The sequence below is a fragment of the Verticiella sediminum genome (genome assembly GCF_007558815.1).
Classification (GTDB): Bacteria; Pseudomonadota; Gammaproteobacteria; order Burkholderiales; family Burkholderiaceae_B; genus Verticiella; species Verticiella sediminum.
In genome coordinates, this window is record NZ_VLTJ01000039.1 from 332,922 (window position 1) to 390,592 (window position 57,671).

At 67.5% G+C, this 57,671-nt stretch carries 45 protein-coding genes (2 of these 45 cut by a window edge); 34 read left to right on the plus strand and 11 right to left on the minus strand.

Annotation, left to right across the window (positions count from 1 at the left end):
- Positions 1-843, plus strand: the 3' portion of a protein-coding gene (locus FOZ76_RS21035; protein WP_143950230.1) for a hypothetical protein. The gene continues 42 nt to the left of window position 1, outside the view; the window shows 843 of its 885 coding nt (coding positions 43-885); the start codon falls outside the window, past its left edge; it ends in the stop codon at positions 841-843.
- 58 nt (positions 844-901) lie between these two features.
- Here FOZ76_RS21035 and lplT read toward each other — a convergent pair whose 3' ends face one another.
- Complete coding sequence (lplT, locus tag FOZ76_RS21040; protein ID WP_143950231.1) at positions 902-2,206, minus strand: lysophospholipid transporter LplT; 1,305 nt, start codon at positions 2,204-2,206, stop codon at positions 902-904.
- A gap of 245 nt (positions 2,207-2,451) precedes the next feature.
- Here lplT and smc point away from each other — a divergent pair, with 245 nt between their 5' ends.
- The 4 genes from smc to FOZ76_RS21060 are packed head-to-tail and all read left to right on the plus strand — an operon-like array spanning position 2,452 to position 9,910.
- Positions 2,452-5,982 (plus strand): chromosome segregation protein SMC, encoded by a 3,531-nt coding sequence (smc, locus tag FOZ76_RS21045; protein WP_143950232.1) that lies wholly within the window; start codon positions 2,452-2,454, stop codon positions 5,980-5,982.
- 18 nt (positions 5,983-6,000) lie between these two features.
- On the plus strand, positions 6,001-7,110 hold the full coding sequence (locus tag FOZ76_RS21050; RefSeq protein ID WP_143950233.1) for a cell division protein ZipA C-terminal FtsZ-binding domain-containing protein: 1,110 nt from the start codon (positions 6,001-6,003) through the stop codon (positions 7,108-7,110).
- Positions 7,107-9,131: an NAD-dependent DNA ligase LigA gene (gene ligA, locus FOZ76_RS21055; protein ID WP_143950234.1), complete on the plus strand. Its 2,025-nt coding sequence runs from the start codon at positions 7,107-7,109 to the stop codon at positions 9,129-9,131. Before FOZ76_RS21050 ends, ligA begins: the two co-directional genes overlap by 4 nt.
- On the plus strand, positions 9,131-9,910 hold the full coding sequence (locus FOZ76_RS21060) for an S-methyl-5'-thioinosine phosphorylase (protein ID WP_143950235.1): 780 nt from the start codon (positions 9,131-9,133) through the stop codon (positions 9,908-9,910). Before ligA ends, FOZ76_RS21060 begins: the two co-directional genes overlap by 1 nt.
- A 50-nt stretch (positions 9,911-9,960) precedes the next feature.
- On the opposite strand, the gene FOZ76_RS21065 is transcribed toward FOZ76_RS21060, so the two are convergent.
- Together FOZ76_RS21065 and map are read right to left on the minus strand one after the other, a co-directional pair.
- Positions 9,961-12,561: a [protein-PII] uridylyltransferase gene (locus FOZ76_RS21065; RefSeq protein WP_281283030.1), complete on the minus strand. Its 2,601-nt coding sequence runs from the start codon at positions 12,559-12,561 to the stop codon at positions 9,961-9,963.
- Positions 12,562-12,573: 12 nt separating this feature from the next.
- A complete protein-coding gene (gene map, locus FOZ76_RS21070; RefSeq protein ID WP_143950236.1) occupies positions 12,574-13,383 on the minus strand; it encodes a type I methionyl aminopeptidase in 810 nt (269 codons plus the stop codon).
- Between the two features lie 188 nt (positions 13,384-13,571).
- On the opposite strand from map, the gene rpsB reads away from it, so the two are divergent.
- The 15 genes from rpsB (at position 13,572) to rnhB (ending at position 28,459) form a co-directional block, all read left to right on the plus strand.
- A complete protein-coding gene (rpsB, locus tag FOZ76_RS21075; protein WP_143950237.1) occupies positions 13,572-14,327 on the plus strand; it encodes a 30S ribosomal protein S2 in 756 nt (251 codons plus the stop codon).
- Between the two features lie 173 nt (positions 14,328-14,500).
- Positions 14,501-15,382 carry a translation elongation factor Ts gene (tsf, locus tag FOZ76_RS21080; RefSeq protein WP_143950238.1) on the plus strand — a complete coding sequence of 294 codons (882 nt, stop codon included), beginning with the start codon at positions 14,501-14,503 and terminating at the stop codon, positions 15,380-15,382.
- 76 nt (positions 15,383-15,458) lie between these two features.
- Positions 15,459-16,184, plus strand: a complete 726-nt coding sequence (gene pyrH / locus FOZ76_RS21085; RefSeq protein WP_143950239.1) for a UMP kinase — start codon at positions 15,459-15,461, stop codon at positions 16,182-16,184.
- Positions 16,185-16,193: 9 nt separating this feature from the next.
- Positions 16,194-16,754 carry a ribosome recycling factor gene (frr, locus tag FOZ76_RS21090; protein WP_143950240.1) on the plus strand — a complete coding sequence of 187 codons (561 nt, stop codon included), beginning with the start codon at positions 16,194-16,196 and terminating at the stop codon, positions 16,752-16,754.
- 25 nt (positions 16,755-16,779) lie between these two features.
- Positions 16,780-17,562 carry a polyprenyl diphosphate synthase gene (gene uppS, locus FOZ76_RS21095; RefSeq protein ID WP_143950241.1) on the plus strand — a complete coding sequence of 261 codons (783 nt, stop codon included), beginning with the start codon at positions 16,780-16,782 and terminating at the stop codon, positions 17,560-17,562.
- Between the two features lie 20 nt (positions 17,563-17,582).
- Positions 17,583-18,554, plus strand: a complete 972-nt coding sequence (locus FOZ76_RS21100) for a phosphatidate cytidylyltransferase (RefSeq protein ID WP_425473331.1) — start codon at positions 17,583-17,585, stop codon at positions 18,552-18,554.
- A 2-nt stretch (positions 18,555-18,556) separates the two neighbouring features.
- Positions 18,557-19,765, plus strand: a complete 1,209-nt coding sequence (gene ispC, locus FOZ76_RS21105; protein WP_170235563.1) for a 1-deoxy-D-xylulose-5-phosphate reductoisomerase — start codon at positions 18,557-18,559, stop codon at positions 19,763-19,765.
- Between the two features lie 35 nt (positions 19,766-19,800).
- The gene (gene rseP, locus FOZ76_RS21110) at positions 19,801-20,877 is read left to right on the plus strand and encodes an RIP metalloprotease RseP (RefSeq protein WP_143950243.1); all 1,077 of its coding nucleotides are present in this window, start codon (positions 19,801-19,803) and stop codon (positions 20,875-20,877) included.
- Positions 20,878-20,959: 82 nt separating this feature from the next.
- A complete protein-coding gene (gene bamA / locus FOZ76_RS21115) occupies positions 20,960-23,284 on the plus strand; it encodes an outer membrane protein assembly factor BamA (RefSeq protein ID WP_143950244.1) in 2,325 nt (774 codons plus the stop codon).
- A gap of 261 nt (positions 23,285-23,545) precedes the next feature.
- The gene (locus FOZ76_RS21120) at positions 23,546-24,124 is read left to right on the plus strand and encodes an OmpH/Skp family outer membrane protein (RefSeq protein WP_143950245.1); all 579 of its coding nucleotides are present in this window, start codon (positions 23,546-23,548) and stop codon (positions 24,122-24,124) included.
- Positions 24,125-24,148: 24 nt separating this feature from the next.
- Positions 24,149-25,282: a UDP-3-O-(3-hydroxymyristoyl)glucosamine N-acyltransferase gene (gene lpxD, locus FOZ76_RS21125; protein WP_143950246.1), complete on the plus strand. Its 1,134-nt coding sequence runs from the start codon at positions 24,149-24,151 to the stop codon at positions 25,280-25,282.
- A 103-nt stretch (positions 25,283-25,385) separates the two neighbouring features.
- Complete coding sequence (gene fabZ / locus FOZ76_RS21130) at positions 25,386-25,832, plus strand: 3-hydroxyacyl-ACP dehydratase FabZ (protein WP_143950247.1); 447 nt, start codon at positions 25,386-25,388, stop codon at positions 25,830-25,832.
- A 2-nt stretch (positions 25,833-25,834) separates the two neighbouring features.
- The gene (lpxA, locus tag FOZ76_RS21135; RefSeq protein ID WP_143950248.1) at positions 25,835-26,623 is read left to right on the plus strand and encodes an acyl-ACP--UDP-N-acetylglucosamine O-acyltransferase; all 789 of its coding nucleotides are present in this window, start codon (positions 25,835-25,837) and stop codon (positions 26,621-26,623) included.
- A gap of 2 nt (positions 26,624-26,625) precedes the next feature.
- Positions 26,626-27,786 (plus strand): lipid-A-disaccharide synthase, encoded by a 1,161-nt coding sequence (gene lpxB / locus FOZ76_RS21140; protein ID WP_143950249.1) that lies wholly within the window; start codon positions 26,626-26,628, stop codon positions 27,784-27,786.
- A 70-nt stretch (positions 27,787-27,856) separates the two neighbouring features.
- On the plus strand, positions 27,857-28,459 hold the full coding sequence (gene rnhB / locus FOZ76_RS21145; RefSeq protein WP_246129730.1) for a ribonuclease HII: 603 nt from the start codon (positions 27,857-27,859) through the stop codon (positions 28,457-28,459).
- 44 nt (positions 28,460-28,503) lie between these two features.
- Here the strand turns inward: rnhB and FOZ76_RS21150 are convergent, their stop codons facing one another.
- The gene (locus tag FOZ76_RS21150; RefSeq protein WP_143950250.1) at positions 28,504-29,883 is read right to left on the minus strand and encodes a putative bifunctional diguanylate cyclase/phosphodiesterase; all 1,380 of its coding nucleotides are present in this window, start codon (positions 29,881-29,883) and stop codon (positions 28,504-28,506) included.
- 96 nt (positions 29,884-29,979) lie between these two features.
- Between FOZ76_RS21150 and FOZ76_RS21155 the strand changes: the two genes are divergently transcribed.
- Positions 29,980-30,789 carry a TrmH family RNA methyltransferase gene (locus FOZ76_RS21155; protein ID WP_143950251.1) on the plus strand — a complete coding sequence of 270 codons (810 nt, stop codon included), beginning with the start codon at positions 29,980-29,982 and terminating at the stop codon, positions 30,787-30,789.
- A 9-nt stretch (positions 30,790-30,798) separates the two neighbouring features.
- Here the strand turns inward: FOZ76_RS21155 and ppsR are convergent, their stop codons facing one another.
- Entirely contained in the window at positions 30,799-31,635 is an 837-nt protein-coding gene (gene ppsR / locus FOZ76_RS21160; protein ID WP_143950252.1) for a posphoenolpyruvate synthetase regulatory kinase/phosphorylase PpsR, read from the minus strand.
- A 202-nt stretch (positions 31,636-31,837) separates the two neighbouring features.
- Here ppsR and ppsA point away from each other — a divergent pair, with 202 nt between their 5' ends.
- Positions 31,838-34,201 (plus strand): phosphoenolpyruvate synthase, encoded by a 2,364-nt coding sequence (ppsA, locus tag FOZ76_RS21165; protein ID WP_143950253.1) that lies wholly within the window; start codon positions 31,838-31,840, stop codon positions 34,199-34,201.
- A gap of 173 nt (positions 34,202-34,374) precedes the next feature.
- Here ppsA and FOZ76_RS21170 read toward each other — a convergent pair whose 3' ends face one another.
- A complete protein-coding gene (locus FOZ76_RS21170; RefSeq protein ID WP_143950254.1) occupies positions 34,375-35,139 on the minus strand; it encodes an arylesterase in 765 nt (254 codons plus the stop codon).
- Positions 35,140-35,161: 22 nt separating this feature from the next.
- On the opposite strand from FOZ76_RS21170, the gene FOZ76_RS21175 reads away from it, so the two are divergent.
- Positions 35,162-35,869, plus strand: a complete 708-nt coding sequence (locus FOZ76_RS21175; RefSeq protein ID WP_170235564.1) for an ABC transporter ATP-binding protein — start codon at positions 35,162-35,164, stop codon at positions 35,867-35,869.
- A 47-nt stretch (positions 35,870-35,916) separates the two neighbouring features.
- On the opposite strand, the gene FOZ76_RS21180 is transcribed toward FOZ76_RS21175, so the two are convergent.
- From FOZ76_RS21180 to FOZ76_RS21195, 4 genes are all read right to left on the minus strand, one after another.
- Positions 35,917-36,342: a GlcG/HbpS family heme-binding protein gene (locus FOZ76_RS21180; protein WP_143950256.1), complete on the minus strand. Its 426-nt coding sequence runs from the start codon at positions 36,340-36,342 to the stop codon at positions 35,917-35,919.
- 293 nt (positions 36,343-36,635) lie between these two features.
- Complete coding sequence (locus FOZ76_RS21185) at positions 36,636-37,085, minus strand: hypothetical protein (protein ID WP_143950257.1); 450 nt, start codon at positions 37,083-37,085, stop codon at positions 36,636-36,638.
- 242 nt (positions 37,086-37,327) lie between these two features.
- Positions 37,328-37,780, minus strand: coding sequence for a hypothetical protein (locus FOZ76_RS21190; RefSeq protein ID WP_143950258.1), 453 nt, complete (start codon positions 37,778-37,780; stop codon positions 37,328-37,330).
- A gap of 744 nt (positions 37,781-38,524) precedes the next feature.
- Positions 38,525-39,457, minus strand: a complete 933-nt coding sequence (locus FOZ76_RS21195; protein WP_143950259.1) for a LysR substrate-binding domain-containing protein — start codon at positions 39,455-39,457, stop codon at positions 38,525-38,527.
- Positions 39,458-39,573: 116 nt separating this feature from the next.
- Here FOZ76_RS21195 and FOZ76_RS21200 point away from each other — a divergent pair, with 116 nt between their 5' ends.
- From FOZ76_RS21200 to FOZ76_RS21220, 5 genes are all read left to right on the plus strand, one after another.
- Positions 39,574-40,629 (plus strand): TauD/TfdA family dioxygenase, encoded by a 1,056-nt coding sequence (locus FOZ76_RS21200; RefSeq protein WP_143950260.1) that lies wholly within the window; start codon positions 39,574-39,576, stop codon positions 40,627-40,629.
- A gap of 207 nt (positions 40,630-40,836) precedes the next feature.
- On the plus strand, positions 40,837-41,667 hold the full coding sequence (locus tag FOZ76_RS21205) for a Bug family tripartite tricarboxylate transporter substrate binding protein (RefSeq protein ID WP_170235565.1): 831 nt from the start codon (positions 40,837-40,839) through the stop codon (positions 41,665-41,667).
- 156 nt (positions 41,668-41,823) lie between these two features.
- Complete coding sequence (locus tag FOZ76_RS21210) at positions 41,824-43,200, plus strand: NosD domain-containing protein (protein ID WP_143950262.1); 1,377 nt, start codon at positions 41,824-41,826, stop codon at positions 43,198-43,200.
- Between the two features lie 276 nt (positions 43,201-43,476).
- Positions 43,477-43,749 carry a hypothetical protein gene (locus FOZ76_RS21215; protein WP_143950263.1) on the plus strand — a complete coding sequence of 91 codons (273 nt, stop codon included), beginning with the start codon at positions 43,477-43,479 and terminating at the stop codon, positions 43,747-43,749.
- Between the two features lie 582 nt (positions 43,750-44,331).
- A complete protein-coding gene (locus tag FOZ76_RS21220) occupies positions 44,332-50,364 on the plus strand; it encodes an autotransporter outer membrane beta-barrel domain-containing protein (RefSeq protein ID WP_143950264.1) in 6,033 nt (2,010 codons plus the stop codon).
- Positions 50,365-50,533: 169 nt separating this feature from the next.
- Here the strand turns inward: FOZ76_RS21220 and FOZ76_RS21225 are convergent, their stop codons facing one another.
- Entirely contained in the window at positions 50,534-51,454 is a 921-nt protein-coding gene (locus FOZ76_RS21225; RefSeq protein WP_143950265.1) for a DMT family transporter, read from the minus strand.
- A gap of 115 nt (positions 51,455-51,569) precedes the next feature.
- Between FOZ76_RS21225 and FOZ76_RS21230 the strand changes: the two genes are divergently transcribed.
- The 6 genes from FOZ76_RS21230 to FOZ76_RS21255 all read left to right on the plus strand — a co-directional run.
- A complete protein-coding gene (locus tag FOZ76_RS21230; protein ID WP_143950266.1) occupies positions 51,570-52,520 on the plus strand; it encodes a LysR family transcriptional regulator in 951 nt (316 codons plus the stop codon).
- 198 nt (positions 52,521-52,718) lie between these two features.
- Positions 52,719-53,756: a TRAP transporter substrate-binding protein gene (locus FOZ76_RS21235; protein ID WP_143950267.1), complete on the plus strand. Its 1,038-nt coding sequence runs from the start codon at positions 52,719-52,721 to the stop codon at positions 53,754-53,756.
- Positions 53,757-53,839: 83 nt separating this feature from the next.
- On the plus strand, positions 53,840-54,460 hold the full coding sequence (locus tag FOZ76_RS21240) for a TRAP transporter small permease subunit (protein ID WP_143950268.1): 621 nt from the start codon (positions 53,840-53,842) through the stop codon (positions 54,458-54,460).
- The gene (locus FOZ76_RS21245; protein WP_143950269.1) at positions 54,457-55,740 is read left to right on the plus strand and encodes a TRAP transporter large permease; all 1,284 of its coding nucleotides are present in this window, start codon (positions 54,457-54,459) and stop codon (positions 55,738-55,740) included. The genes FOZ76_RS21240 and FOZ76_RS21245 overlap by 4 nt, the downstream gene beginning before the upstream one ends.
- A gap of 49 nt (positions 55,741-55,789) precedes the next feature.
- Complete coding sequence (locus FOZ76_RS21250; RefSeq protein WP_143950270.1) at positions 55,790-56,476, plus strand: DUF2848 domain-containing protein; 687 nt, start codon at positions 55,790-55,792, stop codon at positions 56,474-56,476.
- A gap of 48 nt (positions 56,477-56,524) precedes the next feature.
- Positions 56,525-57,671: the 5' portion of an amidase gene (locus FOZ76_RS21255; protein ID WP_143950271.1), read on the plus strand. 200 nt of this gene lie beyond the right edge of the window; 1,147 of the gene's 1,347 nt are visible here — the first part of the coding sequence; its start codon is at positions 56,525-56,527; the stop codon falls past the right edge of the window.

Sequence of the window (57,671 nt, forward strand, 5' to 3'; positions counted from 1 at the left end):
GCGTGGTTGCGCGAACTTGGCCTGGAGCACCTGTGGGTCTCGCCGGGAGGCGGCATCCGGGTCGGGCAGCCTGGCGCCGGCATGCCAGGGGCGCACGCGGATGGGCCAGGCGAGGCGCCTGCGGCGATGACGCTCCCGGACGGCCACGAGCCGCCGGCCGGCCGCGAGCCCGCATCGGCTGTGCGCGATGACGCGGCTACGCAATCGCAGCCGGCGGCGGCCTCTGCATCCATGCCCACGCCGGCATCCGTGCCCGGGCCGCGCGAGCTGCCGGCCGTCTCCAGCGAGCAGTCGGTCGATGCCGCATCGCACGAGCCGTCAGCCGACGCTATGCCGGGCGAGCCGGCAAGCGACGCCGTACCGCGCGAGCCGGCAACCGATGCCGGTGTGCGGGAAGGCTTGTCTGCAAGCGCCGCACCTCGGGCCGAGCCGGCCGCTGGCGCGCAGCGCGCGGCCACCGGATGGATGGCCTGGGATGTGCCGCCAGCGTCGGAGGGCGGGCCCGCCTGGATGGTGCTCGCAAAGGCCGAGGACGCCGGCGCGCCGGCCGCCCAGGCCTTGCTGCAAGCGATGCTGCGGGCAGTGGGGCGGCGCGCGGTGGCGCTGACGCCGGGACAGCGTGGCGACCAGTCCGCGCGTCCGGCGGCCCTGATCGCCGTCGGCGCCGCGGCGCGCGCGGCGCTGGGCTGCGCCGAGCAGCCGTGGATGCAGTTGGGCGAGGGGCGGTGGAAGGGCGAGCCCATCCGGGTGCTGGCCTTGCCGCCGCTGGCGGACATCGGAGCCGGGGCGCAGGTCAAGGCGCCTGCCTGGCGCGCACTGCTGCGCCTGGACGCCGCCGGCTGATCCCCGGCACGCCGCCGAACGGTACGCAACGCTGCGCGCCGCGTGCGGCGGCCTGGGTTCAGTGGCGCAGGGCGGTGCCGTAGCCGTGGTGCCCGATCTGTTTGTCCAGGTTGGGATCGGCTTTGTGGTTGGCGCGGTTCCAGGCCATGATCATCAGCATCAGGCTGGCCACCAGCAGGCCGAAGAGAATGATGATCACGTTGATCGAGATGCCGAGCCACAGCATCAGCGAGTAGGCCGCCACCATGATGAGAATGTTGGTTTGCTCGTTGAAGTTCTGCACGGCGATGGAGTGCCCGGCCGAGAGCAGGACGTGGCCGCGATGCTGCAGCAGCGCGTTCATGGGCACCACGAAGAAGCCGCCCAGCCCGCCGATGATGATGAGCAGGATGTAGACGGCGATCATGTTCTCCACCGCTGGCATGAGCAGTACCACCAGGCCCATGACCACCCCCATCGGCAGCACGGTGAGCGCGCGCTCCAGGGGGATGCGGCCGGCCAGCATGGCGCCGCCGATGGTGCCGATGGCGGCCACGCCCATCAGGATGGACGACTGGTCCAGGGCGAGGCCCAGGTGTTGGCTGCCCCATTCGATGACGACCATCTGCAGGGTGGCGCCGGCGCCCCAGAACAGCGTCGTCACGGCAAGGGAAATCTGGCCCAGGCGGTCGCTCCAGAGCGTACGCACGTAATAGGTGAATTCCTTGATCAGCCGCACCGGGCTGGTGTGCTGCGGCGGGTAGATCACGCCGGTCTTGGGGATCAGCAGGTTGAACGTGGCGGCGATGGCGTAGATCACCACGATCACGACCAGCGCACCCTCGGCGGGTGTGTGCAGGCCCGGTACCAGGTCGAGCCCGAGGATCCAGCCCGAGACGCTCGGGCTGATGAGCGCGCCGCCCAGCATTACGCCCAGGAGTACCGAGATCACGGTGAGCCCTTCGATCCAACTGTTGCCCTTGACGAGCTGTGAGGGCGGCAGCATTTCCGTGACGATGCCGTACTTGGCGGGCGAATACGCCGCGGCGCCGATGCCGACCACCGCATAGGCTGCCAGGATCAGGTAGACCTGGTGATCGGGCGACAGCGAGACCGTGCCGTAGCAGAACATCATCAGACAGCCGACCACCTTGACCGCATTGGTGAAGAACATCACCCGGCCCTTGGGCAGACTGTCGGCGAAGGCGCCGACGAAGGCGGCGAGCACCACGTAGGAGAGCGCGAAGGACCACTTCGCCATGGGCGCCAGCCACGACGGCCCATCCAACTGCTGGATGAGCGCGATGGCAGCGATGAGAAGCGCATTGTCCGCCAGCGATGAGAAAAACTGCGCTGCCATGACCAGATAGAACCCGAATGGCATGGAGGCCTTGCCGGCTTGACTCAAAATGGTTCTCTCAAATGCGCTTGGACCTGAAGAAAAGGCCGCTGGGTTGCCAGGAAAAAAACTTCCCTTCTGACCGGGGCATTCGCAGCGAGTTCCGCGGCTGAGTCGCCCACGGAAAACCTGCCGCGAGACCCGTGCGCGCTGATGGCCGGCCGGGACGGTGGGGTATTATACGGAGCACTTTTCGCAATTGCCTGACAACCCTTACAACGTCTTTTCCGGTGCGGCTAACCCAGATCAAACTTGCGGGATTCAAATCGTTCGTCGATCCCACCTCGATCCAGGTACCCAGTCAATTGGTGGGCGTCGTGGGTCCGAACGGCTGCGGCAAGTCCAACATCATCGATGCGGTGCGTTGGGTGCTGGGCGAGACCCGGGCGTCCGAGCTGCGTGGCGAGTCCATGCAGGACGTGATCTTCAACGGATCCGGCAATCGCAAGCCCGCTGCGCGCGCGTCGGTGGAACTGGTCTTCGACAACGAAGCCGGGCGTGCCGCCGGCCAGTGGAGCCAGTACGCGGAGATCGCGGTCAAGCGCGTGCTCACCCGCGACGGCGCCAGCAGCTATTTCGTCAACAACCAGCCGGTGCGCCGGCGTGATATCCACGACATCTTCCTCGGCACGGGCCTGGGCGCCCGCGGCTACGCCATCATCGGCCAGGGCATGATCTCGCGCATCATCGAGGCGCGGCCCGAGGAGCTGCGGGTGTTCCTCGAAGAGGCCGCGGGCGTGTCGCGCTACAAGGAGCGCCGCCGCGAGACCGGCAATCGGCTGGAGGACACGCGCGAGAACCTCACTCGGGTCGAGGACATCCTGCGCGAGCTCACCGCCCAACTCGAGAAGCTGGAAGCCCAGGCCGCGGTCGCCCAGCGCTACCAGAGTCTGCAGGCCGAGGGCGAGCGCAAGCTGCATGCGCTGTGGCTGCTGCGCAAGCGCGAAGCCGACGAGACGCGCGAGCGCTCCGCGCTCGAGACCGAGCGCGCGCAGACCGACCTGGAAGCCGCCATCGCCGGCCTGCGCCGCGACCAGTCGCAATTGGAATCTTTGCGTCAGGCGCATTACGCCGCCGGCGACGCCGTGCACGCCATGCAGGGCCGCCTGTTCGAGGCGAACACCGAGGTCAGCCGCCTGGAGGCGGAGATCCGCTACGTGGTCGAGGCGCGCAACCGCCTGCAGCAGCGGCGCGAGCAGCTCGAGCAGCAGATCCGCACGGCTGCCGAAGAGATCGAGGACGGCCAGGCGCGCATCGTCGAGGCCGAGGACGAGCGCGAGGCGGCGGCCGTGCGTACCGAAGAGGCCAAGGCCCGGCTCTACGACGTTCAGGACGCCCAGCCTGCGCAGGAAGCTCGTTTGCGTGAGGCGCAAGTTTCGCTATCGGCCTTGCGCGGCGAAGTGGCCCAGGTCGAGCAGGCGCTGGCCCTGTCCGCGCAAACGCAGCGCGAAGCCGACCGCCAACTGCAGCAGCTCGCGCTGCGCCGCGAACGCCTGGAGCAGCAGGCGCAGGCGCTCACCCGGCCGGACACCGGACGTATCGCCCAGCTCGCCGGCGACCTGGCGGCGGCCGCTGCGCTGGTCGAGGATGCCGAGGGCGAGCTGCAGGCCCTGGAAGAGCGCGTGCCGCGCATGGACGCGGAACGTCGCGAGGCGCAGCAGGCGGCACAGGAGCAGGCCGGCGCGGTCAACGCCACGGAGGCGCGCCTGGGCGCGCTCACCCGCCTGCAGCAGGACGTGCAGCAGCAGGGCGAGCTGCAGCCCTGGCTGCAGAAACACGAACTGACCCAGCGCGAGCGGCTCTGGCAGCGCCTGCAGATCGAGCCCGGCTGGGAGACTGCGCTGGAGTCCGTGCTGCGCGAACGCATGTCGGCGCTGGAGATGAACCAGCTCGACTGGGCGAGCGGCTTTCTGACCGACGCACCGCCCGCGCGCATGGCCTTCTACCAGATGCCGGTGCCGCAGGCGGCGCCGAACGTGCCGGGCGGCTTCACGCCCCTGACCGCGCTGCTGCGCATCAGCGACCCCAGGCTGCGCACGCTGATGAACGCCTGGCTGCGCGATACCTACGTCATGGACGACGCAGCGCAGGCCCTGCGCGCGCGCGCGAGCCTGCCCGCCGGCGCGGCCTTCGTCACGCGCGAAGGCCATTTGATCGACAACCATGGCGTGCGCTTCTACGCGCCCGACACCGAGCAGGCCGGCATGCTGGCGCGCCAGCAGGAGATCGAGAACCTGCAGCGCGAGGTCAAGGCCAAGCAGCTCATCGCCGACGAATCGCGTACCGCGGCAAGCCGCGCCGAGGCGGCCTACAGCCAGGTCGCCGCGGCCTTGCCGGGCGCCCGCCAACGGCTGGCCGAGGTCACGGCCCGGCGCCACGCGCTGCACCTGGAACACGAGCGTCTGGTGCACGAGGCGCAGCAGAGCGGCGCCGAGAGCGAGCGCATCGCCCAGGATCTCGAAGAGCTGCGCGTGCAGGAAGAAGAGCTGCGTGCGAGCCGCGAAGAGGCCGAGGCGCGTTTCGAGACCCTCGACGGCGAACTGGGCGACAAGCAGTCGCGCGTCGCGGATGCGGAGATCGCGCTCGAGTCGCTCGCCGCCGATGTCGAACGCGCGCGCACCCAACTGCGCGACAGCGAACGCGCCTCGCACGAGGCCGAGTTCGCCGAGCGCGGCGCCGCCGCGCGCATCGGCGAGCTGCAGCGCAGCCTGCAGCGGCTCGCCGAACAGGTCGAGCGCGCGCGCGAAGAGCTGGCCGGCGTCAGCGAGGAGCTGGTCGTGCTCGACGATGCCGCGGCGCAGGCCGGCCTGCAGGAGGCGCTGGCCGCGCGCGCCGAATGCGAGGATGCCGTGGCGCGGGCGCGCGCCGAGCTGGACGATCTGAACGCGCAACTGCGTGCGGCCGACGAGGCGCGGCAAACGGCCGAGCGTTCGCTCGAGCCGCAGCGCGAGCGCATCACCCAGCTCCAACTGCAGGAACAGGCCGCGCGCCTGGCGCAGGAGCAGTTCCAGCAGCAACTGACCGAGGCCGAGGTGAACGAGGCCGACGTGGCCGCCTGGCTCGACGAGAATCCGGCCGAGCGGCGCCGCGTAACCTGGCTGCAGGCCGAGGTCCAGCGCGTCACGCGCGAGGTCAACGGGCTGGGCGCGGTCAACCTCGCTGCGCTCGAGGAGCTCAACACGGCGCGCGAGCGCCAGGGCTTTCTCGCCTCGCAGCAGCAGGATCTGGTCGCCGCCATCGAGACGCTGGAGGATGCGATCCGCCGCATCGACCGCGAAACCCGGCAACTGCTGCAGGAAACCTTCGACACGGTGAACGGTCATTTCGGTGAGTTGTTCCCGCGCCTGTTCGGCGGCGGCGAGGCCAGGCTCAGCATGACCGGCGAGGAGATCCTCGATGCCGGCGTGCAGGTGATGGCCCAGCCGCCGGGCAAGCGCAACAGCACCATCCATCTGCTATCCGGCGGCGAGAAGGCGCTCACCGCGACGGCGCTGGTGTTTGCGCTGTTCAAGCTGAATCCGGCGCCGTTCTGCCTGCTCGACGAGGTGGATGCGCCGCTGGACGACGCGAATACCGAGCGGTATGCCAACCTGGTGCGCAGCATGAGCGAACAGACGCAGTTCCTGTTCATTTCCCACAACAAGATCGCCATGGAGATGGCGCACCAGTTGGTCGGGGTTACGATGCAGGAATTGGGCGTATCCCGAATCGTGGCGGTCGACATCGACGCCGCGATCCAACTGACCGCCGAGGCGGCTTGAGGTAGCGAGAAGACAAACATGAGTGACTTGCAGATGGGCCTCGTGGCGTTGGGCATATTGCTCATTGCCGTGGTGCTGGGCCTGAACTGGTGGCAGGATCGCCGCGTCAGCCGCAAGATGCAGGAGACGTTCTCCGCCGCGGGCGAAGATCCGCTGCTGGGCGATGCGGCGCCCGCCGACAAGCCGGTCAAGTCCAGGAAAACGCCGGCCGGCAAGGCCGAACCGCGGCTCGAACCCGGCATGGGCGCGGCCGCCGCCGAATCGCCCATGCGGCGCGAGCCGGCCGTGCGCGTGGTCGAGACCGACGAGCAGGGCGATGACGACGACGAGCCCGACGCGGGCTGCGAAGCGGTGATCGACCTCATCTTCGGGCATCCCGTGGCCGCGCGCGACCTGCTGCCCCTGGTGCGCGAGCTGCACAAGGTGGGTCAGAAGCCGCTGCGCGCGTTCTTTCGCACCGTGGACGGCCAGCACTGTGCCAACCTGCGGCTGGATCGCGACTACGTCGCCATGCAGATCGCCGTGCTGCTGGCCAACCGCAGCGGCGCGCTGGCGGCTGCGGAGTGGGCGCAGGCCTGGGCGCGCGCCGAGCGCATCGCCGACCAGCTCGACGCCCAGATCGAAGGCCCGGACCCGCAGGACGTGCTGGAAATGGCGCAGCAGCTCGACGGTTTGTGCGCTTCGCTGGATACCTCGGTCGGCCTGACCTTGGTGCCGCAGGGCCCGCAGCCCTGGCGCGTGGCCGAGGTGCTGTCGGTCGCGCGCGACGCCGGCTTCGTCGAGAGCCGCGAGCCGGACCACCTGGAGTTCCGCGACGAAGACGGCGCGGTGCGTTTCACGCTGAGCCATCCGGCGCCCGCGAACGGCGCTTCCGGAACCCTCTCGCGCCTCACGCTGCTGCTCGACGTTCCGCGCAGTCCGGCGAGCGATACCGCCTTCGCGGACATGGCGCGCACGGCGCGCCAACTGGCCGAGGTGCTCGATGCCAATGTCGTCGACGACAACGGCCTGCCGTTGGCCGAAGGCGGCGAGGGTGCGGTCGACGCGCATCTGCGCCGTCTGTACGGGGAACTGGCGGCCAACGGTCTGCGCGCGGGCTCGCCGCGTTCGTTGAGGGTGTTTGCTTGAACTCGCGTGTGCAGGAACTGCGTGCCCGGATCGCCGAGCACGATCATCGGTATTACGTCCTCGACGACCCCATCATCTCGGACGCCGAATACGACGCCTTGTTTCACGAGCTGCTCCAGCTCGAGGCGGAACACCCGGAATGGATCACGCCCGATTCCCCCACGCAGCGCGTGGGCGGCGCGCCGGTGCCCGAACTCGCGGCGGTACGGCACAGCGTGCCCATGCTGTCGCTGGGCAATGCTTTCGACGAAGAGGCCGTGCGCGCCTTCGACAAGCGCGTGGCCGACGGCCTGGTGGCCTCGGGCGCGCTGGCGGCGGGCGGCTCGGCGGCCTATACCTGCGAGCTCAAGCTCGACGGGCTGGCCATCAGCCTGCGCTATGAGAACGGCGAGCTGGTCCAGGCGGCCACCCGCGGCGACGGCGAGACCGGCGAGGACGTCACAGGCAACATCCGCACGATCAAGGCCATCCCGCTGCGCCTGCGCGAAGCCGTGCCCGGGGTGCTGGAAGTGCGCGGCGAGGTGCTGATGTTCCGCGCCGATTTCGAGCGCCTCAACCGGGAGCAGGGCGAGCGCGGCGGCAAGATCTTCATCAACCCGCGCAACGCTGCGGCGGGCAGCCTGCGCCAGCTCGATCCGCGCATCACAGCGACGCGTCCGCTGCGCTTTTTCGCCTACGGCTGGGGGCAGGTCGACCGCGCCTTGCCGGCGGCCACGCACTCGGACATGCTCGACTGGCTGGCCGCGCTCGGCCTGCCGGTCGAGCCGCATCGCACGGTGGTGCACGGCGCGGACGGCCTGCTCGCCTTCTATCAGCGCGTCGCCGGATTGCGCAACAGCCTGTCCTACGACATCGACGGCGTGGTGTACAAGGTCGACAGCCTCTCGGCGCAGCGCCAGCTCGGTTTCGTCTCGCGCGCGCCGCGCTTTGCGCTGGCGCACAAGTTCCCGGCCGAGGAGGCCACCACCGAGCTCATCGCGATCGAAGTGCAGGTGGGCCGCACCGGTGCCATCACGCCGGTGGCGCGGCTCAAGCCCGTGTTCGTCGGCGGCGTCACGGTGACCAATGCCACCCTGCACAACGAAGGCGAGATCCGGCGCAAGGACGTGCGCATCGGCGACACCGTCGTGGTTCGCCGCGCGGGCGACGTGATCCCCGAGGTGGTCGCGCCGGTGCTGGCCAGGCGGCCCGCGCACGTGACCGAGTTCGTCATGCCCACGCACTGCCCGGTCTGCGATTCGCTCATCGAGCGGCTCGAAGGCGAGGCGGTCTCGCGCTGCACTGGCGGCCTCGTATGCGCCGCGCAGCGCAAGCAGGCGCTGGCGCATGCTGTGGGCCGGCGCGCCCTGGACATCGAGGGGCTGGGCGAGAAGCTCATCGACCAACTGGTCGAGCGCGACCGCGTCCATTCACTGGCCGACGTGTTCACGCTCACTGCCGAGGAGCTTGCCGGCTACGAGCGCATGGGCGCCAAGTCGGCGCAGAACGTGATCGAGGCGATCGACCGCGCGCGCAGGCCCACCCTGGGCCGCCTGCTGTTCGCGCTCGGCATCCGCCACGTGGGCGAGGCCACCGCGCGCGACCTGGCGCGGCACTTCGGCAGCCTGGACGCCCTCCTGGCGGCCGACGAAGCCGCGCTCACCGCGGTACCCTCGGTGGGGCCGGTGGTGGCCGCGGCGGTGGCCCACTTCCTGGGCGAACCGCACAATCGCGCGGTCATCGACACACTGGTGCGCGAGCGCGGCGTCGAGCCGCAACCCGAGGCGGCAACCGTCTCGCACGGGGCGGTGCTGGCCGGCAAGACCTTCGTGCTGACGGGCACGCTGCCCACGCTCACCCGGGACGAGGCGGCGCAGCGCATCGTTGCGTCCGGGGGCAAGGTCACGGGCTCGGTATCGCGCAAGACGAGTTATGTCGTCGCCGGCGAGGAAGCCGGCAGCAAGCTCGTCAAGGCGCAGGAATATGGCGTGCCCGTGCTCGACGAAGCCGGGCTGCTGGAACTGCTGGGAGAAGCAAACTGATGCGCGCCATCATCGGCGGTACGGGTTTTTATCGGATGACCGGCATGGCTGCCACGCGGCGCCAGGTCGTGCGCACGCCGTATGGGCAGGCGTCGGGCGCGCTCACCTTCGGGCGCATCGACGATTGCGCCGAGGTCGTATTCCTCAATCGCCATGGCTATGGCCACACGCTGGCTCCGCACCTGATCAACTATCGCGCCAATCTCTGGGCGCTGCGCGAGGTCGGGGTGCGCCAGGTCATCGCGGTGGCGAGCGCTGGCAGCCTCGTCGAGGACATCGCGCCGGGCAGTCTGGTGCTGCCGGACCAACTGATCGACTACACCAGCGGGCGCGCGCACACCTTCGTGGACAGCAGCGAGGCGCCGGTGGTGCACGTGGACATGACCGAGCCCTACACGGCCAGCCTGCGCGTCGAAATGCTGCGGGCCGCCCAGGCTTGCGGCGTGCGCGTCACGGATGGCGGCACCTACGCCTGCACGCAGGGGCCGCGGCTGGAAACCGCCGCCGAGGTGCGCCGCCTGCGCAACGACGGCTGCGACCTGGTCGGCATGACCGGCATGCCGGAGGCCGCGCTCGCGCGCGAACTGGGGCTGGAGTACTGCGCGCTGAACGTAGTGAGCAACTACGCCGCCGGCGTTGGCGAGAGCCATACCCGCGTCGCCTTCGAGGGGGGCGACGAACGCTACAACGCGGCCATGCAGCACATGCAACACCTGCTCGGCACCTGGTGCGCGGCGCCCGGCGCGCTGGCCGCGGGGCCGGGGGACGCGCTGCCGTAGCCCCAGCCGAGCGGGGCGCGGGCCGGGCCAGCCGGCCTGCGGCCCGCGTCTCAGGTGCGCAGGGTGTCGAGCAGCTCCCGCTCGAAACGCAACTGGCTGCGGCTGTCGCCCAGCGTGCCGGAGCCGCCGTCGAGCACGAACACGTCCTCGACGCGCTCGCCCAGCGTCATGACCTTGGCGCTGGACACGGTGACGCCGTGCTCGCCGAATATCCGGGCGATGGCGTGCAGCAGCCCGGCCCGGTCGGTGGCGCTCAAGCTCAGAATCCAGGACTTGCCGGACTCGTCCGGATGCAGCTCGATTGCCGGCGTCACGGGGAACTGGCGCGAGCGGCGCGAGGCGCGTCCCAGGTTGGCGGGCGGCGTGCTCTGGGCCGGGCCGGTCTGGCGCAGGTAGTCGGCGAGTTCGTGCTCCAGCACGGAGACGATGGTGCGTAGCTCGCCCGCGCCGCTCGGGCTCAACACCACGAAACTGTCCAGCGCGTAGCCGTGGCGGGTGGTGTGGATGCGCGCGTCCAGAATGCCCAGGCGCCGGCTTTCGAACCAGGCGCAGAGCTGGGTGAAGAGCGCCGGCGTGTTCTTCGCATAAATGGCGAACTGCAGGCTTTCACCTTCGATGGCGCGGGCCCGCACCACCGGCGTCTCGCTGCGCACCTTGTTGTACAGGTGGCGGGTATGCCAGGCGATGTCGCTCGCGTCGTTGCGCAGGAAGTAGCCCACGTCCAGTTCGCGCCAGAGCGTGTCGCGGGCGTCGTCGCGCAGGCCGGCCAGGCGCAGCAGGCTGGCCGCTTCCTGCTTGCGCAGCGCCAGCAGGGTGGTGGCGTTGGGCGCAACCCCGCCGCCCAGGGCATCCAGCGTCTTGCGGTAGAGGTCTTCGAGCAGTTTGCCCTTCCAACTGTTCCAGACTTTGGGGCTGGTGCCGCGGATGTCGGCCACGGTCAGCAGGTAGAGCGCGGTCAGGTGCCGCTCGGTGCCGACGCGCTCGGCGAAGGCACGGATCACCTGTGGATCGGACAGATCCTGCTTCTGCGCGACCGAGGACAGCAGCAGGTGCTCGCGCACGAGGAACTCGACCAACTGGGCGTCGCCTTTGTCGAGCTGGTGCGTGCGGGCGAAGCGGCGGACTTCGATGGCGCCCAGCCGGGAGTGATCGCCGCCGCGGCCCTTGGCGATGTCGTGGAACAGTGCGGCCAGGTAGAGCAGCCAGTGGCGATCGAAGTTGGCGATCAGGTCGCTGCACAGCGGGTATTCGTGGGCGTGCTCGTCCATGGTGAAGCGGCGCAGGTTGCGCACCACCATGAGCGTGTGCTGGTCGACCGTGTAGACGTGAAAGAGATCGTGCTGCATCTGCCCGACGATGCGGCGGAACGGCGGCAGGTAGGCCGGCAGCACGCCCAGGTCGTTCATGCGGCGCAGCTCGTGCACGATGCCGCGCGGCTGCTGCAGGATCGCGAGGAACATGTGCCGGTTGACCGGGTTCGCCCGGAACTGCGCGTCGATGCGCCGGCGCGCATGCCAGATGGCGCGCACGGTGCGCACCGACATGCCGGACAGCTCCGCGTGCTGCTGCATCACGAGAAAGGCCTTGAGCAGCAGGGCGGGTTTGCGCTCGAAGGCGTCGTCCAGCCGGATGTCGAGCTTGCCGTGGCGGTTGACGAAGTCGTCGTCGATATCGATCGGCGCGCCGGCTTCTTCGCCGAGCATGCGCTCCTCGATGTTCTGCACCAGGATGTTGTTGAGCTGGGTGACGAGCTTGGCCGCCCAGTAGTAGCGCTGCATCAGCATTTCGCTGGCGCGGCGCCCGTGGGCGCCTTCGATGCCGTAGGCCTCGGCGAGCGCGGGCTGGTGCTCGAAGAGCACGCGGTCCTCGCGCCGGCCGGCGAGCAGGTGCAGCTCGATGCGCAGCCGCTTGAACGCCTGTTCGGCCCGGCGTAGCTGGCGGGCTTCCTGGCTGGTGAGCAGGCCGGCGTCGGCGACCTGCTTCCAGGTGCGGCCCAGGCCCGCGGCCCGCGCCATCCAGAGAATGACCTGCAGATCGCGCAGGCCGCCCGGCGATTCCTTGCAGTTGGGTTCCAGCGCGTACGGCGTATTCTCGTAGCGCGTGTGGCGCTGCTGCATTTCCAGCTTCTTGGTGCGGATGAACGCCGCCGGGTTCATCCGTTCGCGCATGCGCTGCGAGAACTGGCGCATCAGCGAACGGCTGCCGGCCAGCCAGCGCGCCTCGAGCAGGGCGGTCTCGACGGTGATGTCGGCGGCCGCCTCGGCCAGGCAGTCCTCGATCGTGCGCACACTGTGCCCGGGCTCCAGGCCGAGATCCCACATCGCGGTGAGCAGATCCGAGATCGCGGCTTCCTCCTCGGCCTGGGCGGGATGCGGCAGCAGGATGAGGATGTCGACGTCCGAGTACGGGTAGAGTTCGCCACGGCCGTAGCCGCCCACGGCGGCCAGGGCGGCGCCCGCGGGCAGCGGATGGATGGTGAGCAGTTGCCCGAGCACGCGGTCGACGAGCCGCCGCAGGCTGCCCAGAAAGGCATCCGGCCGCAGGTTCTCGCGGAACACGGCGGTGATCTGGTCGCGCTCGGCGCGCATCTGCTCGCGCAGCGCCGGCAGATCGGCGGCGGGCTGGGGGCTGGCGGGAATACGGGCGGCCACGGACACGGGGTATCAGGCGGTGGTGAGCGATTTCACGAAGGACGGCGGCGCCGGCATGCCGGGAGAGACCGTGAGGACCTCGTATCCCGACTCGGTGACGAGCACTGTGTGTTCCCATTGCGCCGACAGGCTATGGTCGCGCGTGACCACCGTCCAGCCGTCGGACAACTGGCGGATCTCGCGGCGGCCGGCGTTGATCATGGGCTCGATGGTGAAGATCATGCCCTCGACCAGCTTCACGCCGGCGCCCGGCTTGCCATAGTGCAGCACCTGGGGATCTTCGTGGAAGTTGCGCCCGATGCCATGGCCGCAGAACTCGCGCACCACCGAGAAGCCGGCCTTCTCGGCATGGCGCTGGATCACGCTGCCCACGTCGCCCAGCGTCGCGCCCGGCTTGACCTGCTCGATGCCGAGCCACATGCACTCATAGGTGATGTCGGTCAGGCGGCGTGCGAGGATCGAGGGCTCGCCCGCGCAATACATGCGGCTGGTGTCGCCGAACCAGCCGTCCTTGATGACCGTGACGTCGATGTTGACGACGTCGCCGTTCTTGAGCACCTTCTCGCCCGGCATGCCGTGGCAGACCTGGTGGTTGACCGACGTGCACACGGCGCCGGGAAACGGCGGGTAGCCCGGCGGGGCGTAGCCGATGGTGGCCGACTTCACGCCGATCTGCTTCATGTAGTCGTGACAGATCCGGTCGATCTCGGCGGTGGTGATGCCGGGCTTGATGAACGGCGCGACATGATCGAGCACGCTGGCGGCCGCCTGGCAGGCGGCGCGCATCTGGTCGAGCTCGACGGAATCGGTGACTATACCCATGACTGGCTGCCAAGTCCTTAAAAATGATAGAATTATAGGCTTTCCCAAAAACTCGTTGCCTAACTCGTCGGTTGGGCAGCAGCATCCAGGCGCCGGGCCTTTTCCCGGTAATAGCGCGCCGTAGACCCATAGGGTGCCGTCGAGCGACGGTACACCTACGGTGCAAGACACAACCCTTGGAGATATCCATGTCCGTTAGCATGCGCGAAATGCTGGAAGCCGGTGTCCACTTCGGTCACCAGACCCGCTTCTGGAACCCCAAGATGGCCCCCTACATCTTCGGCCATCGCAACAAGATTCACATCATCAACCTCGAAAAGACGTTGACGATGTACCAGGACGCGATGAAGTTCATGCGTCAGTTGGCAGCTCGTGGCGGCACGATCCTGTTCGTCGGCACCAAGCGCGCCGCGCGCGAGGTCGTCGCCGAGGAAGCCCAGCGCTGCGGCATGCCCTTCGTCGACAGCCGCTGGCTGGGCGGCATGCTCACCAACTTCAAGACTGTCAAGTCCTCGATCAAGCGCCTGAAGGACATGGAAGCCGTGGTCGCCGACGGCGGCCTGGAGCGCATGAGCAAGAAGGAAGCGCTGCTCTTCACGCGTGAACTGGACAAGCTGAACAAGTCGATCGGCGGCATCAAGGATCTGAACGGTCTGCCCGACGCCATCTTCATGGTCGATGTCGGCTACCACAAGATCGCCGTGGCCGAAGCCGCTGCCCTGAACATCCCGGTGGTTGCCGTGGTCGACACCAACCATTCGCCCGAGGGCGTGGCCCATGTCATCCCGGGCAACGACGACTCCGGCAAGGCGCTGGCCCTGTATTTCCGCGGCGCCGCCGACGCGATCCTGGACGGCCGTGAACAGGCCATGCAAGGCGTGGTCGAAGCCGTCTCCGAAGAGGGCGCCGACGAATTCGTCGAAGTGCGCGAAGACGAGGCCTGATCCCCGGGGTCAAGCGCGAACGGCCCCGGCAGGTCCGGGGCATGCAGAAGTACCGGCCCGTGGCTGGCAGGTGAAGGGGCTTTAGGCCCCTTTGCTTTCGGCCCGTCCCGTGTGGTGGCCCCAGCGGGCCCGCGGGCAGTCATTCAATCGTTAGGAATCATTCAGGAGCGAGCATGGCAGAAATCACTGCTGCGATGGTCAAGGAACTGCGCGAGAAGACCGACGCGCCCATGATGGAGTGCAAGAAGGCGCTCACCGAGGCGGAGGGCGATCTGGCCCGCGCCGAGGAACTGCTGCGCGTCAAGCTCGGCACCAAGGCCAGCAAGGCGGCTGCCCGCGTGACGGCCGAAGGCCTGGTCGGTGTCTACGTGTCCGATGACGCCAAGCTGGCCGCGGTCATCGAAGTCAACTGCGAGACCGACTTCGTTGCCAAGAACGACGATTTCGTTGCCTTCGTGAACGAACTGGCCAAGCGCGTGGCCACCGATGCGCCGGCCGACGTCGACGCCCTCTCGGCCCTGTCCATGGGCGAAGGCACCGTCGACTCGACCCGCACCGCCCTGGTCGGCAAGATCGGCGAGAACATCAGCATCCGCCGCTTCCAGCGCATCCAAACCGCCGGCAAGGTGGCGAGCTATGTGCACGGCGGTCGTATCGGCGTGCTGGTCGAGTACACCGGCGACGACGCCGTGGGCAAGGACATCGCGATGCACGTCGCGGCCACCCGCCCGCGCGCCATGAGCGCCGACGGCGTGGATCCGGCCCTGATCGAGGCCGAGCGTTCGGTCGCCTCGCAAAAGGCCGCCGAATCCGGCAAGCCCGCCGAGATCGCCGCCAAGATGGTCGAAGGCTCCGTGCAGAAGTTCCTGAAAGAAGTTACGCTTCTGTCGCAGCCGTTCGTCAAGGACGACAAGCAGACCGTCGAACAGATGCTCAAGTCCAAGGGCACGACGGTGCAGCAGTTCGTGCTGTACATCGTCGGCGAGGGCATCGAGAAGAAGAGCACCGACTTCGCCGCCGAAGTCGCGGCGCAGGCCGCCGCCGCTCGCGGCTAAGCCCGGCGCATGGCCTGCCGGCGCGTCCGGCGGGCCATGCCTTATGCACCGTTTTTCCATCTTCACGATCCCCGCAATGACCGCCCCCACATCCCCCGCATACAAACGCATTTTGCTGAAACTGTCGGGCGAAGCCCTGATGGGCGACGATGCCTACGGCATCAATCGCGGCACCATCATGCGGATGGCCGACGAGATCCTCGACGTGGTGCGGCTCGAGGTGGAACTGGCCATCGTCATCGGCGGGGGCAACATCTTTCGCGGCATCGCGCCCGGGGCCCAGGGCATGGACCGCGCGACCGCGGATTACATGGGCATGATGGCCACCATCATGAACGCGCTCGCCCTGCAGGATGCGCTCAAGCACCGCGGGCTCGACGCGCGCGTGCAATCCGCCCTGAACATCGAACAGGTCGTCGAGCCCTACATCCGTCCCAAGGCCCTGCGCTACCTCGAAGAGGGCAAGGTCGTGATTTTCGCGGCGGGTACGGGCAATCCGTTCTTCACCACCGATACCGCGGCCGCGCTGCGCGGCGCCGAAGTGGGCGCCGAGCTGGTGTTGAAGGCCACCCGCGTCGACGGCGTGTACAGCGCCGATCCCAACAAGGACCCGAACGCCACCCGGTACAGCCGGATCTCGTTCGACGAGGCGATCAACCGCCGCCTGGAGATCATGGACGCCACCGCCTTCGCCCTGTGCCGCGACCAGAAGCTGCCGATCAAGGTGTTCTCGATCAACAAGCCCGGTGCGCTCGCCCGCGTCATCATGGGCGCCGACGAGGGCACCCTGGTCCACGTCTAGGAGTAAGACATGTCCGTATCCGAAGTCACCAAGAGCGCCGAAGCGCGCATGCGCAAGTCCCTGGAGAACCTGCAGCTCGAACTCGCCAAGCTGCGCACCGGCCGCGCCCATGCCGGCATCCTGGATCACGTGCAGGTCGAGTACTACGGCTCCATGGTGCCGGTCAGCCAGATCGGCAACGTGACGGTGGTCGATGCGCGCACCCTGTCCATCCAGGTCTGGGAGAAGAACATGGCTGGCGCCGTGGACAAGGCCATCCGCGAATCGGACCTGGGCTTGAACCCGCAGGCCATGGGCGAGGTGATCCGCGTGCCCATGCCCGCGCTCACCGAGGAGCGCCGCCGCGACCTGACCAAGGTGGTGCGCGGCGAGGGCGAGGGCGCCAAGATCGCCGTGCGCAACCTGCGCCGCGACGCCAACGAGCAGCTCAAGCGCCTGGTCAAGGACAAGACCATCTCGGAAGACGACGAACGCCGCGGCCAGGACGACATCCAGAAGCTCACCGACCGCTACGTCGCCGAAGTGGACAAGCTCGTCAGCCAGAAAGAAGCGGAGATCATGAAGGTCTGAGCGCGATGCCGCTCATCCTCGCGTCATGAACACCAGTTCCACTCTCGGCATCCCGAGCACGGGCACGGCGCCGCGCCACGTCGCCATCATCATGGACGGCAACGGTCGCTGGGCGACCCGCCGCCACCTGCCGCGCAAGGCCGGCCATGTCCGCGGCGTGGACGCCGTGCGCAACGTCGTGCAGGCCTGCGGCGAAGCGGGCGTCGAATACCTGACGCTCTTTGCCTTCAGCTCCGAGAACTGGCGCCGTCCGCCCGAGGAGGTCTCGCTGCTGATGCGCCTGTTCATGCAGGCCATCGAGCGCGAGATCGGCAAGCTCGAGGAGCAGGGCGTGCGCCTGCGCATCGTGGGCGACATCACGGCTTTCGAGCCGCGCCTGCAGCGCCTGATCCGAGATGCCGAGCTGCGCACGGCCGGCAACGACCGCATGCACCTCACGGTGGCCGCCAACTACGGCGGCCGCTGGGACGTACTGAACGCCATGCGCGCGCTGCTGCGTTCCGAGCCGCACCTGGCCAGCGCCCCCGAGGCGATCGACGAGGCGCGGCTGGCGCCGTATCTCTCGCTCGCCTTCGCGCCGGAACCGGACTTGCTGATCCGCACCGGCGGCGAGCAGCGGATCTCCAACTTCGCGATCTGGCAGCTTGCCTACACCGAGCTGTATTTCACCGAGCGTTATTGGCCGGACTTCGGCGCCAGCGCGCTGGCCGAGGCCTTCGCCTGGTACGGCGGGCGCGAGCGCCGGTTCGGCCGGACCAGCGCCCAGCTCGTCCAGGACCCGATGACACTGCTTGCCCAGGGGGGCTGATCCGGATGTTGCGACAGCGCGTGATTACCGCCGCCGTTCTGCTGGTCATTCTGGTGGCGGTGCTCGCCGCGCCGGGGCCGATCCCGTTCGCCGTGCTGCTCGCCGTGTTCGCCGTCCTTGCTATGATCGAATGGTGGCGCCTGACCCTGGCGCGCGCGGCCGTTCCGGGCGGCGCGCCGGCCGCTTCCTGGCGTGAACTGCTCCTGCTGGGCGATACCGGCGCGCGCCTGGTGCTGCGCATCGTGGCAACCCTGTTCGGCTGCTGGCTGTTCGTGCGCCTGCTGCTCGATTATTCGGTCCTGGCCGCGCCGCTGGGCGCCTTGATCCTCGATTCGGCAGGCTCGGCCGTGCTCGGTTTCGGCACGCCGGGCTGGGTCGAGATGATGCAGCGCATCACGGCCGTCGCCTGGCTGTGGGCGCTGTTCGGCTGGCTCGCCGTAAGCGTCTATCTTTTCTTCGCCCGGGTCGAGCGCGCGCCGTTCAGCGTGCTGCTCTCCGCCTTCGGTCTGCTCGCCGTGCCGGCCGCGTGTACCGCGCTGCTGGTCGCCTACGGGCGCGGCGTGCCGTATCTGCTGTCGCTGCTGGCCGTGGTCTGGGCCGCCGACATCGGCGCCTATTTCGTCGGCCGGCGCGTGGGCGGGCGCAAGCTCGCGCCTGCGATCAGCCCGGGCAAGACGCTCTCGGGCGCGATCGGCGGCATGGTCTGCGCCATCGCCTGGGTTCTGGCGAGCGCGGCCCTGGCCCAGCCGACCCCCACCGGCTATTCGCTTTTCGGCGCCGATCTCGTCGCGCGCTGGTCCTGGCCGGGCGCGGCCCTGTTCGGCGCCGTGCTCGCCTGGGTCTCGATCGCGGGCGACCTGTTCGAGTCGTTGCTCAAGCGCCGCGCCGGCCGCAAGGATTCCAGCCAACTGCTGCCCGGCCATGGCGGCGTCTTCGATCGTATCGACGCGGTGCTGCCCACGGCGCCCCTTGCCATGCTTCTGGTTCTCTGAAAGTGATCCCTCGCCACGTCGCCATCCTGGGCGCCACGGGTTCGATCGGCGTCAGCACGCTCGATGTCGTACTGCGGCACCCCGAGCGCTTTCGCGTGCATGCGCTGAGCGCGCACTCGCGCATGGACGAACTCGCGGCTCAGGCGGCCGTGAGCGGCGCGGCGGTGGTCGTGGTGCCCGATGCCGCGGCGCACGCGCGCTTTCGCGACGCCTGGACGCGGGTGGGGCAGGGCGCGGGGCCGCAGGTGCGCGTGGGCGCCGACGCCCTGGCCGAGACGGCCGCCGATCCGGACTGCGACACCGTCATGGCCGCCATTGTCGGCGCCGCGGGGCTGCCTGCCGCGCTGGCCGCGGCGCGCGCCGGCAAGCGCGTGCTGCTCGCCAACAAGGAGGCGCTGGTGGCCGCGGGGTCGCTCTTCATGCAGGCGGCCGCCGACAGCGGCGCCGAGCTGCTGCCGATCGACAGCGAGCACAACGCGATCTTCCAGTGCCTGCCGGCCGTCGGGGCGCAAGCCGCGCGCGCGCCCGCCCGCGGCGTCAGGCGCCTGGTGCTGACGGCGTCGGGCGGCCCTTTCCGCACGCGCGCCCTGGAGACGCTGGCCGAGATCACGCCGGAGCAGGCCTGCGCGCATCCGAACTGGTCCATGGGCCGCAAGATCTCGGTCGATTCGGCCACCATGCTGAACAAGGGGCTGGAGGTGATCGAGGCGCACTGGCTGTTCGCCATGCCGGCCGAGCGCCTGTCGGTGCTGATCCATCCGCAGAGCGTCGTCCATTCCATGGTGGAGTACGACGACGGCTCGGTGCTGGCGCAACTGGGCCAGCCGGACATGCGCACCCCGATCGCGTATGGTCTGGGCTACCCGCAGCGCATCGACGCCGGCGTCGGGCCGCTCGATCTCGCGCGCATCGGGCGCCTGGACTTCGAAGAGCCGGATCTGGCCCGGTTCCCCTGCCTGGGGCTGGCCTGGGATGCCCTACGCGCCGGGCAGGCAGCCTGTATTGCATTGAACGCCGCCAACGAAGTCGCGGTCGAAGCCTTCCTGCAGGAGCGTCTGCGCTACACCGACATTGCCGCCGTGATCGGCGATGTGCTGGACGCGGCGCAAACCGGCGGAGGGCGTTTGGACGTCTTGGCCGACGTGCTCGCGCTCGACGCCCACGCTCGGGCGCTGGCCGCCGAGCGGCTGCGCATGCGCGCGCGCGGCTAGGCCCGGCGCGCTCACTTTCTTACCGGAGACGGCTCATGCTGCTCACCTTGATTGCCTTCGCGGTCGCACTCGGCGTGCTGATCGTGATCCACGAGTACGGCCATTTCTGGGTCGCGCGCCGCTGCGGCGTGCGCGTGCTGCGCTTTTCCGTGGGCTTCGGCAAAGTGCTGCTGCGCCGCACCGATCGCCACGGCACGGAATGGGCAGTGTCGGCGGTTCCGCTGGGCGGCTACGTCAAGATGCTGGACAGTCGCGAGGGACAGGTGCCGGCCGCCCAGCGGCATGAAGCCTTCGACACCAAGTCGGTCTGGCAGCGCATCGCCATCGTCTCGGCCGGCCCGCTCGCCAACCTGCTGCTGGCCAGCCTGCTCTATGCGGTGCTCTACATGGTGGGCGTGCGCGAACCGGAGCCGGGCCAGGCGCCGCCCTTGCCGGTGATCCAGGCCGTGCAGCCGGATGGCGCCGCGGCGGCTGCCGGCGTGCAGGTGGGCGATCGGGTGCTCGCCATCGACGGCATGGAGATGCCGATGCCCGATCAGTTCGTGAGCATCGTCGGCCGGCGCGCCGAGCAGCCCGTGGTCCTGCGGGTCGAGCGCGAGGGGCAGCCGCTGCAACTCACCCTGGTGCCGCGCGCGCAGGCTCAGGATGACGGCAGCACGGTCGGTCGCATCGGCGTGCAGCTCGGCGTCGACACGAGGTTCGTCGAGGTGCGCTACGGGCCGCTCGAGAGCCTGGCGCGCGGCGTGGAGCGCACGGGCGAGGTCGCCTGGTTCTCGCTGCGCATGCTAGGACGCATGGTGACCGGCGAAGCTTCCTGGCGCAATCTGAGCGGCCCCGTGACCATCGCCGACTATGCCGGCCAGACCGCGCGCCTGGGCCTGATCGCCTATATCAGCTTCATCGCCCTCGTGAGCGTGAGCCTGGGTGTGTTGAATCTGCTACCCATTCCGATGCTCGATGGCGGCCACCTGCTGTATTATCTCGTCGAAATTGTCCGCGGCAGTCCGCCACCCGAACGCTGGCTGGAGCTGGGCCAGCGCGCCGGGCTGGGCATTCTGGTCGCGCTCATGAGCGTGGCCTTGTTCAACGATTTCGCCCGACTGCTCGGTTAGTTCGCCGCCGCTGTCTTTACAGGCCGCGGCGGTGTTTCATGATCGCACTCACCATTCAGGATTACCGACCTTGCGCCGTTTCATGAATTTGCACGGTATCGTCCGCTCCCCGTCCCATCTTCTCCGGCACGCTTCGCGCATCGCCCTGGTCGCAGGCGCTCTGACGCTGGCGGCGCCCGCCGCCCAGGCATTCGAGCCCTTCGTCGTGCGCGACATCCGGGTGGAAGGCCTGCAGCGCATCGAGCCGGGTACGGTGTTCGGCTACATGCCGGTCAAGGTCGGCAACCAGTTCACGGAAGAGCAGGCCACCGAGGCGGTGCGCGCGCTGTTCGCCACCGGTTTCTTCAGCGACGTACGCATCGAAGTGCGCGACGGTGTGGTCGTGGCGGTCGTTACCGAGCGCCCGACCATCGCCTCGATCGGCTTCAACGGCATGCGCGAGTTCGACAACAAGACCGTGCTGCAGTCGCTCAACCAGGTCGGCTTCGCCGACGGCCGCATCTTCGATCGCGCCGTCCTGGAGCGCGCCGAGCAGGAGCTGCGCAACCAGTACCTGGCCCGAGGCAAGTACGCCGTCGAGATCACCAGCACCGTCACGCCGCTGCCGCGCAACCGCGTGGGCGTGGCCTTCGAGGTGTTCGAGGGCGACGTGGCCAAGATCCGCGACATCCGCATCGTCGGCAACGAGGCGTTCTCCGACCGCACGCTGCGCGGCCTGTTCCAGCTCTCCACGCCGGGCTGGCTGACCTGGTACACCAAGACGGACCAGTATTCGCGCCAGAAGCTGCAGGCCGACATCGACACGCTGCGCGCCTACTACCTCGACCGGGGCTATCTCGAGTTCAACGTCGAGCCGCCGCAGGTGTCGATCTCGCCGGATCGCCGCGACATCCACATCACGGTCACGATCAACGAAGGCCCGATCTACAAGGTCGGCAAGGTGCAGCTCGCCGGCGACCTGCTGGGCCTGGACAACGAGTTCCGCGATCTGATCACCGTCAAGGAAGGCGAGACCTTCTCCGCAGCCGACGTGAACGCGTCGGGCCAGGCGATCAGCGACTACCTGGGCGATCTCGGCTACGCGTTCGCCAACGTCAATCCCAACCCCGCCATCGACCGCGAGACCAAGGTCGCCGATCTCACGTACTTCGTCGACCCGAACCGCCGCGTGTACGTGCGGCGCATCAACATCGGCGGCAACACGCGCACCCGCGATACGGTGGTGCGCCGCGAGATGCGTCAGAACGAAGCCGCCTGGTACAACGCGGCCGACATCCAGCTCTCGCGCAACCGTATCGACCGTCTCGGCTACTTCCAGTCGGTGGACGTCGAGTCGCAACCCGTGCCGGGCACGCCCGACCAGGTCGACGTCAACGTCAACGTGCAGGAACGGCCGACCGGCATGATCAACCTGGGCGTGGGCTACAGCAGCGCCGATCGCGTCATGCTGATGGCCGGCATCAGCGAGGACAACGTCTTCGGCACCGGCACCAACCTCGGCTTCCAGGTCAACACCAGCAGCCGCAATCGCGCGTTCGTGCTGAGCCATACCGATCCCTACTTCACGCGCGACGGCATCAGCCGTACGACCAGCCTGTACTATCGCAGGCAACAGCAGTGGTACGGCAACACGGGCGACTACGAGCTGCGCACGGGTGGCCTGGGCATGAACTTCGGGATCCCGTTCTCCGAGATCGACCGCGTGAACTTCGGCGGTACGTACGAGCGCAACGAGATCACGATCTACGACGACAGCCCGTTCAACTACCGCGAGTACGTCGAGCAGTATGGCCCCAAGAGCGACGCCTTCATCCTCTCGACCGGTTGGACGCGGGACACCCGCGACAGCGCGCTCGCCCCGCGCGAGGGCTATCTCACACGCCTGAGCGGCGAAGGTTCGGTACTAGGCGATTTGCGTTACTACAGCGCCACAGCCCAGGGCCAGGTGTACTGGCCGGTGAGCAGGGACATCACGCTCGCCCTGAACGCCCAGGTCGACTACGGCAGGGGCTATTCGGGCCAGCCCTATCCGCCGCTCAAGAACTTCTACGCGGGCGGCATCGGCTCGGTGCGCGGCTACGAAAGCGGCTCGCTCGGCCCGCGCGACCCCGATACCAACGACTTCATCGGCGGCGCCAAGCGCGTGTTCTTCAACACGCAGCTCTACCTGCCGTTCCCCGGCGCGCAGCAGGATCGCACGCTGCGCTGGTTCGCCTTCGTCGATGGCGGCCAGGTCTACGCCAACAACCAGAACATCAACCTGGGCGATCTGCGCTATTCGGCCGGTATCGGCCTGTCCTGGGATTCGCCGCTCGGTCCGCTGCAGATTTCGTGGGGCCGCGCCCTCAACAAGAAGGACGGCGACGACACCGAACCGTTCCAGTTCCAGATCGGCACCACGTTCTGATCGCCGGCTGAAAACGGCGCGCGCAAGCTTCTTTTGCGCGCGCCGCAGCGGCGACGAAGTTGTTACGAGCACTTGCTCTTTTGCCCGGTAAGCCCCCCGATTTCGTCACGGATTAATGGCACAATTACCGCTTGCACTGATCGGCGCGGTTTGCCATGTCTTGCCGCCGGGCCGCCCTAGGCAAGAAGCCCCGCCGGGGCAGGGTGTCCATGAAGGGCATCCGATGAGGGCACTTCTGCTTTATCCGTTAGCGAGAACTCAATGACTTTCCTGTCTCAGCATGCTGTTTCGACCGTCAAGCGGAGCCACGCTGTGAAGCGCTGGGCCGGCCGTGCGCTCATCGTGGCGGCGGCGTTCGGCTCGGCTGGCGTCATGAACGCGGCATATGCCCAAGCGCAAGGCGCCGCGACCCGGGTGGGCTTTGTGAGCGTGGAGCGCATCATCCGTGACTCCGCACCGGCCAAGGCCGCGGTCGCCAGGATCGATTCCGAGTTCAAGAAGCGCGAAACCGAGCTGCAGCAACTGGCCACGCGCCTGCGCACGCAGTCCGAACAGTACGACAAGGATGCGGCCGTCATGTCCGAGTCCGACCGTATCCGTCGCCAGCGCGAACTGTCCACCCTGGACGGCGAATTCCAGCGCAAGCGTATCGAATTCCAGGAAGACCTGAACCGTCGCCGCAACGAGGAAATGGGCCGCGTGTTCGAGCGCGCCGACCAGGTCATCAAGCAGATTGCCGAAAGCCAGGGCTACGACCTGGTGCTGCAGGAAGCGATCACTGTCAGCCCGCGCGTGGACATCACCGACCAGGTCATCAAGGCCCTGGATTCGCAGCGCTGATCCTGGCAGGGTAGTTGTCTCGCGATGCCGGTTCTCATCGATCCAAACGCCGCGCCCACCCTGGGCGCGCTTCTGGCAGAACTGGACGCTGGCGGGCTCGAGTGGACACTCGAAGGCGACGCCAGCCGCGTGATTGCCGGGGTAGGTACCCTGGCGAACGCGGGCCCGAACGAAATTTCCTTCCTCGCCAACGCGCACTACGCGGCGCAGCTCGGCCAGACGGCGGCAGGCGCCGTGCTGCTGAGCCCCGCCGCGGCGCAAAAGCTCGCCGACACCCCCACCAGCTTCACGCGCATCCTCTGCGCGCATCCGTACTTGCTCTATGCCCGCGTGGCCCAGTGGTTCGCGGCGCAGCAGGGAAAGGACGACGCTTGCGGCGTGCATCCCACGGCCGTCATCGATCCCGCTGCCGTCCTGGCGGACGACGTGGCCGTGGGCCCGCACGCCGTGATCGAGGCCGGTGCCGTCTTGGGCCGCGGCGTGCGCATCGGTGCGGGCTGTTACATCGGCAAGGATAGTACGATCGGCGAAGGCAGCGTACTGTATCCGCGCGTCACCCTCTACCGCGGCGTGCGCGTCGGTGCGCGCGCGATCCTGCATGCCGGTGTGGTGCTGGGCGCGGACGGCTTCGGCTTTGCGCCCGATGCGGTGGCCGCCGCGCGCGGCGAACGCGGCCAGTGGGTCAAGATCCCGCAGGTCGGCAGCGTGCGCCTGGGCGACGACGTCGAGGTCGGCGCCAATACCACCATCGACCGCGGCGCCATCGACGACACCGTGATCGGCGACGGCGTCAAGCTGGACGACCAGATCATGATCGGCCACAACGTGCGCATCGGCGAACACACCGCCATCGCGGGCTGCACGGGCGTGGCCGGCTCGACCACCATCGGCGCGCGCTGCATGATCGGTGGCGCGGCCATGATCTCGGGCCACCTTACCATTGTCGACGACGTCAATATCTCGGGCGCCACCGCGGTCACGATCGATCTGCCGCACGCGGGACGCTATACGGCGCTCTATCCGCTGTCGGAGCATAGCGAGTGGCAGCGCAACGCAGCGATGATCGGGCAGCTCTCGCGCCTGCGCCGGCGCGTGCAGAGCGTCGAACGCAGTCTTGCGGCCAGCGCCGCGGACGACGACGCGCCGACCGAAGGATAGAGGGCGCCGCCGGCCGGTACGGCAGGACGGGTAGGCCGAACCCGCTGTGCCGGCTAAAATGCGCGTTTTCGCGCGCGGTGCGCGCTTCCTAGGATTACGCTGCATGGAAATGGACATCAAGGCGATTCTCGATTGCCTGCCGCATCGTTACCCGATGCTGCTCATCGATCGCGTGCTCGACGTGGAGCCCGGCAAGTCGATCGTCGCCCTCAAGAACGTGTCGATCAACGAGCCCTTCTTTCCCGGGCACTTTCCACACCATCCGGTCATGCCGGGGGTGCTGATCCTGGAAGCCCTGGCGCAGGCGTGTGCGATCGTCTCCTTCATGGGCGTCGGGGCCAAGCCGGAGGACAAGGCGGTCTATTACTTCGCCGGCATCGACGGCGCGCGCTTCCGGCGCCCGGTGGTCCCCGGCGACCAACTGCGCCTCGAAGTCACCGTCGAAAGGGCTTCGCGCGGCATCGGCAAATACGCCGGCAAGGCGCTGGTGGGTAGCGACATCGCGGCCGAAGCATCCCTCATGTGCGCAATGCGCAAACTGGAATCCTGAACGTGGCACATATCCATCCCTCGGCAGTGGTCGATCCCGGGGCGGAGCTGGATAGCGACGTGCGCGTCGGGCCGTTCACGGTGATCGGCCCCCATGTGCGCATCGCGGGCGGCACCGAGATCGGCCCCAATTGCGTGATCGACGGCCATACGAGCATCGGGCGCAACAACCGTTTTCTCGCGTTCTGCTCGATCGGTGCGATCCCGCAGGACAAGAAGTATCGCGGCGAACCCACGCGCCTGGAGGTTGGCGACAACAACCTGGTGCGCGAATTCGTCACCATGCATATCGGTACGACGCAGGACGAAGGCGTGACCCGGGTCGGCAACGACAACTGGATCATGACCTACGTGCACATCGCGCACGACTGCCAGATCGGCAACCACACCGTGCTCTCGTCGAGCGCGCAGCTCGCCGGCCACGTGAGCGTGGGCGACTGGGCGGTGCTCGGCGGCTTCACCGGCGTGCACCAATTCGTCAAGATCGGCGCACATTGCATGACGGGCGGGCAGTCGCTGCTGCTGCAGGACGTGCCGCCGTTCGTCACGGCCGCGGGCAGCCCGGCCCGGGCCGCCGGCATCAATGCCGAGGGACTGAAGCGCCGCGGCTTCAGTCCCGAAGCCGTGCGGGCCATCCGCGATGCCTATAAAGTGCTGTACCGCCAGGGGCTGGCGCTCGCCCAGGCCAAGGACGAGCTGCGTACGCGCGTGCAGGCCGGCGGCGACGGCGCCGCGGCGCTGGGCCAGATGCTGGACTTTCTCGACACCGCGGCCCGCGGCATCGTGCGTTGACGATGGCGCTGTCGATCGGCATGATCGCCGGCGAACCTTCCGGCGATCTGCTCGCCGCGCAGGTGATGCGCGGGCTCGCGGCCGCGCGCCCGGACTTGCGTTGTGCCGGGATCGGCGGGCCGCGCATGCGCGAAGCCGGCCTGGACGCCTGGTACCCCATGGACAGCCTGTCCATTTTCGGCTACGTGGACGCCTTGCGGCGGCTGCCCTCGCTGTTCGCGATGCGTGCGGACGTGCGGCGGCGCTGGGTGCGAGAGCCGCCCGCCGCCTTCGTCGGCATCGATGCCCCGGACTTCAACCTCGGCCTCGAAGCGGCGCTGCGTGCGCGCGGCGTGCCCACGGTGCATTTCGTCGGCCCCTCGATCTGGGCCTGGCGTGGCGAGCGCATCCACGCGATCAAGCGCGCGGTGTCGCACATGCTGGTGGTCTTTCCGTTCGAGGAAGCGATCTACCGCGAGGCCGGCATACCGGTGACCTATGTCGGCCACCCCCTGGCCAGCGTCATCCCCGAGAAGCCTGACAAGGCGGGCGCCCGGGCGCGGCTGGGTGTGCCGGCCGAGGCCCGCGTGCTGGCGCTGATGCCAGGCAGCCGCCGCAGCGAGCTGCACCACCTGGGGCCGCGCTTTCTCGCCGCGGCCAAGATCCTGCTGGCGCGCGACCCGGAGCTCCTCGTGCTTGCGCCCATGGTCAATGCCGAACGCGAGACGCAGTTTCGCCAGCAACTGAGCGAGGCCGGCCTCACCGACCGGGTGCGCTGCGTGCCCGGCGGCGCCTACGAGGTCATGGCTGCGTGCGACGCGGTACTGGTGGCCAGCGGCACCGCCACGCTCGAGGCCGCGCTCTTCAAGCGGCCCATGGTGATCGCCTATGTGGTGTCGGCCCTGGCCCTGTGGATCATGCGGCGCAAGTCGGGGCAGGAGCGGCCCTATCTGCCCTGGGTGGGCCTGCCCAACGTCCTTGCACGCGACTTCCTGGTACCGGAGTTCCTGCAGGACGCGGCCACACCGCAGGCGCTGGCCGAGGCGATATGGCCGATGCTCACCGAGCCGGCCCGGGTGGCAAGCCTGCAGGCGCGCTTCGCCGAGCTGCATGCCAGCCTGAAATGCGATACTGCGGGCCTGGCGGCTCAACGGATTCTGGAGGTGGCCGAACGTGGCGCATGAAGAGACGAGCTGGGACCTGGCGCTGGAGCCCGCGGCCTGCACGCCGGGCGCGCAGAGCGCGGCTGTCAAGGTGCGCCGCACGCGCGTGATCTGCGGCGTCGACGAGGCGGGCCGGGGCCCGCTCGCCGGCCCGGTCTACGCCGCCGCCGTGGTGCTCAATCCGCGCCGTCCGATCGACGGGCTCGCCGATTCCAAGCAATTGACGCCCGAGCGGCGCGAAGTGCTGGCCGAGGCGATCCGCACGCGCGCCAAGGCCTGGGCGGTGGCCAGCGCCAGCGTCGAGGAAATCGACCGGCTGAACATCCTGCAGGCGAGCATGCTCGCCATGTATCGCGCCGTGAGGGCATTGGGCGTGACGCCCGATCTCGCGCGCGTGGACGGCAACCGCGCGCCCACGCTCGCCTGCCGGGTCGAGACCGTGGTCGGCGGCGATGCCCTGGTGCCGGCGATCTCGGCGGCATCGATCCTGGCCAAGACCGAACGCGATCGGCTGCTTTGCGAACTGCACTTGCAGTACCCGCACTACGGTTTCGACCAGCACAAGGGCTATGGCACGCCTTTGCATCTGCGCATGCTGCAGACGCATGGCGCCTGCCCCGAGCACCGGCGCAGCTTCGCGCCGGTGCGCCTGGTCTGCGAGGCCGTCACCCCCGTCCAGGTCGCCTTGCTCTGACCAGGGCCGAACGCACAGGGAATCCATCGCGCTGAGAGGCCCACCTAGTCGGTGGGTTGACTGTCGGCAACCTGCTCCGCAGTGAGTGGTTCGCCGGTCAGGAACCCCTGGATCAGCGTGCATCCCATGGCGGCCAGCAACTCGCGCTGCCGCTCGTTCTCCACGCCTTCGGCGAGGGTGGTCAGATCCAGGCGCTGGCACAGCGCGATCATGCCGGCCACCAGAGCGCGCGCCCGCTCGTCGCGTTCCAGATCCTGCACGAAGGAGCGGTCGATCTTCACCGTGGCGAACGGAAGCTGGTGCAGGTAGCTCAACCCCGAATAGCCCGTGCCGAAATCGTCCAGCGCCAGCCGCGCGCCCAGCCGCTGGATCTCGCGCAGCACGCGCCGGGCGTGGCGCATGTCGCGCACCAGCACCCCTTCGGTGACTTCCAGGAACAGGCGCGAGGCGGGCAGCCCGCTGGTGTGCAGGGCATCGGCGAGACAGCTCAGGAGCCGGGGGTCGTAGAACTGCCGGGGCGACAGGTTGACCGATACGTACCATGGGCGCGTCCAGCGCGCCGCGTCCACCGCCGCCAGTTGCAGGGCGCGGTTGCCGAGCCGGGCGATCTGCCCGCTGCGCTCGGCGATCGGCACGAAGACACTGGGCGGGACATCGCCATACACCGGGTGCTGCCAGCGCATCAGGGCTTCGTAGCCGCGCACCGCGCGCGTGGCGCAGTCGCAGATCGGCTGGTAGCGCATGCTGAGCTGCGTGCCCCCGCAGAGCGCGCCGTGCAGGTCGATTTCGAGCTGCTGGCGCTGGTCGTCCTCGGGGCCGCGGCGGGTGTCGAAGCGCACGATGCGCGTGCCGCCGCGGCTCTTGGCCACGCCCAGCGCGAAGTCCGCGCGGTTGAGCAGCGTGTCGATGTCCGCTCCGTCCTGGGGAGAGCGCGCGATGCCGATGCGCGGCTGTACGGTGATCACGTCGGCATCGGTGTCGTAGGGCGCGCGCAGCGTGGAGATGACGCGGCGCAGCAGGCGGCGGGTGCGCTCGGGCGCGCCATCGGGCAGCAGGACGGCGAATTCGTCGCCGCTGATGCGCGCGACCAGCGCATCGGCCGGCAGCGACTTGAGCAGCCGCGTGGCGATGCGCATGAGCACGTAATCGCCCGTGTCGCGGCCGTAGCGCCGGTTGAGCAGCTTGAAGCCCTGCAGGTCGATCAGGGCGGCATAGTGCGTGCGGTCGGGTGCCTGGCGCAACTGCTGGGTGCTGCGCGCCAGAAAGCCCTGATGATCGAGCAGGCCGGTCAGCGGATCACGGCCACTGGGGTAGGACGGCTGGGCCGGCGCGTCGCGGCAGGAGCGGCCGGCGCGGTATCGCGTCCACACCGCGCCCAGCGCGGCGGAGGTGGTGCACAGCAGGGCAGTGAGCAGAGCGTTCATCGTGGGCTGGCGCAGCGCGGACCGACGCTACCTGGGCGTCGAGGCCAAGTTATCATTATGAATTGCCGCACGCGGCCATGGCCGCCTATTTCGTGCATGTCGTCCGACATCGAATTCAAGCGCGTTGCATCGCGCCAGAACCCGTTCCTGAAGTCGCTCCGTTCCCGGGCCCGCGAGGCCGGCCGGGCCGGCGCGCCCGTGTGGCTCGAGGGCGTGCACCTGTGCCAGGAGTATCTGGCCCGCGTCGGCCTGCCGGCGCAGGCCATATTCGCCGCGCCCATGCCGGAGCAGGGTAGCGCCGAGCTGCGCGCGCTGTGGCGGGCCTGCGCGCAGGCGCCGCGCGTGGTGCTCGAGGCGGGGCTGCTCGATACCGTGTCCGACGTGGCGGGCGCCCAGGGCGTGGGTTTCCTGATCGAGCTGCCGGCCGCCGCGCACGGCGATGCCGTCGACGGCGATTGCGTGGTGCTCGATCGGGTCCAGGACCCGGGCAACGTCGGTTCCATCCTGCGCACCTGCGCGGCGGCGGGGGTGGCGCAGGTGCTGCTTACCGAGGGCAGCGCGGCGGTGTGGTCGGGCAAAGTGCTGCGCGCGGCCCAGGGTGCGCATTTCTCGCTGCGCCTGCTCGAGGGCCTGGACCGCGAGGCGGTGCTCGCGCGCGTGCGCGCGCCATTGGCCGCAACCACGCTCGACGGCGGCGCGTCCTTGTATGCGCAAGACCTGACCGCGCCCGTGGCCTGGTGCTTCGGGCACGAAGGGCAGGGCGTGGACCCCGGCCTGCTGGCGGCTGCGGCGTTGCGCGTCTTCGTTCCGCAGGTTGCGGCGGTGGAGTCGCTCAACGTGGCCGCCGCGGCGGCCGTCTGCCTGTTCGAGCAGCGCCGGCAACGGCTGGCGCGCGCGGCGGCGTAGCGCGGGCATCTACGCCATGCCGGTCAGGCGCAGCTCCTGCAGGATGGTGGTGGCGATTTCCTCGATCGACTTGGTGGTGGTCGAGAGCCAGCGGATACCTTCGCGGCGCATCATGCGCTGGGCCTCGGCCACCTCGTAGCGGCACTGCTCGAGCGAGGCGTACTTGCTGTCCGGCCGGCGTTCGTTGCGGACTTCGGCCAGGCGTTCGGGCTGGATGGTGAGGCCGAACAGCTTGTCGCGATATTGGGCGAGCGAGCCGGGCAGGCTGTCGCGCTCGAAATCCTCGGGGATGAGCGGATAATTGGCGGCCTTGACCCCGTACTGCATGGCGAGGTAAAGGCTGGTGGGCGTCTTGCCGCAGCGCGAAACGCCGACCAGGATCACGTCGGCCTGCGAGAGTCCGCTGTGGAGCTGGCCGTCGTCGTGGGCGAGGCTGAAGTTGATGGCCTCGATGCGGTTGTGGTACTGGCGCGAATCGGCCACCGAGTGGGTGCGGCCGATCGAGTGGTTCGACTTCACGCCCAGTTCTTCTTCGAGCGGGGCGACGAAGGTGGCGAAGAGGTCGAGGAACAGGCCGTGGGCCTGACGCACGCGGGCGTGGATGCGTGGATTCACCAGCGTGCTGAAGACGATCGGGCGCATGCCCTCGTCGTCGTAGGCGCGATCGATGCGGGCGGCGGCCGCGGCGGCCTTTTCCAGCGAGTCGATGAAGGGCATGCGGATGTGCCGGAAGCTCGCCATGTCGAACTGCGAGAGCACGGAGTTGGCGAAGGTTTCGGCGGTGATGCCGGTACCGTCGGAGACGATGAAGACGGTGCGTTTCGCGGCGGTGTCGGGTTGCGTCATTGTGCTGGAGGGTTCGCGTACAATCCGCCAAGGTCGCCGGGTTCGCGCCCGGATGAAACCGGGGCCGCGATCCCGGCGGCCGGGCGTGTCGTTGGGCGTATCGTTGGAGATGCCAGGGATGTGCCAGGAGGCGGGTTCGATGAGGGTTGGCGAGGCCAGCCCTCATCGAACAGGCTTTCTTTCCATTGTATAGGTGCTTTCCATGTCTTACGTAGTTCCGTTCGAACAGCTACGGATGGCCGACGTCGACTCAGTGGGCGGCAAGAACGCTTCGCTGGGCGAGATGATCAGCCAGCTCGCCGGCGCAGGCGTACGCGTGCCCGGCGGCTTCGCCACCACCGCCCAGGCCTTTCGCGACTTCCTGCGCGACGCCGGGCTCGACAAGCGCATCGCCGAAAAGCTCGCCTCGCTGAATGCGGACGACGTGCGCGCCCTGGCCGAGGCCGGTTCGCAGATCCGCCAGTGGATCATCGACGCACCGCTGCCTGCGCGCCTCGAGGACGAGATCCGCACCAGCTTCGCCAAGCTCGACGCCGACGGCAAGGGCAGCTTCGCGGTGCGCTCCTCGGCCACCGCCGAAGACCTTCCGGACGCCTCGTTCGCGGGCCAGCAGGAAACCTTCCTGAACGTGGTCGGCGTCGACGACGTGCTCGACAAGATCCGCCACGTCTTCGCCTCGCTCTACAACGACCGCGCCATTTCGTATCGCGTGCACAAGGGCTATGCCGACACGGACGTCGCCCTGTCGGCCGGCGTGCAGCGCATGGTGCGTTCCGACACGGGCTCGGCCGGCGTGATGTTCACGCTGGACACCGAGTCGGGCTTCACCGACGTGGTCTTCATCACCTCGTCCTACGGCCTGGGCGAGACGGTGGTGCAGGGCGCGGTCAACCCCGACGAGTTCTACGTCTTCAAGCCCACGCTGCAAGCCGACAAGTTCCCCATCGTCAGCCGGCGCATCGGCTCCAAGCTCATCAAGATGGAGTTCGATCCCGAGCGCAGCGAAGGCCGTGCCGTGCGCACGGTCGACGTGCCGGCGAGCGAACGCAACCGCTTCTCGCTGTCCGATGACGAAGTCATCGAGCTGGCCCGCTACGCGGTCATCATCGAGAAGCACTACGGTCGCCCGATGGACATCGAGTGGGGCCGCGACGGCGTGGACGGCAAGATCTACATCCTGCAGGCGCGTCCCGAGACCGTGAAGTCGCAGCAGGCCAGCGCCGACGTGCAGCAGCGCTACCGCCTGAAGGCCACCGGCAGCGTGCTCGTGACCGGCCGCGCCATCGGCCAGAAGATCGGCTCGGGCCCGGTGCGCCTGGTGTCCGACGTGTCCGAAATGGACCGCGTGCAGGCTGGCGACGTACTCGTCACCGACATGACCGACCCGAACTGGGAGCCGGTCATGAAGAAGGCCTCGGCCATCGTCACCAACCGCGGCGGGCGGACCTGCCACGCGGCGATCATCGCGCGCGAGCTCGGCATCCCGGCCGTGGTCGGCTGCGGCGACGCCACCGACAAGCTGAGCGAGGGCGCCCAGGTCACCGTGTCGTGCGCCGAGGGCGACGAAGGCCGCATCTACGACGGCCTGATCGAGACCGAAGTCGAGGAAGTTCGCCGCGGCACCATGCCCGATATCGACGTCAAGGTCATGATGAACGTCGGCAACCCGCAGCTCGCCTTCGACTTCGCGCAGATCCCGAACGGCGGCGTGGGTCTGGCCCGCCTCGAGTTCATCATCAACAACAACATCGGCATCCACCCGAAGGCCATCCTCGACTATCCGGGCGTGGACGGCGAGCTCAAGACCGCGATCGAATCCGTCGCCCGCGGCCATGCCAGCCCGCGCGCGTTCTACGTCGACAAGGTGGCCGAGGGCGTCGCCACGATCGGCGCCGCGTTCTATCCCAAGCCCGTCATCGTGCGCCTGTCGGACTTCAAGTCCAACGAGTACCGCAAGCTGATCGGCGGCTCGCGCTACGAGCCCGAGGAAGAGAACCCGATGCTGGGCTTTCGCGGCGCGGCGCGCTACGTGTCGGACGAATTCAACGAGTGCTTCCGCATGGAGTGCGAGGCCCTGAAGCGCGTGCGCGACGAGATGGGCCTGACCAACGTCGAGATCATGGTGCCCTTCGTGCGCACCCTCAGGCAGGCCGAGCGCGTGGTCGAACTGCTGGCTTCCTACGGCCTGAAGCGCGGCGAGAACGGCCTGCGCCTCATCATGATGTGCGAAGTACCGTCCAACGCGGTGCTGGCCGAGGAGTTCCTGAAGTTCTTCGACGGCTTCTCGATCGGTTCCAACGACCTGACCCAGCTCACCCTGGGCCTGGACCGCGATTCCGGCCTGGAACTGCTCGCCGCCGACTTCGACGAGCGCGATCCCGCCGTGCAGGCCTTGCTGAAGCGCGCCATCTCGGCGTGCCTGGCGGCCGACAAGTACGTGGGCATCTGCGGCCAGGGCCCCAGCGACCATCCGGACTTCGCCCTGTGGCTGCGCGACCAGGGCATCCTGTCCATGTCGCTCAATCCGGACACGGTGGTCGACACCTGGATGAAGCTGGGTAGCTGATGTCGTCCGGCCACCCGGGGCACCGGGTGGCGGGCGGTTCGAGGTTCGAAGAAGGCCGGCGGGTTGCTCCGCCGGCCTTCTTCGTTTGCGGGCGCCGCAGGGGCGGTGGCGGTGGTGGTGGCGGTGGTGGTGGCGAGTCCCGCGGAGGGTGGTGTGTAAGGCCTGTCGTCTGTCTACAGGCCGGAATGCGACGACGTACGCGGCGATGGATTCCTGGGCGGCGTGTCCGCGGAGCGCGCGTTTTGACCGGCAGCGTGCAGCAGGGGTTCGAGCGCCGGCCAGACGTTGTCCAGCATGATGGGTTGCGCCACCGTCGCCGGATGGATGCGGTCGGCCTGGAACATCGCCGGGTCGGTGGCAATGCCTTCCAGAAAGAACGGTACCAGCTCGGCTTGCTGTGCCTGCGCCACGCTCTCGAACACCGACGCGAAGCGGGTGGCGTAGGCGCGGCCGTAGTTGGGCGGGATCTGCATGCCGAGCACCAGCACCTGGGCGCCGGCCTCGCGCGAGAGGCGCGCCATCTCGCTCAGGTTGTGCTCGGTCACGGCGAGATCCAGGCCGCGCAGCGCATCGTTTCCGCCCAGTTCGAGAACCACGATGGCCGGGCGATGTTCGGTGAGCAGCGCGGGCAGACGACCCAGGCCACCGGCGGTGGTGTCGCCGCTGATGCTGGCGTTGACGACTTCGTAGCCGAGCGCCGTGCTCTCTATCCGCTGGGCGAGCAGGCTGACCCAGCCAGCGCCGCGGGGCAGACCATATTCGGCCGACAGGCTGTCGCCGACCACCAGGATGCGTGCGCCTTCGTCGGAACCCCGCGGCACCGCGGCGGTCTGTGCGGGTGCGCTGGTTGCGTGCGCAAGGCACAATAGGCCCACGAACACGGCCAGGAACAGCAGGCTCGCGCGGCGTCGCGCGTCATGAAGAGAGGCTCGTTGCATGGATGTCACCGGGAAGAACGAGATGAACCAAGATGTACGGTCTAGCGGCATACCTGCGATCCATGCCCAGGGTCTGACCCGGCGCGTGGAGGATACCAACGGCCCGCTGACCATTCTGGACAACGTGGCATTTGCCGTGCCTGCAGGTCAGACTGCGGCGATCACGGGCAGTTCCGGTTCGGGCAAGTCGACCCTGCTCGGCCTGCTGGCCGGGTTGGACCTGCCGGACGAGGGCGCGGTCAGCCTGCTCGGGCGCGACCTGTCGCAACTGGATGAGGACGAGCGCGCCAAGCTGCGCGCGGCGCATGTCGGCTTCGTGTTCCAGTCCTTCCAACTGCTGCCGCACCTGACCGCGCTGGAGAACGTCATGCTGCCGCTGGAACTGGCCGGCCGGCCGGCGCGCGAGCCCGCCAAGCGCATGCTGAGCCGCGTCGGCCTGGCAGGCCGCCTGCACCATTATCCGCGCACACTTTCCGGGGGCGAGCAGCAGCGCGTCTCGATCGCGCGCGCCTTCGTCATGGCGCCCTCGCTGCTCTTTGCCGATGAACCCACCGGCAGCCTGGACGTCGCCACCGGCAAGGCCGTGATCGACCTCATGTTCGAGCTGCACCGCGAGCACGGCGCCACCCTGGTGCTGGTCACGCATGATCCAGCGCTGGCCGCGCGCTGCGAACGCCAGCTCGAACTCGTGGCGGGGCGCCTGGTGCGCGACGAGATGCTGGCTGTCTAGCACCGGCCGGGGCCCGCCAAAGGCCGCCCGGCCGCATTGCGCCAGTCTCAGCCGTGCGCCAGCCCGGCCGCCTGGATGCCGGCGATGCAGACTTCCTCGTCCTCGTCGCCAGTGCCGCCGCTCGCGCCGGCCGCACCGATGATCGTGCCCTGCGCGTCCTTGATGACGACCGCCCCGGGCTGCGGCAGGAACTTGCCTTCGGCAGTGGCGCCCAGCGCCACGAAGAAGTTCGGGTTGTCCTTCGCACGCTGCGCCAGCGCCCGGCTGGACACGCCCATCCCGACCGCGCCATAGGCCTTGCCGCGCGCAACATCGAAGCGGAACATGCTGGCGCCATCCTCACGAGCGACCGCCTTGATCTGGCCGGATTCGTCGAGGACCACGATGGTCATGGGCAGGTAGTTGGCTTTGCGGGCCTGGGCTACGGCGGCGGTTAGGATTTGGTTGGCTTGTTGGAGGGTTAGGGTTGTCATGGTTATGCGTGGGAGGGTAGGGGGCGGCGGGTGCCGGTCTGACCCGAGTGCGCTCGCGCCTCGGGCAAGGTGGAGTGTAAAGCCTTGTCGGGCCGGCCGCGGGTGGGGCGGACCGTCCTCCAGGGCTGCGCAATCGCATTCATCAGCAACTTGGCGAAGCTTAGCCAATGGGCAGCGAGCCGATGTGTCGTTGTTGTGCTGGACTCGGGTCACTGCCTCGGATGACATAACTACTCTATAGCGCCGCCGGATGACCGCTTTCGACCCACTGCTGACATTCACCGACATCTTAGTTAAGCGCGTGGTCGCCATCCATCATTTACCTCGAACCAATCGTGAAGAATGATTATTTGCTCGATTTCGTAGAGGGCGCGGAACAGCTCCCCGTGGAGCTTACGGTCACTAAATTTGGCGATGGAGTGGGTTGTCGCAGTATTGGCTAAGAACTCGTGCGCCATGTTGTTCCGGTGCTCTACGACGCTCTCCAAGAGCCGGATGAAATCTGGTCTGAGTCCTCTATCCCTGATCTCGTTCTTGGTTTTGCCAAGTGTCCAGCGCTCCATTTCTTCATGTGAGACGTTGAACTTTCGGGCGAGCAATCCCTTGAGGCCGAACTCCAGTATCTGGGCCTTACCCATGAATATGGCGTACTGCTCAAACATGCTCAGATCCTTGTACTGATCAAGCCTAGCAAGAACCTCTGCCTTGATCTGCTCTCCAGAAACTTCAGCGACCTCAGTCATTTGGGAATCTCTACAGTAGTAATAAGTGCATACCGAAAAAGCCGAGCCGCCCGCAGTATGCAGGTGGGCTTCAGCACCGGGTTAGAAACTACTTTTTGCCTCTTACGTGAGGCAGTGCGCTACCTGCCGCAGTTAGGCCGCACCAATGGACTTGCTCGAAAGAACGTTTGAAGCTGCAGTTTCCGCCTTAGGATCGGTAGATTTCGAAGCCATTTTCTTTCCTAAAACGCCTAGCACTTGAGTTAAGCCGCGCCGCGAAGCAGCGTCGGCTTGGACGAATTGTTAGGCCCCGTGAGTTGATCTACCAGGCTTTCATGTACGCGATACATTGGCGTTTTGCCAGGCGTCATGTCAGAGACGAAGCCGTGATGCGCCAAAAGAAGTACAGCGGCCCGAAGATTCGGGTGTTTGTCGGTGTGGTACTCGAAACTCGGCTCCGATGTGAAAGCGATGAGCGTATTGCTTTCCTTGACAAAGAAAGCTCGGACCCCTCGGCCCTCGGCGCTGGAAAAGTCAGCGCGCATCTCAGCGATGATTTCTGGAAAGCGAGCCTCGATATCCCGCCACAGTTTCATTCTCTCTTTAGTCGCCTTCTTTTCTCGGCGGACATCCGTGTACTTGTCGGCGATGTAGTTCCCTGCTGCTCCGGTAGCGGTTCCTACCAGAAATCCGACAGCGAGCGAGAGTATGTCCATACGGGGCCTAACTTAGATTTAGAAGACATACAACAGGCATGTCTAGTTCGTCTAGTACTGTATGAAAATCTTAATTGATTGGCAAATTAGCTGTTGTAGTGTTTATACGAACCTGAAAACTCTTGATATGAGCCGTTGATGAGTACAAAGGATCCATAATCGAATGGCAGCTTGTGGCCGAAAGCCGCCCGTCTAGGCAAGCAGACACAATTCAGCACCCTCGACGCAACCGCTCGAAAGCCGTAGCCGCCATAGAGAGCGGCAGCTCTCTCATCCTTCGCATCCATGCGTACTGCCTTTACCCCTAAAGTACGTTGTACCGATAGCGCAGGTCGATCGCATGACCGACCAGCAAGTGGCCGTAGCGCTTTCCTTGCTCCACATCGCGGAGATGGCCAGACGCCACCGGCTCAAACGGCAGGGACATGACAGGCCGGCAGACGCTTGCGGCCTGCTTCCTGTAGCTTCTGAAAATGCATGTGCGCAGCCGACAGGGAGCAGTAGTCCAGGATACGGGCCGGTTCCGTCGTGGTCGATCAGAACATACGTGGTGGTGATCCCGTCCTAGCAGTGCTGGCTGGCTCGTCGCTCAGTGGGCTCCAGGGTAGCCACGCACCAAGCAAGTAAAGCCATCCCCATCGCTCCAGTGCACGGGTTGCTGTCTCGAGCTTGGCGCCCGCTTGGCTCGGAGGAGGGAGGGGCGACGATTCGGCCCGCCTCGCTGCATTGCGTACAGCCCGATGACTACAAACGAGCAGCCCGAAGACGGACCTCCTCGCTTCCCCCACCTCCATACACCGCCCGCCAAGTCGCATCAAACGCTTCACAAAACGCCTCCGACATCCTCGAAAGCGGCCGGTGATAGTGCTTCAGCAGATGCACCGCCAACCGCGCGCCGCAGCGGTACGGTCTAACGGTCAGGGACGGAAAGACGCCGCCGGCCACGGAGGTGTCGTCCACGATCGCAACACCGGCGCCGGCCATGCTGAACCAACAGGCGGTCGGCCCCGAGCGTACGTCCAGGCAACTGCGGATCTGGTCGGCCTGGCGCCCATAGAGATCGACGTTGCTCATGCCATAGGCAAGGGCCTGCGGAAACGAGATCACGGGATGGCCGAGCAGGTCGGCGGGAGCGACCGACTTCTTGCGTGCCAAGGGATGGCCCGCCGGCATGACGCACACCAGCTTGCAGGGATAGCGGGCCAGCACGTCGACGCTGGGATGCGTCTGCGGGCTGAGTGTCACACCGATATCCGATACGCCGTCGACGATCGCTTTCACGAGCAGATGCGGGATCTGCTGATCGACCGTAATGCGTGCGTCCGGCGTTCGGTCGATCAGTGCTGTCACCGCGCGGGGGACGATCGATGCGCCCAGGCTGGGCGAAATCGCCAAGTGCAGGGCGGCGCCCGAGGGCAGGGCGAGCTCACGGGTGAAGGTGCGCAGGTGCTCCACGCGCTGCCAGACCTGCTCGACTTCATCGTAAAGGCGCACGGCCTCGGGCGTGGCGACGAGCCGTCCCTTGACGCGTTCGAAGAGCGTGATGCCGCAGGCGCGCTCGGCGGCTTCGAGCAGCTTGCTGACTGCCGGCGGCGTGACGTGGAGCAAGGCGGCCGCGCCCTTGATGGAACCTGTCTGCATGACGCAGCGGAAGATCTCGATCTGGCGAAGATTCATGGCGGGAATGGCGTCGGGAGGGGGAAACCTTTGGTTTATCACGGGCGCTTAATTTTCATTTTCTTAATCACGTCCCAGTTGGGATACTGGTCGCTCCCGTGATCTATGTAAACCACATGGCCGAACTTTCCCACACACCGGTTACCGGGCCCGCGGTCTGGCGACCGGACGATGCCGGCAGCGATCCGAGCACATGGCGCTACGTGCTGGACGCTGCCCAGCAGGACGCGCTGCGCGAAGCCGCCGTTCGCTACGCGCACGTCGAGCTTGCCGACCTCAAGGCTGGCGATGTGAGAGCTCTGCTGGCGCCGCTGGTTCCCTTGGCCGAGCAGCTCAAGCGCGATCTGGGCAGCCGTGGCTTCGCACTCGTGCGCGGCGTTCCTATCCACGACATGGATCAGCATGGCGCCGGCCGGGCCTTCTGGGCGCTGGGCATGCTGCTGGGCACCGGCCTGACGCAGAACGCCGACGGTGATCTGCTGTGTCCGGTCACGGATGCCGGGGTCGAGTACGCCACCCTCGCGCAGCAAACCCAGGCTCGCGGTTACCAAAGCCGAGCGCGTGCGGACTACCACGTCGATCCCACCGACGTGGTGGGGCTGCTTTGCGTGCGCGCTGCCAAGTCGGGCGGAGAAAGCAGCATCGTCAGTACGTCGGCGATCTACAACGAGATCCTGGCGCATCATCCGGAACATCTTGCCGTGCTGACGCGCCGTTTCCCGTATTCGCGCAAGGGCCAGCAGGCGCCGGACGAATCGCCTGTCACCGACCCCATTCCCATCTTCGTGCGCCACGCGACGCGGGTTAGCTGCCGCTATACGCGCTCATACATTCTGGGCGGCGCGCAGGTGCTGGGCCGGGAGTTGTCGGCCCAAGAAATGGACGCTCTCGCGTGCTTCGAGGCTATCGCCGGGCGCCGGGACATGGCGCTGAGCATGGCTTTCGAGCCCGGGGATATCCAGTTCCTGAACAATTTTCTGGTGGTGCACGGGCGCACGGCCTATGAGGATCATCCTGAGCCGCATCGGCGCCGCTTCCTGTACCGGCTGTGGCTGGACATGGGCGACGCTGAGCCGTGGTGTCGAGAGGACATGGCAATGCGCCGGGCCCATGCGCGCTTCGGCAACCTGGGACGCACCGCGGCAGAGTGGGCCGTACTGCGCCAGCGTTAGGAATCGGCCCAAGGCGGCGCGGTACATGACAAGCTAGCCCGGAGGAGACGCCGTCAATTCAAGGAACCCATCATGAAAGCGAGAATTGCACTGCTCTTCCTCTGCTGTGGCCTGACCGCAGCCGCTGGCGCAGCGGATTGGCCCAGCAAAGCCGTCCGTGTCGTCGTGCCGTACGGCGCGGGGTCGGCGCCCGACACCATAGCCCGAATGATTTTCGAGCGCGTGCAGCGCCATACCGGGCAGGCGGTCGTGATAGAGAACCGTGGCGGCGCGTCGGGCATGATCGGCGCGGCCGTGGTCGCCAACGCCGCGCCTGACGGACACACGCTGGTGCTGGCACCTTCCGGCCCGCTGGCGATGAACGCACTGCTCTACAAGCAGATGAGCTATGACCCAGGCACGGACCTAGCACCGGTATCGTTGGTGGCGGAAACTCCGACCATACTCGTCGTGGCCAACGACATCGAGGCGAGCAACGCGAATGATCTTCTCGCGGAAATGGCGTCGCCCCGTCGCAAGCTGGCCTATGCGTCGCCGGGCACCGGCACGCTGGGCCATCTCATCATGGCGTATCTGGTCGCACGCAGCGGCCCCAACGCCGACGTGCCTCACGTCGCCTACTCGGGGTCTCCCCAGATCATCACTGCCTTGATGGCCGGCGATGTGCAGATGGCCGTTTCCTCGCCCCTGACCGTGGCTCCGGCTGTCGCCAGCGGCAAGGTCCGGGCGATCGCCGCGATCGGCCCGGAACGCAGTGCGATTTTCCCCGACGTGCCGACCCTGCGGGAGCAGGGTATCGACTTCACTCCGACCAGTTGGTTCGGGCTGTATACCACCGGCGGCACGCCCGCCGAGATCCGGGATGCTATTCACCGCGAGGTGCGGCTCGCGCTGCAGGATCAGGGGTTGCTCGACAGCTACGCCCTGCAGGGGCTGAGCGTGCGCGACCTCGATCCGCCGGCGTTCGCAAAGTACGTTCAGGACGATCTGGCGCTCTGGAAGCCCATCATCGAGGCGTACGGCATCGCGCTGGACTGAGCGGTGCCCGGATACTGGCGGGGAGCCATGGGCGCCTCGGGCGCAGGCGGCCTGAGGGCCTGATCCGGACGCGTTGAGCGGGGCGTTGCAGGAACATGCACAAGATCTGTGTATGCTGGGAATCGCCGAGCCACCCTGGAGGGACAGGTACCCGCCATGCAGCGATTCAATCAGCTTGTGATCACCCAGGCTTCCAGCGGCCTGGTGTTCATGCCCGGGGCGACAGTGTCCGTTTATTTGAACGGCACCAGTACGTTGACCGACATCTACAGCGCGAACGATCCCGGCGCCGTGATGGCAAACCCATTCCCGGCCGATGCCAGCGGCAACGCGGATTTCTACGCGCGCAATGGCCGCTACGACGTACGGGTGGAGCAGGCGGGATATCCGACGGTGACGATCGAGGATGTGCTGCTCAGCGATCCGGCCGACGAGGACTACGAAGAGATTATCGCAGGCGCCATCCAGGTGAAGGGTGGCCAGGTATCAACGGCCGAAGAAGATGCCGATGCCCCGATTCCGTCGGTCCTGGAGGACGACGGGGCCGGGCCGCTGAATGTACAGGCCGAGGCTTTTCTGAAGCGGCTGAATGCGTTCCGCGGTTCTGACGGGTCCAGCCTGGTGGGCTTTGTTGCTGGCCGCAGCGTATCTGCTCGTCTGAATGAATATGTCAGCGTATGGGACTATGCAAGCCTGATTACTGAAAGGCCGGACGCCAATGATCCCTCCACATGGACATGGACGCCGGCCATTGCTGCCGCTCTGTCGAGCGCCGCAACGTTGCGTAGAACGGTTCGCCTCCCGGAAATCGGAATCATGATGTTGTCGCAGCGCGTCACGGTTCCGCCGGGAGTCCGCCTTCACGGGAGCGGGATGTGGGCTAGCACCCTGAAGCTGAAGCCCGGTGTGAACGATCGGGTATTGGTGTTGATGGAAGGGGCCGTTGCCACGGACCTGTCGGTCGATGCGTCCGGGAATCAGGATGGAACCCTGTCAGCCGCCACCATGCTCACCCGCTCGACGGCAGAACGGGTACGGGCGATAAACGGATACAGCGGCATTGCGCTGTCGGAAGCTCACCATTGCACGTTGCGAGACATCGTGTCCGACGACAATCAGTCTCGTGGGGTCATCCTCGATCCTTTCTCTTCATTCAACCGGATCGCCGGCCTTTCGGCGACGGGTAATGGGAACGCCGGCATTCTGTTCGGCCACGGGGCGTCGGATAACCTGCTGGACGGTTTCGACATACAGAGCACCAACAACCCTGGAATATGGTTCCACCAAGGCGTGAAGCGGAATCGGTGCAGAAACGGGATCATTTCATCGCCGATCTCGCCCGGCATGGTGGCAATCAACATTACCGCGAATGCCCAGTACAACGAAGTCACCGACACCGACGTGATAGGTCATGATCGGGTGGTGCAATTCATTGGCATTGATGTCGATGGCGTGCATGCCTCGATACCCAACGGCGATACCTCGAACAACCTCATCCGGGTACGGGCCGTGGGCAACAGCACGATGTCCTAGCAAGCCGCCGTGATTTTTCAGCGGAACGGATCATCGCCTCAGCCATGCCACAGCAATCGCATCGAAGACTCCGACTTTGCCGATTTCCATCGCGTGTTCAGAAACATCAACGGCGCCGGTGATAACACGGTACTCAAGAGAGTCCGCACTCGGAACATTGGTGCCGGCGGCGTCATGAGGTCAATGCGAGCGTCGGCGCAGGGAGCTGCCTCGATAGCCTATATCGATGACGTCCAGGGTTTTACTTCCAGGACAGTCCTATCGGCGTCTCTCCCGGTGGACTCCACCGGAGAGAAGACCCTGACCATCACGCATGGCCTTGGTTATGCGCCGACACCGGCAATGTGGTCGGCATCGATCGTGCGCGACACGGTTGTTGCTGATTTTCAGATCGGCAGGGTTTGGATTGTCCAATCTACGGATCTCGTGGTCGGAATCCGTGTGTTGATCACGGCTGCCTCCTCCACGGCGGGTGCCGTGGCGACGTTGATGGCGCGCCTGGACGCGCTGTCGGCAGACGGATTCGATCTTCGAACCATGAATGCCTGAGCGAGGGCGGCAACGGCGCTCGCCGCATGCCGCTCCACCATGTCGAAACCGCGTCGCCCGAGAATCCGGGATCGGTCCCCGTGCTTGCATGCCCTCGCCACGTCGGTACCTACGCGCCTCAGCCTGGATGCCGGTGCCGACACCAACACCCAGGGCGTTGCAGCCCACGAACTACAAGGGCGGATCCGTAGGCTGAGCGTATAAAAAAATAACAATCCATGCAGCCTGGAGCGTCAGCATGTCACGCAAACCTGCAGGTCTCAAGCCCTGAAGCCCGGCTGCCGCCGAGCGCATTCACCATAGACACGTCCTGGCCCGTTTGCCGAGTTGGTGGGGACGGCATAGCGTCAAAATTGAGACGTTTGGATAACCATTACCCATCTGTTAGTGATAATGTTCGTCACATCGACGAACAATTGTTTACCCTCCCAACGTGCGTTTGCCCAGCGGTTAGGGCGCGTTTTCCCATCCCATCCTCCCTGAGAGCCATTGATGACAGCCCGGAAACCCCGCCGCGTCGCCTCGACGCAAGCGCCCCGATACCAGCGCACGCTGTTGGCCCAATCGCTGCAAACGGCCCTGTTGCTTCCTTCTGTCGCCGTGGCGATGCTGCTGCCCGCCATGGTCCTGGCCCAGCCCGTGAACCTGGATGCATCGGCAGCCGCCGGAACGGACGGGAGTGCCGGCCATTGTTCGGCCCCCGGCGGGTGCTGGTCGAACGGTTCGGGCAACGGCCATGAAGCCCCGACAACGCCGACTGCGGGCAGCCTGGTGCAGGAATACCCGTCCGGCTGGAACCTGCAGGGCGATGCCGCGAATCCTGCGGTGACTTTGACCGCCAATGGCGGCAAGGGGGGCAAGGGTGGCGACGCCGCATCGTCGGTCGCCACCGAGTGGCAGAACGGCGGCGCCGGCGCGGACGGCAGCAGTGGTGGCGCGTTGAGCGTGGAGTTCCAGCCCGGCGCGAGCGCCACCACCAGCGGCCCGACCTCCACTCTCAGGCTCACGGCGAACGGTGGCGACGGCGGCGGGGGCGGAATGCCGGCCAATTACGGCAAGAGCGGGCAGGGTGGCCGCGGCGGTGACGGCGGCACCATCGTGCTCAAGGCCAACGGGTCCATCGTCAACGCTGCGCCTTACTCGGGGACGCAGCTTGCGCCGGCAGCCGTGGTGCTCGTGGCCAACGGCGGCAATGGTGCGAGCGGCGACAACTATTCCGCAAAGACCTCCGAGGACACAGCCCACGGGCCCGATGGCGGCGCCGGGGGCACGGGCGGCAACATCACGTTCTCTGCGTTCGACGACAGCGGGCGGCCTTCCATCACGTCCAATGGCGCGGGCGTGATCGCCTCGACGGTGGGCGGAAACGGCTCCTACGGCGCCGAGGCGAACACGACGGCTGGCGATGGCAGGCATGCCAAGGGCGGCGCTGGCGGGGCGGGCGGCCGGGGCGGCATCGTGCTCATCAATACCGGCAATGCCACGCTCAGTGTGCGCGGCGTGCAAGGTCACAGCACCGGGGAGACCTACGTCATCGATCCCAGGTCGCCAGACGTTCAGGCGGCGCTGTCCTTCACGTCCGGCGCCGTGATCGCGCAGAGCTTCGGCGGCGACGGCGGCGAGGGCGGGGATGCCGACGGCAACGCGGATCCGGCCAACGGCGGTGCCGGGGGCGCCGCCGGCGCGGGGGGCAGCGTCTCCGTCTACACAGCGGGCACCCTGACGTCGCAAGACTATGGCACTGCCGGCATCGTCGCGCAAAGCGTGGGCGGATCGGGCGGCAACGGCAATACCGCGGGCTCCATATACAAGGCCAAGGCAGGCAACGGCGGCCTGGGCGGGGACGGCGGCACCGTCACCGTGGCGGCGGATGACTATGCCGGCAATACCGGCCCGAGCGCGCTCATCAGCACGCTCGGCGACGATGCGAACGCGATCATGGCGCAAAGCATCGGCGGTGGCGGCGGCAACGGCGGCAGCGTTTCCGTCAGTGGAAGTCTCACCACCTTGTTCTCGGTCGCCGTCGGTGGAGACGGCGAAGCGGGCGGCAAAGGCAGCACGGTTCGTGTCAGCCTGGGTTCGGTCGATCCCCAGACCGGTGCCGTGACGAGCGGAGCGAGCATCTCGACCAAGGGCGCGCGCTCCGCGGGCGTGCTGGCCCAGAGCGTCGGCGGCGGCGGCGGGAGCGGTGGCAGCGCCAGCGCGCTGACGGCGGGCGGCGTATTGTCGCTCGCGATCGGCGGTACCGGCGGCAGCGGCGGCACTGCCGGCACCGCCGCGGATTCCTGGCAGCAAGTCCAGGTCGACAACTACGGCAGCATCTGGACCGATGGAGAGCATTCCGCAGGTATCCTGGCCCAGGCCATCGGCGGCGGCGGGGGCAACGGCGGCGCGGCTCACAGCCTGGACATCGGCGCGCAGATCACCAATGCCGTGGCCATCGGCGGCGACGGCGGTTCGGGCGGCACCGCTGGCAACGTGAGCGTGAACCATCACGGCCAGGTCGTGACCGAGCAGGGCGACTCCTATGGCGTCCTCGCCCAGAGCATCGGCGGGGGCGGCGGCAACGGCGGTGCGAGCTTTGCGGAGACGCTCAACGCCTTCAACTCCCCGGACTTCCCCTCCGTCAACATGAAGACGGCCGTCGGCGGCAAAGGGGTCTCGGGCGGTGACGCCGGCAACGTCACCGTGGACAGCGATGGCGTCGTGCTCACGCGGGGCGCGGGGTCCATTGGGCTCTTTGGGCAAAGCATCGGCGGTGGGGGCGGCAATGGTGGAGACTCCACCGCGATCGGGGTTGCAACCTTCAACTCCACGGTGGACCTCTCGGTCGCGGTCGGCGGTTCCGGCGGGGCCGGCGGACTGGGCGGCGCCGTCAACCTGACGAACGATGCGGGCTCCGTGATGACCTTCGGTACCGGCGCCATCGGCATGTTCGGCCAGAGCATCGGCGGTGGCGGCGGCAATGGCGGATCGAGTTCCATCGATACGGCGTCGTTCCTGAGCGAGAACGAGGGCGTCACGACGACCGTTGCCATCGGCGGTAACGGCGGGTCCGGCAACCTGGGCGGCGACGTTACCGTCAACAACCTCAATTGGGGATCTGTCACGACCAACGGCGACGGCGCCATCGGCCTCGGCGCCCAGAGCATCGGCGGCAGCGGCGGTATCGGCGGCGCCTCGGCGGCCGGTGGATCCGGCGGCAACATTGTCGTCAATGTCTCGCTGGGCGGCGACGGAGGTTCAGGGAACCACGGTGGGAAGGTCACCGTGCAGAACGACGGCTCCATCCTGACGTTCGGCGGCAAGGCGGACGGTGTGTTTGCGCAGAGCGTCGGCGGCTCGGGCGGCAGCACCATAGACAAGTCGACCTCGGGCGGAGGCACCGACCCCGAAGTGCGCGCCGCGGACTATCTGGCGGGTGGGCTGGGCATCGGCAGCAATGTCATCGACAAGGGCAATGGCCTCTACGACATCGTCAAGGACGAAATCATCGGCGACAAGGCCATCGACGCGCTGCGCGACGCCTTCACCAATTATGTGACCAACAACCCCGAGCCGGGGGAGGCGGGAGCCGATCAGGAGTCTTCCTGGACGGTGACGGTCGACGTGGGCGCCACGATCAGTGGACAAGGGGGTTCGGGCGGTGACGGTGGCCTGGTCACCGTCAACAACACCGGCGTGATCGAGACGCATGGTCCCAACGCGGCGGGCATCTTCGCCCAGAGTGTGGGCGGCTCCGGCGGCTCTGCCAGCGCGGCCAAAGCAGAGAACAATCCGCAAGGCCTGGCATCGACCAACATTCCTCTCTCGGGCTCCGTCGCCATCGGCGGTGGCGGCGGCAGCTCCGGCAAGGGCGGTGACATCGACGTCACCAGCAACGGCGTGATCACGACGTATGGCGATGCGGCCAACGCCATCAGCGCGCAAAGCATTGGCGGCGGCGGCGGCAGCGGCGGCATGACCCTGGGCGATCCTACGCGCATCCAGGTCTTCAACGTCTCGCTGGGCGGCAGCGGCGGCGCGAACGGCGTCGGCGGACACGTGACCGTGAATACCGGGGCCCAGTCCTCGCTCGATACCAGCGGCGTGTCCTCGCACGGTGTGGTCGCGCAGAGCATCGGTGGCGGTGGCGGCACGGCCACACTGATGCGTTCGCAGAATTCCACGTTGGGCGGAACCTACCAGAGCGCGGTCGACTGGTCCCCGGTGGTGACGACCACGGTGGGGGGCAGCGACACGCACAGCGATTGCGGCGGCACCGGCGCGGCGGCCGTCAGTTGCGGCAACGGCGGTCAGGTCGACGTGGCGGTATCGAGCATCCGGACCCGCGGCGCCGGCTCGCACGCCGTCGTGGCGCAAAGTATCGGCGGCGGTGGTGGCATGCTGGTCGGCGCGGTTGCGCAGGACACGGCGCAGGCGCCACTGTTCGGCACCGGCGCCATGGTGGGCGACGGCCAGACGGTCAATGTGACCGTCAACGCTGGAACTATGGTGTCCACGCAAGGCGACGGATCCTATGGCGTCATTGCCCAGAGCATCGGCGGTGGCGGCCTGCTGGCCACACGTCCGTCGAGCGGGACCGGCGGCATCGCAGCGTTCCAGCAGAACGGCAGCTTGAGCGGCAATGGCGGCGAGGTGAACGTGAACGTCGGCGGCGGCGCCTTGGTCACCACCAGCGGAACGGGATCGCACGGCATCTTCGCGCAGAGCGTGGGCGGCGGCGGCGGGCTGGCGATGGACGCGGACAGCGTGCTGATGGGCACGGCCGGCGGCAGCGGCATCTCGTATCCGATCTATGTCAATGTCGATGGCAAGGTGCAGACCACCGGTACGAACGCCGCTGCGGTCTTCATCAATCCGGACGGCCAGTACGGCTCGAACAACGAAGCCGTACTCACCGTGGGCGCCAACGGCGTGTTGAGCAGCGCCGGCGATCTGGGCACCGTCGTGTTCCGCGGGCTCGCCAATACGGACACCAGCAACAAGATCCACAACTACGGCACGATCGAGGCCACGCAGGCCGGCGGCAACGCCGTCTACTCCTACGGTGGCGCCACGCTGAACCTGGACAACTACGGCTGGATCATCGGCAACGTGAAGCTGGGCTGGGGAACCTTCAGCATCCTCGAGAACGGCGGCTGGACACCGGGCGACTACAGCTATGCGGCGCAATTCGTCAACAACGTCGAGATCGACATGTACGGTTCGCACCTGCTGGAAGGCGACCTGGTCAACAACAACCTGCTGTACAGCAATGTCGACTTCGCGGCCGGCACCGGCGGCGTGGCCCATGTGACAGGCACCGCGACGATGAACCCCGGCTCGCGCATCATGATCGAGCCCAAGACGCTGACGGCCACGCCTTTTACCGTCCTGAAGGCCGACGGCGCCCTGCAGCTCAATGCGGTGCCGACGGTGGTGGGGCGCAACGCGGGCCAGTTCACGTTCGGTCTCGATGTCCAGGACAACTCGATCGCGGTAACGCCACAGGCGAACATCGCCGCGACTGCGCAGCGGTTCTCGGCCAGCCCCGCCACCGTCAATCTGGCACAGCACCTGGACGCCGGCTTCACGCGCAACGTCGGGTCGGAGATGGCGCAGCACTATGCCACGCTTGCCAAGGTCCAGGACGGCGACGAGCTGACGAGCGTGCTCGGGCAGCTCGGCAACGAAGGCGTCCAGGCGGCGAGTATCTCCCATCTGACCCGCAGCCACGACTTCGTGGGCCGCATGAGCAGTTGTCCGCAGTTCGGCGAGAACGGCGCCGGATCGAGCGAGGGTTCCTGCACTTGGGGCCGCATCATCGGCAACGAGTCGCGGCGCGACCCCAGTTCGTCGAGCAACGGCTACAAGACCGAGGACTACACGGTGCAGTTCGGCAGCCAGATGCGCCTGCGGGACGACTGGTTCCTCGGCGGGTCGGTCTCGGCGGACCGGACGAGGGCGCGCGACAGTGCGGGCAGCGCCTCGGTGAAAGGCCGCGGCTTCACGGTCGGCGCGGTGCTGAAACGGCAGTTCGGCGACTGGATGGTGTCCGGGGCGGTGGATGCCGGTATCGCCGACTACGATGCCGAGCGCCGCATCCGCTTGCCCGAGTTCGACCGTACGGCGGAAGGCTCGTTCAAGGGTCGGCACGTCGGGGTCCATGCCCGTGTGGCGCGCCAGATCCCGTTCGATACCTGGTATCTGAAGCCCTACCTCGATCTGCACGCCACGCGCATGCGTACGGACGGCTACGAAGAGACTGGTGCGGGTGCGTTGAACCTGCGTGTGTCGAAGGCCAGCGACACCCTGCTGGCCGCGTCGCCCATGCTCGAGATCGGCCACCGGATGCGCCTGGGCAACGGCCTGCAACTGCATACTTACGCGAGTGCGGGCATGACCGCCTATAACGACAGTAGCTGGGGCGCCGACGCGCAACTGATAGGTGCCGTCGCCGAAGCGGGGACGTTCCGAACGGTATCGTCCGCGCCTAGCACGCGCGCCAAGTTGAACCTGGGCGCCAATCTGATCACCCGCCGCAACTTCGACCTGAGGTTGGAATATTCGGGCGAGTTCGCCAGCGGCTACCGTTCCCACAACGGCTCGCTCAAGCTCAACTACATGTACTGATGGATTCCGGAAAGGTATCTCTTCCGAGCGTGCGTTCCTGCGGGATCGGCGTCGCAGAGTAGTTCGAGAAGTACCGGGCGGCCCTTGCCGGCGTGTGCGAAGCGCAGATGGTCCGTGGAGAAGTGCAGCGCCGGAATGTCTCCGGACGACGAGGAAGGCGAGAAGGCTTTCATCGCCGCGCCGCTGCCCCACGCCGCCCGGTATGCCACTCCAGCAACGCGATGCTCACGCCGCTCGCGCAGATGATGGCGATGCCGACCCAGGTGAAGGCGTCCGGGAAGTGGCCCCAGACCAGCCAGCCCAGTGTGCTAGCCGAAATGATTTGTGCATACATGAAGGGCGACAGCAGCGAGGCAGGTGCGAGGCGAAAGGCCTGGATCTGGAACACGTGGCCCAACGCGCCGGAGACGCCGGTGGAAATCAGTACGAGCCACTGCAGTGGCGTGAACGCGGCGAGGACGTCCAGGTTGGACGGCAGGCTGAAGGGCAGGGCGATGGTCAGCACGATGGTGCCGACCAGGCCGCTCCAGATCAGGGTGGTGATGGGGTCGTCCTGCGCCACGCGGCGCGTGGCGATGTACTGCGCGGCAAAGCACATCGCGGTCGCCAGGCCGAACAGGATGCCCAGCGGGTCGAGCCCGCTGCCCGGGCGCACCACCACCAGCACCCCGCAGAAGGCGACCCCCGCGGCCACCCAGCGCGAGACGCGCCTGGGTTCGCCGAGCAGCCAGGGCGAGGCGGCGAGCACGATCAGCGGCGCCATGAAGTTGATGGCCGTGGCCACGGCCACGGGCAGCCGCTGCAGCGACGAGAAGAACATCAGGGTGGCGAGCAGCATGGCGCCGCCGCGCACGATCTGCGCGCGCGGGTTCTGCGAGCGCAGCAGCGCCATCCCGCGCGAGGGCAGCGCCAGCGAGAGCACCAGCACCAGGTGGACGACGTAGCGCACCCAGCTCAGCACCAGGATCGTCAATCCGGTCTGCATGACCCATTTGCCGCTGGTGTCGAGCGTGGAGAGGCACCATTGGGAGAGCAGGACACAGCCGATGGCGGCGAAAGGGTTACCCAACGGAGATTCGGCTTGGCGCATGCGTACTGAGAATGGCGGCGTCTGCCCCGCGGGCGGCGTCGCTCATGGTTCTGGTGGCGGGCAAAGCCGTATTCTTTCACAGCTTGGCCGCGCGCGACTGATCCATAATGCGTGCATGATCGATCTGCGCAACATCGAGACCTTCTACTGGGTGGCCACGCTGGGCAGTTTCCGCGCCTGCGCCGAGAAGCTCAATACCACTCAGCCGGCCATTTCGCAGCGCATCGCCTCGCTCGAGGATTCGCTGGGCGTGAAGCTCTTCGAGCGCGATGCCCGCGGCGTCAGGCTGACCGGCAAGGGCCATGAGCTGCTCTCGCACGCCGAGCGCATGCTCCAGGTGCGGCAGGACATGCTGCAGGCGGCGCGCGAGCAGAACGTCATGAGCGGTAGCCTGCGCATCGGCGTGGCCGAGACCATCGTGCAGACCTGGCTGTCGGCCTTCATCGAGTGCGTGCATACCATGTATCCCGCGCTGGTCCTGGAGATCGACGTGGACACCAGCGACGTGATGCGCGCCCAGTTGATGTCGCGCCGCATCGATCTGGCTTTCCTGATGGGGCCGGTGCTCGAGCCGCGCGTGGAGAACCTGCCGCTGGGCGGCTATCCGCTGGCCTGGGTGGCGAGCCCCTTGCTGCCCCTGCCGCCCGAGCCGCTGACGCTCGCGGACGTGGCCGAATTCCCGGTCATCACCTATCCGGCCAACAGCCAGCCTTATCAATACGTGCGCGACATGCTGATGCGCGCCCGCGTGCCGCAGCCACGCATGTATGGCAGCGCCTCGCTGTCGATGGTGGTGCGCATGGCCAAGGACCGCATCGGCGCGGCGGTCATCACCCCCGTGTTCCTGGACGCCGAGCTCGCCGCGGGCGATCTGCGCGTGCTCGACGTGCAGGCCGAGCCGCTGCCCGATCTCTCGTTCACGGCGACCTGGGTGCAGGGCCCGGACAGCCATGCCGAGCGCATGCTCGCGCTGCTGGCGCAGCAGACCGCCCAGCGCGCGCGCGTCTCGCGCCGCGTGGCCCTGCCCAGGCCGGCGCGCCGCATCGCCCGCAAGCGCCAGACATAAAGAATATTTATGACCCCGCATCCGATCTTACGATTGGACGCCAAGGGAAGTCATGCGTTGCAATGCGTCAGCAGATCCTGCCGGCCGAACCCCGGATGCGCCGACACAGCGCGACGCGGGGCGCGGCGGGTCGCTACCGTTGCCGCGACATGCCATCGGGAGGCCGCGCGCACCACCATCCCGCTTTCGGAGCCTCGCATGAAGAACACCTTCGCCATAGCCGCCGTACTGCTGGCCGGCGCCGTCCAGGCCCAGGACCTGCCCAAGACCCAGCTCAACGTCGTCGGCGGTCTGAGCAACCTCACGGCCTACACCGAGTACGAGCGTCCCTTCTGGACCAAGACGATTCCCGAGCGTTCCAACGGACAGATCACGGCGCGCATCCGCGGCTTCAACGAGATGGGCCTGAAGGGGCCTGAACTGATGCGCCTGATGTCGCAGGGCGTGGTGCCGTTCGGCACGGCCACCCTGGCCTATTTCGCGAGCGACGATCCGATCAACGAAGCGATCGACCTGGCCGGCCTCGCCCCGGACGTCGAGACCGCCCGCAAGGTGACCGAGGCGTTCGAGCCGGTCTACGCCAAGGTCTACGGCGACGGCGCGAACGTGCGCCTGCTCGGCGTCTCGACCTATCCGGCCCAGGTGTTGTTCTGCAATGCCGAGATCACGAGCCTGGCCGACGTCAAGGGCAAGAAGGTGCGCACCAGCAGCCGCACCACCGCCGAGTTCGTCGAGGCGTTGGGCGGCACCAGCGTGACCATGCCGTTCGGCGAGGTCGTGCCGGCCATGCAGAACCGCGTCGTGGACTGCGCGATCACCGGTTCGCTCTCGGGCTATTCGGCCAAGTGGTATGAAGTCGCCACCCACCTGTACGCGCTGCCCATCAATTGGAACCAGCAGATCCACGCCGTCAACCAGAAGGTGTGGGATGGTCTGGATCCCAAGGTGCAGGCCTTCCTCGAGACGAACATCCGCGAACTCGTGGACGACATCTGGGACGCCGCGGCGCGCCAGACGCAGGAAGGCTACGACTGCAACACCGGCGCGGATGCCTGCCCCTACGATGTCAAGGGCAAGATGACGCTGGTCGAGCCGAGTGAGGCCGACCGTGAATTGCTCAAGAAGGTCACCCAGGAAGCCGTGCTGCCGAAGTGGGCCGCGCGCTGCTCGGAGCAGTGCGTGACCGATTTCAACGCCACCATCGGCAAGGTGCTGGGCGTTACCGCCAGCCGCTGATCGTGCTGCGGGGGCCGGTGCAAGGCCGGCCCCTCCGATTCGCATGGGCGCGCCCGGAGGGCGCGCTGTCGCGGAGTGATTCCATGACTCAATTTCAGAACTTGCGCGTGCTCGGCGGACTGCTGCGCGGCGCGGAGGCGATGTCGCGCATGGCGGTCTGGGCGGGCGGTGCGCTCACCCTGGCCAGCGTGCTCCTCGTGGGCTTCGACGTGTTCGCCCGGCGCTTCTTCGGGTTCAACACGGGCGGGGCCGACGAGCTGTCGAGCTACGCCTTCGCCATCAGCACCGCGTGGGCGCTGGCGTTTGCCGCGCTGCAGCGCGCCAATGTGCGCGTGGATGTGGTCTACCAGTACCTGCCGGTGCGCGTGTCGGCCGTGCTCGACTGGCTGGCCATCGTCGCGCTCGGCGTCTTCATGGCCTTCATGACGTTCTACGCCTACGACGTGGTGCATACCTCCTGGACGCGCAATGCCGCGGCCAACACGCCGCTCGCCACGCCGCTCTGGATTCCGCAGGGGATGTGGTTCCTCGGTCTGGTCTGGATGTGCATCGTGCTCGCGCTGATGCTGGTGCGCGCATCGGTCGCGCTCGTCACGGGCGACATCGCCGCCGTGAAGGCGATTGCCGGCGTGCGTTCGGCGCAGGAAGAAGCCGCCGAAGAGGCTGCCGCGGGTGAACGCCTGGTCGAGGAGGCACGGCAATGATTTCCACCACCCTGATTCTTCTGCTGGTGCTGATCGGCGCCAGCATCCCCGTGGCTGCTGCCTTGGGCGTGCTCGGCCTGGTGCTGGACCCGCTGTTCAGCATGCTGCCCCTGTCGCGCGCCATGGGCGAGCTTTCCTGGGCCACCAACAATGAGTTCCTGCTCGTTGCGATTCCGCTGTTCATCCTGCTGGGCGAGATCCTGCTGCGCTCGGGCTTCGCCGAGCGCATGTACTCGGCCATGAGCCTGTGGCTGTCCTGGCTGCCGGGCGGCCTGATGCACGCCAACATCGGGGCCTCCACGCTGTTCTCCGCAACGTCCGGCTCCAGCGTGGCCACCGCGGCCACGGTCGGCACGGTCGCCATGCCGCAGCTCAAGCGCTATGGCTACAACGAGTCGCTGTTCCTCGGCAGCCTGGCCGCCGGCGGCACGCTGGGCATCCTGATCCCGCCCTCGATCAACCTGGTGCTCTACGGCGTGCTGACGAACTCGTCGGTGCCGCAGCTCTATCTCGCCGGCCTGATCCCGGGCCTGGTGCTCGCCGGGCTCTTCATGCTGACCGTGCTGATCGCCTGCCTGCTGCGCCCCGCCTGGGGCGGCAAGCGGATCGAAGCCGACTGGTCGGGACGCCTCCGCTCGCTGGTGCACCTGCTGCCGCCGGCCTTCATCTTCCTGCTGGTGGTGGGCTCGATCTACGCCGGGTTGGCCACGCCCACCGAGGCGGCCGCGCTGGGCGTGATCGGCGCGCTGGTTCTCGCCGCATGCGTGCGCAAGCTCACGCTGCGCATGCTGCGTGAGGCCATCGAGGGCACCATGCGCTCGAGCGCGATGATCATGCTGATCGTGATCGCGGCCGCGTTCCTGAACTTCGTGCTGTCGGCCACCGGCATCACCGACGACATCGTCGGCGCGATCCAGGGCCTGGGCCTGTCGCCCGGCTGGATGCTGCTCATCGTCATCCTGTTCTACATCGTGCTGGGCTGCTTCATGGAGACCCTGTCGATGATGATCACGACGATTCCCATCATCGCGCCGATCATGATCACCCTGGGCTACGACCCGATCTGGCTCGGCATCGTCATCATCATCCTGGTCGAGGCCGCGCTCATCACGCCGCCCGTGGGGCTGAACCTCTTCGTGGTGCAGAGCCTGCGCAAAAGCGGTTCGATGAATGCGATCATCGTGGGCAGCATCCCTTTCGTGCTCGCCATGTTCGTGATGATCGGCCTGCTCGTGCTGTTCCCCGGCATTGCGCTGTGGCTGCCTGCGGCCATGCGCTGAACCTAGTCCGGGCCGGCGCGCGACGCCGGCCCTTTCACCGGTAATTCCCATGCAAGTCACTTTCGACATCATCGACGACGCGGGTCAGCAGCCGCTCGCCGTGGACTTCTCCGAACTCGTCGTCGCCGGCTGGGCCGGACGCGACCAGGCCGTCATCGAGCACCACATCGAGGAGCTCGCGGCGATCGGCGTGCCGCGTCCCAGCGCCACGCCGCTGTTCTATCGCATCGCGGTCAACCAGCTCACCCAGGCCGAGCGCGTCCAGGTCGTGGGCGCGCAGACCTCGGGCGAGGTCGAGGCCTTCGTCTTCAACGCGGGGGGCGAGAGCTACGTGTCGGTGGCGTCCGACCATACCGACCGCGAACTCGAGGCGCACAGCGTCGCGCTCTCCAAGCAGGCCTGCGTCAAGCCCTTGGCCCGCCAGGCCTGGCGCCTGGCGGACGTGGCAGACTATTGGGACGAACTGGTCATCCGCTCGTGGATCGATGAGGGCGGGCGCACCGTGGCTTACCAGGAAGGCCCGCTCGCCAGCCTGCGTTCGCCGGCCGACCTGATCGCCACCTATACCGGCGGCGGCGCGCGCCTGTCGGACGGCACCGGCATGACCTGCGGCACCGTGGCCGTGCAGGGCGGCATCCGGCCGGCCTCGGCATTCACCATGGAGCTGTTCGACCCGCGTCGCGGCCGCGCGATCCGGCATGCCTACGCCATCGACGTGCTGCCTGTCGTCGCCTGATTCCGCTGCATCTGCCGGTCCGCATCGCGCCGGCCCAGGAGAACCGTCATGCTTCCCACATTGCAACAACTGCGCGCGGATCTGGACGCCGGACGCACCAGCGCGCTCGCGCTGGCCGAGGCCGCACTGGCGCGCGCCAAGGACCCGGCCGGCGAAGGCGCGCGCGTCTACACCCGCCTCTATGAGGAACGCGCGCTGGCGCAGGCGCGCGCCGCCGATCTGCTGCGCGCGGCCGGACAGGTCCGCTCGGTGCTCGACGGCGTGCCCGTGTCGATCAAGGATCTGTTCGACGTGGCCGGCGAGCCGACCACGGCCGGATCGGTCGTGCTCAAGGATGCCGCGCCGGCAGCGCAGGACGCGCTGGTGGTGCGGCGGCTGGCGGCCGCGGGCGCGGTCATCGTGGGCAAGACCAACATGACCGAGTTCGCCTACTCGGGCCTGGGCATCAATCCGCACTACGGCACACCGCGCAACGCCTGGCAGCGCAACGAGGCGCGCATCCCGGGCGGCTCGTCCTCCGGCGCCGCGGTTTCGGTGACCGACGGCATGGCCGCGATCGCCATGGGTTCGGACACCGGCGGCTCGGTACGCATACCCTCGGCGCTGTGCGGCCTGACGGGCTTCAAGCCGACGGCGCGGCGCGTGTCGATGGACGGCGTGCTGCCGCTGTCCGCCAACCTGGATTCGATCGGCCCGTTGGGCGCGAGCGTGGCGTGCTGCGCGGCCGCCGACGCCATCATGGCGGGTGAAGCTCCGCGCGCGCTGGCTCCCGCGCGGCTGGAAGGGTTGCGCGTGGCGGTGCCGGGCACCGTGGTCCTGGACGGCATGGACGAGACCGTGGCCACCGCCTTCGCCGGCGTCCTTGCGCAGCTCGAGCGGGCGGGCGCGCGCGTCGAGCGCATCGAGATACCCGAATTCGCCCGGCTCGGCGCGATCAATGCCAAGGGCGGCTTCACCGCCGCCGAGGCCTGGGCCTGGCATCGCGGCCTGATCGAGCGGGCGGCCGACGCCTACGATCCGCGCGTGGTGTCGCGCATGCGCCGCGGGGCCGACATCAGTGCGGCCGACTACATCGAGCTGCTGGCCGCGCGGCAGGCCTGGATTGCCGGTGTCGAGGCGCGCATCGCGGGCTACGACGTGCTCGCCATGCCGACCGTGCCGGTAGTCGCGCCCACGATCGCGGCGCTGACGGCCT

Excerpts from the sequence above, each read along its gene's own strand:
- FOZ76_RS21180 (WP_143950256.1), bottom strand. The coding sequence starts at position 36,342 with ATGACAACCCTAACCCTCCAACAAGCCAACCAAATCCTAACCGCCGCC.
- lplT (WP_143950231.1), bottom strand. The coding sequence starts at position 2,206 with ATGCCATTCGGGTTCTATCTGGTCATGGCAGCGCAGTTTTTCTCATCG.
- lpxB (WP_143950249.1), top strand. The coding sequence starts at position 26,626 with ATGGCGCTGTCGATCGGCATGATCGCCGGCGAACCTTCCGGCGATCTG.
- FOZ76_RS21205 (WP_170235565.1), top strand. The coding sequence starts at position 40,837 with ATGATTTTCGAGCGCGTGCAGCGCCATACCGGGCAGGCGGTCGTGATA.
- FOZ76_RS21050 (WP_143950233.1), top strand. The coding sequence starts at position 6,001 with ATGAGTGACTTGCAGATGGGCCTCGTGGCGTTGGGCATATTGCTCATT.
- FOZ76_RS21250 (WP_143950270.1), top strand. The coding sequence starts at position 55,790 with ATGCAAGTCACTTTCGACATCATCGACGACGCGGGTCAGCAGCCGCTC.
- rseP (WP_143950243.1), top strand. The coding sequence starts at position 19,801 with ATGCTGCTCACCTTGATTGCCTTCGCGGTCGCACTCGGCGTGCTGATC.
- FOZ76_RS21225 (WP_143950265.1), bottom strand. The coding sequence starts at position 51,454 with ATGCGCCAAGCCGAATCTCCGTTGGGTAACCCTTTCGCCGCCATCGGC.
- FOZ76_RS21060 (WP_143950235.1), top strand. The coding sequence starts at position 9,131 with ATGCGCGCCATCATCGGCGGTACGGGTTTTTATCGGATGACCGGCATG.
- FOZ76_RS21210 (WP_143950262.1), top strand. The coding sequence starts at position 41,824 with ATGCAGCGATTCAATCAGCTTGTGATCACCCAGGCTTCCAGCGGCCTG.
- fabZ (WP_143950247.1), top strand. The coding sequence starts at position 25,386 with ATGGAAATGGACATCAAGGCGATTCTCGATTGCCTGCCGCATCGTTAC.
- FOZ76_RS21175 (WP_170235564.1), top strand. The coding sequence starts at position 35,162 with ATGAACCAAGATGTACGGTCTAGCGGCATACCTGCGATCCATGCCCAG.
- FOZ76_RS21195 (WP_143950259.1), bottom strand. The coding sequence starts at position 39,457 with ATGAATCTTCGCCAGATCGAGATCTTCCGCTGCGTCATGCAGACAGGT.
- lpxD (WP_143950246.1), top strand. The coding sequence starts at position 24,149 with ATGCCGGTTCTCATCGATCCAAACGCCGCGCCCACCCTGGGCGCGCTT.
- FOZ76_RS21230 (WP_143950266.1), top strand. The coding sequence starts at position 51,570 with ATGATCGATCTGCGCAACATCGAGACCTTCTACTGGGTGGCCACGCTG.
- ppsA (WP_143950253.1), top strand. The coding sequence starts at position 31,838 with ATGTCTTACGTAGTTCCGTTCGAACAGCTACGGATGGCCGACGTCGAC.
- FOZ76_RS21200 (WP_143950260.1), top strand. The coding sequence starts at position 39,574 with ATGGCCGAACTTTCCCACACACCGGTTACCGGGCCCGCGGTCTGGCGA.
- FOZ76_RS21190 (WP_143950258.1), bottom strand. The coding sequence starts at position 37,780 with ATGGACATACTCTCGCTCGCTGTCGGATTTCTGGTAGGAACCGCTACC.
- map (WP_143950236.1), bottom strand. The coding sequence starts at position 13,383 with ATGGGTATAGTCACCGATTCCGTCGAGCTCGACCAGATGCGCGCCGCC.
- rpsB (WP_143950237.1), top strand. The coding sequence starts at position 13,572 with ATGTCCGTTAGCATGCGCGAAATGCTGGAAGCCGGTGTCCACTTCGGT.
- pyrH (WP_143950239.1), top strand. The coding sequence starts at position 15,459 with ATGACCGCCCCCACATCCCCCGCATACAAACGCATTTTGCTGAAACTG.
- tsf (WP_143950238.1), top strand. The coding sequence starts at position 14,501 with ATGGCAGAAATCACTGCTGCGATGGTCAAGGAACTGCGCGAGAAGACC.
- FOZ76_RS21120 (WP_143950245.1), top strand. The coding sequence starts at position 23,546 with ATGACTTTCCTGTCTCAGCATGCTGTTTCGACCGTCAAGCGGAGCCAC.
- FOZ76_RS21155 (WP_143950251.1), top strand. The coding sequence starts at position 29,980 with ATGTCGTCCGACATCGAATTCAAGCGCGTTGCATCGCGCCAGAACCCG.
- FOZ76_RS21240 (WP_143950268.1), top strand. The coding sequence starts at position 53,840 with ATGACTCAATTTCAGAACTTGCGCGTGCTCGGCGGACTGCTGCGCGGC.
- FOZ76_RS21150 (WP_143950250.1), bottom strand. The coding sequence starts at position 29,883 with ATGAACGCTCTGCTCACTGCCCTGCTGTGCACCACCTCCGCCGCGCTG.
- frr (WP_143950240.1), top strand. The coding sequence starts at position 16,194 with ATGTCCGTATCCGAAGTCACCAAGAGCGCCGAAGCGCGCATGCGCAAG.
- uppS (WP_143950241.1), top strand. The coding sequence starts at position 16,780 with ATGAACACCAGTTCCACTCTCGGCATCCCGAGCACGGGCACGGCGCCG.
- ppsR (WP_143950252.1), bottom strand. The coding sequence starts at position 31,635 with ATGACGCAACCCGACACCGCCGCGAAACGCACCGTCTTCATCGTCTCC.
- bamA (WP_143950244.1), top strand. The coding sequence starts at position 20,960 with ATGAATTTGCACGGTATCGTCCGCTCCCCGTCCCATCTTCTCCGGCAC.
- FOZ76_RS21235 (WP_143950267.1), top strand. The coding sequence starts at position 52,719 with ATGAAGAACACCTTCGCCATAGCCGCCGTACTGCTGGCCGGCGCCGTC.
- FOZ76_RS21245 (WP_143950269.1), top strand. The coding sequence starts at position 54,457 with ATGATTTCCACCACCCTGATTCTTCTGCTGGTGCTGATCGGCGCCAGC.
- FOZ76_RS21170 (WP_143950254.1), bottom strand. The coding sequence starts at position 35,139 with ATGCAACGAGCCTCTCTTCATGACGCGCGACGCCGCGCGAGCCTGCTG.
- FOZ76_RS21185 (WP_143950257.1), bottom strand. The coding sequence starts at position 37,085 with ATGACTGAGGTCGCTGAAGTTTCTGGAGAGCAGATCAAGGCAGAGGTT.